The organism is Rhizobium sp. 10N414 (assembly GCF_056394785.1).
The window spans coordinates 1-53658 of the sequence record NZ_JBFTIN010000037.1; the positions used below are offsets into that span (position 1 = coordinate 1).

A 53658-nucleotide genomic window follows, 5' to 3' on the forward strand; every position below is an offset into this window, starting at 1 on the left:
GCGTTTTTCAAAAGCGAGCTGGATGGCCTTCACAGCGAAGGTCGCTATCGCGTTTTTGCCGATCTTGAGCGTCACCGCGGCAGCTTTCCGCGCGCCACGCGACACACGGCGGACGGCCCGAAGGAAGTCACGGTCTGGTGCTCCAACGACTATCTCGGCATGGGCCAGAACCCSAAGGTGATCGAGGCGATGAAGAATGCCATCGATCACTGTGGCGCGGGTGCGGGAGGCACCCGGAATATCTCTGGCACCACCCACTATCACGTTCTGCTCGAGCACGAACTGGCCGACCTGCATGGCAAGGAAGCGGCGCTGATCTTCACCTCCGGCTATGTCTCCAACTGGGCAGCGCTCGGCACGCTCGGCGCCAAGATCCCCGGCCTGATCATCTTCTCCGACGCCTTGAACCATGCGTCGATGATCGAAGGCATTCGCTACGCCAAGTGCGACAAGGTGATCTGGAAGCACAACGACATCCATGATCTCGAAGCCAAGCTGGCCGCCGCCGATCCGAAGGCGCCGAAGCTGATCGCCTTCGAATCGGTCTATTCGATGGATGGCGACATCGCCCCGATCAAGGAGATCTGCGACCTCGCCGACAAATACGGCGCGATGACCTATCTCGACGAAGTCCATGCCGTCGGCATGTAYGGTCCGCGCGGCGGCGGCATTGCCGAGCGCGAGGGCCTGATGGACCGCCTGACGGTCATCGAAGGCACGCTCGGCAAGGCATTCGGCGTCATGGGCGGCTACATCGCCGCCTCGACGGCGCTGTGCGACTTCATCCGCTCGTTTGCCTCTGGTTTCATCTTCACGACGGCGCTGCCGCCGGCCCTTGCTGCCGGTGCGGTTGCCTCGATCCAGCATCTGAAGGTCAGCCCGTTCGAGCGGGCGCGCCACCAGGATCGTGTCCGCAAGCTGAGGGCGCTGCTCGATCAGCGCGGCATTCCGCACATGCCGAACCCGAGCCACATCGTGCCGGTCATGGTTGGCGATGCCGCCAAGTGCAAGTGGATCTCCGACCTGCTGCTCGACAATTGCGGTGTCTACGTGCAGCCGATCAACTACCCGACGGTGCCGAAGAAGACCGAGYGGCTGCGCATCACTCCGACGCCGCTGCACAGCGACGCCGACATCGAACATCTCGTCGAGGCGCTGCATTCGCTCTGGGCGCGCTGCGCGCTGGCGCGGCACGTGGCCTAAAGGTACATTGTTTGGGAAAAGATTGGGCCGCCGTCAGGCGGCCTTTTCGCTGAGGGCTACCAGTTCGGCAGCGAGCCTGCGGGCTTCGGCATCGGCGGCAAAGACGTCGTCCATCGTCTTCGCTTCGCCGGTTGCGATCATCTTGTCCATCACCGCTTCGGCAATGTCGGCCATGGACAGGAAGCCGATCCGTTCCTCGACAAACGCGTGAAACGCAATTTCCTCGGCCGCATTCATGATGGCGCCCTGTAGGCCGCCGCGTTCCAGCGCGGTGCGCGCCAGTCTGAGCGCCGGGAAACGCTGTTCATCCGGTGCCTCGAAGTCGAGGCGCGAGAGCTTGGCGAAATCCAGTCGCTCGACGTTCAGTGTCGGTCGGCGCGGGTAGTCGAGCGCGTAACCGATCGCCGTCCGCATATCGGGGCTGCCGAGCTGGGCGATGATCGATCCATCCGTGTAGCCGACCATCGAGTGAATGATCGACTGCGGGTGGACGATCACTTCGATCTGGTCCGGGCGAACGCCGAAGAGATGCTTCGCCTCGATCATCTCCAGCGCCTTGTTGAACATCGAGGCACTTCCGACCGAGATCTTCAGTCCCATCGACCAGTTCGGGTGCGCTCGCGCCGTTGCAGCGGTCACATTCGCCATGTCGGCGCGCGACCAGGTGCGGAACGGACCGCCCGAAGCCGTCAGGATGATCCGTTCGACGGCGTGCCGCTGGTCTTCGTCGAGAGACTGAAAGATCGCGCTGTGTTCGCTGTCGACGGGGATCAGCCGTCCGCCGCCCTTTGCCACTGCATCGACGAACAAGTCGCCGGCTGACACCAGGCATTCCTTGTTGGCGAGCGCGATCGTTGCGCCCTTGCGGGCGGCGGCCAGTGTCGGCGCGAGGCCGGCCGTGCCGACGATGGCGGCCATCACCCAATCCGCCTCGAGGTCGGCGGCCTCAGCCAGGCCCGATACGCCGGCGGCAACCGCAATGCCGCTGCCGGACAGTTCTTCCTTCAGCGAGTGATATTTGCCGTCGCTGGCGGTGACCGCAAGCTTGGCGCCTGACGATTTCGCCTGCTGCGCCAAAAGCTGGACGTTCTCGTTGCCCGTTACGACGGAGATCTCATAGCAGTCCCGACCGCCCAACTGCTCGATAACGTCGAGCGTATTTTGTCCGATCGAGCCGGTTGAGCCAAAAATACTGAGGCGCCTCGGCGCACTTTCGCCTGCCATCATCGGTGATTTCGCCAAAACTCTTGCATTGGCTCTGGCTGTACAGGGGATTGAAATGAGCGGCAAGTGTGCGGCGCAGCAGAAATCCAGCGAATCCGGGAGAGGGCGGTTGCCCCCTTGCCATGTCTAACAGGGTGGCGCGAAACCAATCGGCCAATTGCTGCGTTTCGTAATCGAGACAGGAGGAAGGCACATGGTTTTCAAGCAACCGACGTTCTATGGCGAACCCTTCGAACCCGAGACTGGAGCTAACCAGGATGCCGCGCTCGAGGAGGCCGTAGCGAATGCCTTGGCTGTCGCTGGTGGGATTGATGCGGCTGATGTGAAGGTGACGCTTGAAGGTCGTGAGGTCGTGCTGACCGGCATGGTTGCCACGGCAGCCGAGATCGAGCGTGCAACCGCCGTCGCGCGCGCTCTCGCGGGAACGCGGCCCGTGCGCAATGATATCAAGGTAGCGTAGTTATCCCTCAGCCGGCGAAGCGTTCCATCTGGAAGGCTGCGACCCGATCTGTCTTTGGCGTCGTGATCGGTCCCGCCGATTTATAGGTGGTTGCCAGCAACAGGCCGCTGACGACAAGATATGCGAATGCAAGCAACGTCAGTTTCATACGCATGGCGAGCACTCCCTCCGTTTTCCGCGAAACGCAGAACGGGTCGGAAAGTTCCGCCTTCCGAGAGTCGGAAGAAAATATGGTCCGGCAAGGCTTGCACTGGCTTGCTCGACCCGTCTTGTCGTAAAGAAGATCTGGCCGCTCTCGGCGGCCCAATGTGTTCGGCAAGGGAGTGCTTATGCGCAAAGCGATCATCGTCTGGGGCGGTTGGAGCGGCCACGAGCCTGAAGCGTGCGCCCACCGCGTCGCGGACCTGTTGCGCGAGGATGGCTTTGCCGTCGAGGTGACCGGCGACCTTGGCATCTTCGGGTCAGCTGTGATCGCGGGCGCCGATCTGCTCGTGCCTGTAGTTACCGGCGAGAAAATCGAGAAGGCGCACGCAGACGCGCTGGTGGAGGCTGTGCGCGGCGGTCTCGGCCTCGGGGGGCATCACGGCGCGCTGGCGACTTCATTCAAGGAGAGCGCACCGTTCCGGTATGTCTCCGGGGTAACATGGGTCTCCCATCCCGGCAACATCATCGATTTCCGCGTCAACGTGACCCGTCAGCATGATCCTGTGATGGCGGGGATTCCCGACTTCGACTATCGGTCCGAGCAGTACTACCTCCACTACGATCCGTCGGTCGAAATCCTGGCGACGACGCGCTTTTCCGGAGAGTATGATTCGGCCGCCCGCAACGTGACAATGCCCGTTGCCTTCAAGCGCCAGTTCGGACAGGGGCGAGTGTTCTATTCCGCTCTCGGCCATGTCGCGAGCGAGTTCGACCACCCCTATATGCGCCTCATTCTTCGACGCGGATTGTCCTGGGCCGCACGGCGCTAAGGCGGAGGACGGGTCGCCGGCAGGGCTAGATGTTCTCCGAGGTGTAGATATCGAAGGGCAGGAACGATTGACCCGGGACCGCGTCGTCCTCTGATCCTATCGAGGTTGTCATCAATGTGATCAGCTCGGTGCAGAGGTTCCTGACGGGCGTCGCGATCGCCATGGTCACCACGTCGTCGGCGAGTGCCGAGCGCGAGTCCGGCGTCAGTTCGTTGACGACGACGACAAGCTTGCCGGCGAGACCTTCTTCGCGAACGGCGGAGATCGCGCCTTCCATGCCGCCGCCGCAGACATAGAAGCCGACGAGATCAGGGTGCTGCTTGAGGAGATTGATGGTGGCTTCGTGCGTTATTTCAGGGGTTTCGAGGTTGATCAGCGTCTCGAGAACCTCGAAATCCGGGGCGTTCTCTCGAAAATAAGAGCGGAAGCCGATCTCGCGCAGTTCATGTCCATGATAGCGGTGGCTACCGACGAAGCAGGCGACCTTGCCGGGTTTCTTGGCAGCCTTTGCGATCATCCAGGCGGCCGTGCGGCCGACCTTTCGATTGTTCAGCCCGATATAACCCTGTCGCACGCCACTGGCGAGATCGGACAGAATGGAAAAGGCAGGAATGCCCCTGGCCTTCAGATCTTCAACCTCGGCCGCGACGGCCGGATAGTCCGGACCGACCAATGCGATCGCCTGGTTGCGGCTGGCGAGAAGCTTCAGCTTTTCAATGATCGCAGCAGGCGTGGACGCCGTCGCATATTCGATCTGGGCGGTTATGCGAGACGATGTGTTGGCATGCGCCGCTTGCTCGATTTCCCTGGCGAGCGTTTGGTAGAACGACTGCGTCGGACGCTGCAGAAGAAAGCCCAGCCGATGATGCGGGAGGTCCTGGAATACCCGTTGCCGGAGCAAGCCGACCGCATGGTAGCCGATAGAGGCCGCCGCGTTATAGACCCGCCGTGCCGTCTCCTCCCTAACCCGATGCCGGCCGTTCAGCACACGATCGACCGTCGCGACGCTGACGCCCGAAGCATTCGCCAGATCCTGTATTGTCGGTCGCTTCACCATTCGGTCCTTGCAAGAATCCATCATTGTGATGTGGTCGCAATGATGTCTTTTGATAGAATACATCAAGGCTGCATTGTCGCTTGATGAAAGTCAACATATTCTCGTCTGCATAGGCCGGGAGGGATGGCATGCGGGAGGTTGAGATGGCTGATCAGACGAGGAAGCGGGACTACAGCCTGCTCGGTGAAAGCGGCCGCACAGCCGTTGACATGGGATTGGCCGCCGCCGAGTGGTATCACACCGAGGTTGCGCGCAAGGACATGAAAGCGCTGATGCAGCGCTCCGACGCTCCGGCTATCCTTGACACGATCATCTGGCTGGGCGCAATGATCCTCCTTGGCGGACTTGGCGTCTACTTCTGGGGCTCGTGGCTCTGCGTGCCCTTCTTTCTGGCATATGGGGTGCTTTACGGTTCGGCATCGGATAGCCGCTGGCACGAGTGTGGTCACGGCACGGCCTTCAAGACGCGCTGGATGAACGACGCGGTCTATCAGATCGCCTGCTTCATGATCATGCGCAATCCGGTGACCTGGCGCTGGAGCCATACGCGCCATCATACCGACACTGTCATCGTCGGCCGCGATCCCGAAATTGCGGTAATGCGTCCGCCGGATCTGCTGCGGCTGATCCTGAACTTCTTCGGCATTCTCGATGTCTGGCACGCGATGGTCGACATGCTGCGCAATGCCGTCGGCGTCATCGGCGTAGAGGAGAAGACCTTCATCCCCGAGATGGAACAGCCCCGCGCGATACTTATCGCCCGCATCTGGCTTGCCATCTATGTCGCGACGATCGCCGTTGCGATTGCGATGGGCTCCATCCTGCCGCTGGTGCTGATTGGCCTGCCCAGGCTCTATGGCGCGTGGCATCATGTGCTGACCGGACTGTTGCAGCATGGGGGCCTCGCGGACAATGTCATCGACCATCGTCTGAACAGCCGCACGGTTCACATGAACCCCATCAGCCGCTTCATCTACTGGAACATGAACTATCACGTCGAGCACCACATGTTCCCGATGGTGCCCTACCATGCGCTGCCGCGCCTGCATGCGATGATCAAGCACGACCTGCCGGCGGCAAACCCGTCGATCTGGTCCGGCTATCGCGAGATGCTCCCGGCATTCCTGCGCCAGCTGCGCAATGAGGACTATTTCCTGAAGCGCGAACTGCCGGCGACGGCGCGTCCCTATCGCGAGGAATTCCACGCCGAGCTTGCGCCGGCTGCCCAATAAACAACGCCAAGCATAAGCCTGGGAGGACGAGATGAGCGGAAATTGGATCGAGGTCTGTGCCGTCGAGGACATCGACGAAGAGGACGTGATGCGGTTCGATCACCAGGGCAGGACGTTCGCGGTTTATCGCAGCCCCGACGATGAATTCTTTGCAACGGACGGATTGTGCACGCACGAGCAGGTCCATCTGGCCGACGGCCTGGTCATGGACGAGATCATCGAATGTCCCAAGCACAATGGCCGTTTCAACTACAAAACGGGGCAGGCGAAGGGAGCGCCGGTTTGCGTCAACCTCGGCACCTATCCCGTGAAGGTCGAAGACGGCGCTGTCTTCATCTCGATCTGAGGAGGCTGTCATGACCCATTTCGTGATCATCGGGGCAGGGGAATGCGGCGCCCGCGCGGCATTTGCCCTCCGCGAAAAGGGATTTGACGGCGAGATCACGCTGATTGGAAGCGAGGCGCTCGCGCCGTACGAGCGGCCGCCGCTTTCGAAGGCGTCCGACCAAGGGACTGAGGAACCGAAATTCATCGCCGAACTGGAGAGATATGCCGCAGGCGGCATCAGTCTGCTGACCGGCCTGACGGTTCAGGATCTCGACCGTCAAGCAAAGTCCGTTACGCTTTCCGATGGCTCTACCATTGCCTATGACAAGCTGTTGCTCGCGACCGGCGCCCGTGCGCGGGTGCTTCCTGATATTGCCGAGGACAGCAAGCATATCTGCTCGCTGCGCACCCATGCCGATGCGGTGGCACTTCGCAGGGCAATGGTGCCCGGAAAGCATATTGTCATCATCGGCGGCGGCTTTATCGGCCTGGAGCTTGCCGCGACGGCGCGTGCGCTCGGAACTTCCGTAACGGTCCTCGAGGGCCTGGAACGCGTGCTGAAGCGCGGCGTCCCGGAGGAAGTTGCCGGGGTGATCTGCGAACGGCATTCGCTCGAGGGCGTCGATATCCGCTGCGGGGTGGCTATAACAGCCATTGCGGAAGACGACGAAAAGGCCGTTGTCCACCTGTCCGACGGCAATATGATCGGCGCGGACCTCGTGCTTATCGGAATCGGCGCCACTCCCAATACGGAGCTTGCCGCGCGGGCCGGTCTCACAATCGACAATGGGATTGCCGTCGATGAATTCCTGCGCACCTCGGCGCCTGACATCTACGCAGCCGGCGACTGCTGCTCGTTCCCCCTCGCGATCTATGGCGGCCGGCGTGTGCGGCTCGAATCCTGGCGGAATGCCCAGGAACAGGGAGCATTGGCCGCCGCCAACATGATGGGGCTTGGCACGTCCGTTTCCGCCGTTCCCTGGTTCTGGTCCGATCAGTATGACGTAACGCTGCAGATCGTCGGCCTCGCGGAGGGCGCCGTTCGCCATTTGCGCCGCGACCTCGGCGACGGCGCTTTCATTCTCTTTCATCTAGATGAAGCCGGCAGGCTGCTTGCGGCCAGCGGCATCGGTCGCGGCAACGTGGTCGCGCGCGATATCCGGCTTGCCGAAATGCTGATTGCGGCGCGTGCGCATCCGGATCCCGCAGCGCTTGTCGCAAGCAGCGTCAAACTTAAATCCCTCCTGGCCGCCTGACTGGCTGCCGCATTCTCAAGGTATCGGCGATGGGCAAACAACTGCGACCGACTGTGCATGACCTCCTAGCGATGAAGGGCAAGCGGCAGCTCAGCATGCTGCGCGTCGTGTCGCTCGAAGAGGCGGAAGCGGCCGAGGCTGCCGGCATCGACCTGATTTCCGTGCCGCCGGAACTTCTTTTCGATCCGCGGTTCCGCGATGCCGCCCCGGGGCGTTTTGCCATTCCGGGTGGCGAATACGGCCAGAGCGGCGCCACCACCGATGAGATCCTGCGCTCGGCGGTAAAGATGCGGGCGGCCTCGGCCGATGCCATCTATTGCGCCGCCAGCCTGCAGACGATCCGGCGGCTGCGCGACGAGCTTATTCCGGTCTGCGGACACACGGGGCTTATCCCGTCGCATGCCACATGGACGGGCGGCTTTCGCGCGGTCGGCAAGACGGCCGAAACGGCGGCTCTTGTCTACAAGCAAGTGAAGGATCTGGAGGCCGCGGGTGCCTTCAGCGCGGAGATCGAGGTCGTGCCGGCCGAGGTAGCGGCAGCGATTTCTGAACGCACCTCCATGCTCATGATCTCCATGGGCGCCGGCAGCGGATGCGACGCCCAGTATCTCTTCTCCGAGGACGTGCTCGGCCTAAACCGCGGGAAATATCCGCGCCATGCCAAGGTCTATCGCAACCTGGCGGCCGAATATGACCGCATCCAGGCTGAACGGATCGCGGCATTCCGCGAATACGCTACCGACATCGCCAGCGGCGCCTATCCGGAGGAACGGCATCGCGTGTCTGTCGATGGGGAGGAGTTGGAAGGTTTTTTGTCACGGCTTTAGGTAGTCGGAGACCAAAAGCGTTTCTCTCCTCATCGCCTGACTACCTCGCTGGCACGTGGAAATGATTGCCGCCCAGTGGGTCGAGAAGGCGCGCGTGACCGCCGGCAAGGCAGATCGAGCTATTCGGGTGGGGGATCGGGGTATATGCTTCGCGATCATCGTGTTGGCGGAGGGGAAGACCGATGCGTGGGCTACGCAAGGCCGCCCACTTCACGAGGCGGTGAAGAGCGGCGACCCGACTGCCATCGCGGCCGCCCTCGACGCCGGGGCTGACATCGAAGAGCAGGACAAAGGGAGCCAATCCTCTTTTCCTGGCCATTCGTAGCGAACATCCCGAAGCGGCAGAGTTGCTGATCAAGCGCGGCGCCAACGTGAACAAGGAGTCGGCGATCGGTCTGCCGATCGCCGGTGCCGCCCTGACAACTCCCTGTTGGCGTGGGAGGGGACTTGGACGTTCGAGGACCTCAACATTTTTCTCGCCGGTCCAACCCTCACAACCCCAGGCGTAAACATGGAGATTCGTGGAGCGCCTGATGAAACTGATCGACTGAACGTGATCGCATATCTGCGAACGCTCAGCGACGCGCCGGTTCCGTTGCCCTGAACTCAGAGCGGAAGCGCGCAGTACGACACGGTTACTGAAAATAATGGTGATCCCGACGCGATTCGAACGCGTGACCCTCAGATTAGGAATCTGATGCTCTATCCTGCTGAGCTACGGGACCACTTGAGCGTCATGCATACAAAAGGCTTGGCCGGAAGCCAAGCTCTTTTGCATGTGTAACTGACGTCAGATTTCAGGCGCCGAGGCGCTGTTCGGCGAGCCGCACCCAGTAGGAAATGCCGTGGGCGATGGTTTCGTCGTTGAAATCGTAGGCGGGGTTGTGCAGGCCGGCCGTGTCTCCGTTGCCGATGAAGATGAAGGCGCCGGGACGGGCGTTCAGCATGTAGGAGAAATCCTCGCCGCCCATCATCGGGTCGATCTCCGCATTGACGTTGCCTGCGCCAGCAATCTCGCCGGCGATGCGGACGGCGTGGCCGGTTTCCGTCGCGTGGTTGAAGGTGACGGGATAATTCCGGTTGAAGTCGATATCAACCTCTGCGCCGTGGGCGGCAACGAGGCCGTTGACGACCTGCTTCAGGCGGGTTTCGGCGAGGTTACGCACCTCCTCATTGAGCGTGCGCACGGTGCCGGCGATCGTCGCGTCGTTCGGGATGACGTTGTGGGCGAAGCCCGCGTTGAACTTGGTGACCGAGACGACGACCGAACGCAGCGGATCGACATTGCGGGAGGCAATCAGCTGCAGATTGCTGACGATCTGAGCGCCGATGGCGATCGGGTCGATCGTGCGGTGCGGCTGGGCCGCATGGCCGCCGCGGCCCTTGATGGCGATGGTGAATTCGTCGGTGGCGGCCATGATCGCGCCGCTACGGATGGCAAAGTGCCCGACAGGAAGACCCGGCAGATTGTGCATGCCGTAGACCTCTTCGATGCCGAAGCGCTCCATCATGCCGTCCTTGACCATCAGGTTGCCACCGCCGCCGCCTTCTTCCGCGGGCTGGAAGATGACCGCGATGTTGCCGTTGAAGTTGCGCGTCTCGGCCAGATACTTGGCCGCGCCGAGCAGCATGGCCGTATGGCCGTCGTGACCGCAGGCATGCATCTTGCCAGGTGTCGTGGAAGCCCAGGGCTTGCCGCTGATTTCGGTAAGCGGTAACGCGTCCATGTCGGCGCGCAAACCGATGGTGCGCCCGCCCTCGCCCTTGCCTTTGATCAGACCGACGACGCCGGTCCTGCCGATGCCGGTGACGATCTCGTCGACGCCGAATTCCTTGAGTTTTTCAGCCACGAAGGCGGCGGTGTTCTCGACCGCAAAAAGAAGTTCGGGGCGTGCATGGATATGCCGGCGCCACTCTGTCACCTCGTCTTGAAGTTCGGCGGCTCTGTTCAAAATCGGCATGTCAGCTTCCTGTCGTGAAATCGAAACGGGGACGGGATCGGGTCGCAAGGACACGATGCCGCAGAAATAACTTAATCAAGGCCCTTTGCCATGTCATGGCCATATACGTTAAATAGGGGAAACTTTCGAGACTTCCGGACATCTTTAAGGACGAACCGTGTTGACGCGCCAGAACCGTTTGCTTGCCGCCTTGCGGCCGCTTTCAATCGTAGCTTCCGCAGCCGCCATCGCGCTCTCGGCCTCCGCTCAGGCCTATGCGAATCCGCATATTCTGGTGGATGTGCAGAGCGGCCGCGTGCTGGAGCACGAGGAAGCCTTCCGCAAATGGTATCCGGCTTCGCTCACCAAGCTCATGACCGTCTATACGGTTTTCGACGCGGTTCGCGCCGGCCAGATCAGCCTCGATACCCCCATCGTCATGAGCAAGCGGGCGGCAGCCCAGCCGCCGGCAAAGATGTATTTCAAGCCGGGACAGAAGCTGACGCTCGACAGCGCGCTGAAGATCCTGATGGTCAAGTCGGCAAACGACATTGCGGTTGCCGTTGCCGAGGCCGTCGGCGGAACGCAGGAAGCCTTTGTGCTGAAGATGAACGCCGAGGCGGCGAAGCTCGGCATGACCGACTCGCATTTCGTCAATCCGAACGGCCTGCCCGGCAAGGGCCAGTATACGACGGCGCGCGATCTTGCGGTCCTTTCCGTGGCGCTTCGTCGCGAGTTCCCGCAATACGCCGGATACTTCTCGCTTGAAGGCATCACGACGGGCACCAAGAACGTGCCGAGCATCAACGTGCTGATCGGTCGTTTTGCCGGCGCCGATGGCATGAAAACGGGCTTCATCTGCGCCTCGGGCTTCAACCAGATCGGTTCGGCGACGCGCAACGGCCGTACCTTGATCTCTGTCGTGCTCGGCACGGACAGTCTTGCGGCGCGGGCGGATGCCTCCGCCGACCTGCTGCAAAAGGGCTTCACTTCGCAGTTTGCCGCGCCCGATACGCTCAGTTCATTACGGCCCTATGGCCCGGGTCAGGATCAGGTCGCCGATATTACCGCCGATATCTGCAGCGCCAAGGGTGCCAAGGTCCGCAGCGAAACGCGCGACGAAGTGGGCCGCATGAAGGTTCAGTCTCCCTATATCCAGGAAATGGACCACGACCCCAACTTCGTCTTCGCAGGACTGATCCCGGGCCAGAACGAACCGCAGCCGGACAAGTTGGCGACCGCGGATACCGCGGGAACGATTGCCAAGGTCCCGGTTCCGCTGCCACGCCCGACCACTTTCTGAGGCCACTTTGACATGAGCGCTGTTTCCGATCGGATACCGGTCACCATCCTGACCGGCTTTCTTGGCGCCGGCAAATCCACCTTGCTGAACCGGATCCTCAAGGATCCGGCGATGAAGGACGCCGCCGTGATCATCAACGAGTTCGGTGATGTCGGCATCGATCATCTACTGGTGGAAAGCTCGGGCGATGCGATCATCGAACTGTCGGACGGCTGCCTATGCTGCACGGTGCGCGGAGAGCTCGTCGATACCCTCGCAAATCTGATGGACGCGGTACAGACGGGCCGCGTCAAGCCGGTGAAGCGCGTCGTGATCGAGACGACCGGCCTTGCTGATCCGGCACCGGTCATGCAGGCGATCATGGGCAACCCCATCATCGCCACCAATTTCGACCTCGATGGCATCGTGACGGTGGTCGATGCAGTCAACGGCTCGCAGACCCTCGACAATCACGAGGAAGCGGTGAAGCAGGCCGCGGTTGCCGATCGGCTGATTCTCTCCAAGCGGACAATGGCTTCGCCAGACGTGTTGGAAGCACTGGAGGCGCGTCTCGATGCGCTCAATCCGCGTGCCGCATTGATGGATGCCGACAGCGCCGAAGCAGGGCAGGTCAGTGTGCTCGTCAACGGCCTCTACGATCCGACAAACAAGATTGCCGACGTCGGACGCTGGCTGCGGGATGAGGATGCGCATGAGGCGCATCACCAGCATGACCATCATCACCATGGTGCTGACGACCATCACCATCATCATCACGGGAACGATCACCAGGACCCACATGATGTGAACCGCCACGATGCATCGATCCGGTCCTTCTCGATCGTCGAGGACAAGCCGATCGACCCGATGGCGCTCGACATGTTCATCGATCTCTTGCGTTCGGCGCATGGCGACAAGCTGCTGCGGATGAAGGCGATCGTCGCGGTCTCGGACCGCCCGGATCGGCCGCTGGTGCTTCACGGCGTGCAGAGCATCTTCCATCAGCCATCGCGCCTGCCCGCATGGCCCGACCCTCAGGACAGGCGCACGCGCATGGTGCTGATCACCAAGGATCTGCCGGAAGCCTTCGTCAAGGATCTGTTCGACGCGTTTCTCGGCAAGCCGCGCATCGACACGCCGGATCGCACCGCGCTGCACGACAATCCGCTTGCCGTGCCGGGAATGCGATTTTAATCTATCGCTTGCGGATGAGGAAGCGGTGGCCGCCTTCCGTCGTCTCAGCCTCGATCAGTTCGTGGCCGTCTTCGTTGCAGAAATGAGGGATGTCGATGCCAGCGAGCGGATCTGTCGTTTCGACGCGGATCAGTGAGCCGCTCGGAAGGGAGGACATCTTGCGGCGGGTCTTCAGCACGGGAAGCGGGCACTTTAGCCCGCGTAGGTCATAGAGGATGGCGCTCACGCCGTCAGTCCCTGCCCCAGAATTTCCAGAACGGCTTCTTCGAGGCGACTTCCACCGGTTCGGGCTGTTGTACCGGCGCGAATGCCAGCGGGCTCGGCGTTGGGATCGGAACCTGAGCCGGAACGGCAGCGGCGACGGCAATTTCCTTTGCTTCGGAGGATGCCGGCGTAGCATTGGGCGCCGCATTTGCGGCAACCGCGGACGCGGTCTTGCTCGCCATCATCTCTTCGAGGTCCGCGACCTTGACCATCTTGCCCGCCTCCAGCGAGGTGCCGGTCGGTGCATAGGCCAGTTCGCGACCCTTTCGCAGCTTAGCGACCACGGCCTTGCGCTCCGCCTCGCTCGGGTCGTACCAGGCCATGCCATCATACTTCTTCATGGCCTTGGCGTAGTCGGCATCATAGGTCTTGCCGTAGGAGGCAAGCGCGGCGGTCAGCGCCGGCGGCGTCGACATTGCCGGGCACTTGCCGGCCGGATTGAACTCGCCATTGTCGGTTGACTGCTGGTTGAAGACGTATTTCTTCTCGCAGAAATTCACCTCGGGAGGACGCTTGGTGACCTCGAAATTGTCGTAGCCGACCTTCAGCATGTTCCAGAACTCGATGTTCGGGTTCAGGCGATGGCGCACCATGTTTTCCGCGGTCATGCGGAAGGGGAAGGCCTGAAGCTGCACTGTCGACTGGCCGCCGGCAAAGGCGTCACGGGCAAAGGCGTAGATCTCCAGTACCTGCTGGTCGGTCATCGAGTAGCAGCCCGACGAAGAGCAGGCGCCGTGAATCATCAGGTTGGTGCCATTGTGGCCGTTCACAGCGTCATAGCGGTTCGGAAAGCCGGTGTTGATCGCGAGGTAGTATTTGGAGTTCGGATTGAGATTGGCGCGCGTCAGGTTGTAGAAGCCTTCCGGGGCCTGCCGGTCGCCCTCTTTTACCTTCGGGCCGAGGCGGCCAGACCAGGCGCAGATCTTGTAGTCGGCGATCTTGTCGAAGCGATTGTCGGTTTTCGCCTTCCAGATCTCCAGCGCGCCTTCTTCCTTGAAGATGCGGATCATGATCGGCGAGTTGCGCTGCATGCTCTTGGCCGACATCTCGGACAGGATGCGTGGCGGCAATGGCTGCTCGACCTTGTTCTTGACGCTGGAAAGATCGACCTGGGCGGTTTCCAATGCATCGTTGCAGCCGGCCAAAGCCAGCGCCACCAGGGAAACATATGCAAAATGACGAATGCGCATTCAAAAAAGCCCATCAACAGTATGCAACCCGGCCCCGGCACGCGGAGCGAATCATAGGCTGACTATGGTTCACAAACTCTTAGCAGCCTATGAAGCGCGCTCGCGTCCCCCGCAAGTAGTAATGTTATTGATAACATTATTGTGGCCAAGGTTTGGCCTCATTCACGGCGCAGCCGCGCGTTTGTGCACTACAAATTGCGGCCCATGTTGAGGAATTTCTGCCGACGCTCGTTGCGAAGCTGCTCGCCGGTGCGGTTGGAAAGCTCGCCCAGAGCTTTGGCAATGACATCACCGGTCGTGGCGATCACGCTGTCCGGATCGCGATGCGCGCCGCCGAGCGGCTCGCTGATGACGCCGTCGATGATGCCGAGCGCCTTCAGGTCCTCGGACGTGATCTTCATGTTGGTGGCGGCTTCCTTGGCGCGGGCGGAATCGCGCCAGAGGATCGAGGCTGCACCTTCCGGCGAGATGACGCTGTAGATCGCATGCTCCAGCATGTAGACGCGGTTGCCGGTGGCGATCGCGATCGCGCCGCCCGAGCCGCCTTCGCCGATGACGACGGAAACGATCGGTACCTTCACAGAGAGACACATTTCCGTCGAGCGGGCGATGGCTTCGGCCTGGCCACGCTCTTCGGCGCCGACGCCCGGATAGGCGCCTGCCGTGTCAACGAGCGTGATAACAGGAAGGCCGAAGCGGTCAGCCATCTCGAGAACGCGGATCGCCTTGCGATAGCCTTCGGGGCGGGCGCTGCCGAAATTGTGCTTCAGGCGGCTCTTCGTGTCGTTGCCCTTTTCCTGGCCGAGAACGGCGACGGGCTGGCCGCGGAAGCGGGCAAGGCCTGCCTGGATTGCGGCATCTTCGGAGAACTTGCGGTCGCCGGCAAGCGGCGTGAATTCCTGAAACAGCGTCTTGGCATAGTCGACGAAATGCGGTCGCTGCGGATGGCGCGCAACCTGCGTCTTCTGCCAGGCGTTGAGCTTCGAGTAGATGTCGACCATCGCTTCGCGAACGCGAACTTCGAGCCTGCCGATTTCATCTGACGTGTCGATGCTCTCGTCTTCCGTGGCGAGCTTCTTCAGTTCGATGATCTTGCCTTCGAGGTCGGAGATCGGCTTTTCGAAGTCGAGATAGTTGTGCATGAGGTGCGTTTCCGTTCCTTTGCCGGGGCTAGTTTGATGAGCTCGCCCTTTGTCGCCGGTCCTATTCCTGCTTTTTGGCCTGTTTGGCAAGGGGGTGGTGCGTTTGGACCAGTTGTTGAAGCCGTTCCTCCAACACATGCGTATAGATTTGCGTGGTTGAAATGTCCGAGTGGCCGAGCAGTTCCTGAACAACGCGAAGATCCGCGCCATTGGCGAGAAGATGACTTGCAAATGCATGCCGCATGACATGCGGCGAGATCATAGATGGGGTAAGACCTGCCCGGATCGCAAGATTTTTCAAATCACGCGCGAAAACCTGACGCGGCAGATAGCCCTCCTTGGACGCTGCGGGAAACAGCCAAGGGCTTTCCTGCGGCACTTTGGCGGCGTCGTTTTCAGCGGCGAGCATACGGCCGTAGAGCTTGAGCGCCACGATCGCCGATTGCGATAGCGGCACAAGCCGTTCCTTGTTGCCCTTGCCGCGGATCATCAGGAAGCGTCCGTCCTGGTCGAGCACGCGGGCCGGAAGCGAGACGAGTTCGCTGACGCGCATCCCCGTTGCGTAGAGCAGTTCGAGCAGGGCCAGCATGCGAAGGCGCTGCAACTGTCCGGGCGCGGAATCCTGCGCTTCGGTTTCCGCCTGCTCGAGCAACCGGCCAACTTCGTCGACCCCCATCGTTTTCGGCAGAGCCCGGCCTTTCTTCGGCGCATCGAGAACGCCGGTCGGATCGTCGGTGCGCAGACCCTCGGCGTAAAGGAACTTATAAAACTGGCGCATTGCCGCCAGTCGCCGCGCCTGCGAGGAAGGCTTGAAGCCTTGGGCGGCAAGGGAAGACAGGTAGGCCGAAAGATCGGCCGACGCCGCCTCCAGCAGGCGCACTCCCTTGCCGTTCAGGAAACCGTGCAGATCGTCAAGATCCCGCTCATAGGAAGAGAGTGTATTGGCCGCAGCGCCCCGCTCCGCGCTCATCATTTCCAGAAAGGCTTCGACGTGAACCCAGCCGAGATCCTTCATTGTCTCACTTCTTGGACGGGTTAATGGCGCCGGTGGCCGGAGGATTGACCCGCTCGGACGGAAGGCGGATCGTCACGTCGCGCTCCTGTGGCTCGACAAAAGCAACCAATGCCCACATCGTTCCGTATATCGCACCGGCGATGATCGCCAATATGGCGAGAAAACGGAACAGACTCGGCATTCGGCGACTCCATGGCTCTGCTTCTTTATGAAGAAGCATGTTTGCAAGTGCAAGAAGGTGCATTTGGACCACGTTTCCCTTGCCCGCGACTTGACGCTACACCTGCATTTGTCGATACCGTTCGCAAACAAAGTGTGAATGGACCAATGAGCGACCCAGTTCTGACCGTTGCCGAAAGCTTGAAAGACAGGGCTCGTGCTGCGCTCGGTTCTCGTAATCTGATCCTCGTCGGATTGATGGGCGCGGGCAAGTCCTCCGTCGGCCGGATCGTCGCGCATCAGCTCGGCATCCCTTTCGTCGATAGCGACGCCGAGATCGAGAGGGTCTCCCGCATGTCCATCGGTGAGCTCTTCGCCGCCTATGGCGAAGAAGAATTCCGGGCGCTCGAAACCCGCGTCATGAAACGCCTGTTGAAGAATGGTCCGCGGGTGGTCTCCACCGGCGGCGGCGCCTTCATCAACGACCGGACGCGCAAGCATATCAAGAAGGGCGGCGTCTCCGTCTGGCTGAAGGCCGACCTCGACGTTCTCTGGGAGCGGGTCAACAAGCGTGACACGCGGCCGTTGCTCAAGACCGAGAATCCCAAGCAGACCCTCGAAAACTTGATGAATGCGCGTTATCCGATCTACGAGCTCGCCGACCTCACCGTCCTCTCGCGCGATGTGCGCAAGGAGCTGATGGCGGAAGAAGTACTCAAAGCCGTGATCGACGCCCGAACCGAAAGTGCAGCCTGATGAATGCTGATGCCTCCGCCTCCGAACGCAAGGTTCACGTACCGCTCGGAGAGCGCGCCTACGATATCCTGATCGGGCCGGGCCTGATCGCACGCGCCGGTACTGAGATCGCCTCGCGCCTGAAGGGCCGCAAGGCGGCTGTCATCACCGACGCACATGTGGCGCCGCTCTATCTGGATGCGCTGGTTCAAAGCCTTGAGGCAGCGGGCATCGCGTCTGCCACCCTCGTGCTTCCGGCGGGCGAGAAGACCAAGAGCTTCGAGCACCTGATGACCGTTTGCGACAAGGTCCTCGAAGCGCGGATCGAGCGCAACGACTACGTGATCGCCCTTGGCGGCGGCGTTATCGGCGACCTCACGGGCTTTGCGGCGGGCATCGTGCGCCGCGGCGTGCGTTTCGTGCAGGTTCCGACCTCGCTGCTGTCGCAGGTCGATTCCTCGGTCGGCGGCAAGACGGGTATCAACAGCCGCCACGGCAAGAACCTGATCGGCGTTTTTCATCAGCCGGATCTGGTGCTCGCCGATACCGATGTCCTGAATTCGCTGAGCGCTCGCGAGTTTCGCGCCGGCTACGCCGAGGTCGCGAAATACGGACTGATCGATAAGCCTGATTTCTTCTCCTGGCTGGAAGCCAACTGGCAGGCAGTCTTTGCCGGCGGTGCCGCGCGCATCGAGGCGATTGCCACCAGCTGTCAGGCAAAGTCGGATGTCGTCGTTGCCGACGAGCGCGAAACTGGACAACGCGCCCTCCTCAATCTCGGCCACACCTTCGGCCACGCGCTGGAGGCTGCGACCGCCTATGACAGCGCTCGCCTCGTTCATGGCGAAGGTGTTTCGATCGGCATGGTTCTGGCGCACGAGTTCTCGGCGCGCATGAACCTGGCAAGCACGGATGACGCCCGCCGTGTCGAAACCCACCTGAAGGCCGTCGGCCTGCCCACCCGCATGTCGGAAATACCGGGAGCGCTGCCGCCGGCCGAAATGCTGATGGACACGATTGCCCAGGACAAGAAGGTGAAGGGCGGCAAGCTGACCTTCATCCTGACCCGCGGCATCGGGCAGTCCTTCGTCGCCGATGACGTACCTGCGTCGGAAGTGCTGAGCTTCCTCAAGGAGAAACACCCGCGATGACCCTCGACGGCACGTTGGCATTTTTTTCCGCATACTGGCCGGAAATTGTCTCTATCGTGGCCCTCGTCCTCATGTCGGCGTTCTTCTCCGGCTCGGAGACCGCGCTGACCGCCGTCTCCCGCAGCCGCATCCACACGCTCGAAGCCAACGGCGAGCAACGTGCGGGGATCGTGCGTCAGCTTATCGAACGCCGCGACCGACTGATCGGCGCGCTGCTCATCGGCAACAACCTCGCCAACATCCTGTCCTCGTCGCTGGCGACCAGCCTGTTTCTTGGCGTCTTCGGCAATTCCGGCGTGGCGCTCGCCACCTTGGCGATGACCGTCATCCTGGTCATCTTCGCCGAAGTGCTGCCGAAGAGCTGGGCGATTTCCACCCCCGATCGGTTTGCGCTGAACACGGCTCCTGCAGTCAAGATGTTTGTCGCCGTCGTCGGTCCGGTTTCGTCCTTTGTGAATGCGATCGTTCGCCGGATACTGTCGCTCTTCGGCATCAATCTGTCGCGCGAAGTCTCGATGCTCTCCGCGCACGAGGAACTGCGCGGCGCCGTCGATCTGCTGCATCGCGAAGGATCGGTGGTGAAGGCAGACCGCGACCGTCTGGGCGGCGTCCTTGATCTCGGCGAACTCGAGCTCTCCGACATCATGGTCCACCGCACCGCGATGCGGGCGATCAATGCCGACGATGCGCCTGAGGTCGTCGTACGGACAATCCTTGAAAGCCCCTTTACCCGCATGCCGCTCTGGCGTGGCACGACGGATAATATTATTGGCGTTGTTCATGCGAAGGATCTTCTGAGGGCGCTTGCCGAGCCGAATGTTGAGCCGGAGAATCTCGACATTTCGAAGATCGCCCAGAAGCCCTGGTTTGTGCCCGATAGCACCAGTCTCGAGAACCAGCTCAACGCCTTCCTGCGCCGCAAGCAGCACTTTGCCGTCGTCGTCGACGAATATGGCGAGGTGCAGGGCATCGTGACGCTGGAGGACATTCTGGAAGAGATTGTCGGCGATATTTCCGACGAGCACGATATCGAGATGCAGGGCGTGCGCCAGGAGGCCGACGGCTCGATCGTCGTCGACGGAACGGTGCCGATCCGCGATCTCAACCGGGCGCTCGACTGGCACCTGCCGGATGAGGAGGCGACGACGATCGCTGGTCTGGTCATCCACGAATCCATGACCATTCCGGAAGAGCGCCAGGCCTTCACCTTTCATGGGAAGCGCTTCATCGTCATGAAGCGCGAGAAGAACCGTATCACCAGGCTTCGTATCCGCTCGGCCGAGGAGGACGGGGCGAAGCCGGCCTGACCTTCGCCGATCTGGCCGAGGGGGCCGTCGGCACATTTTTGATGGGATTTCACATGCTTGATATTATCTGGCGCTCTGTGATCATCGGTATCGGCGCGACCGCGCTCATGGATATCTGGACCGTGCTCTACGGCGTCACGTCTGGTGGCGGGCTGCCGAATTGGGCGCCGGCCGGGCGCTGGTTCAAGGAAGTGGCCAAGGGCCGCGTCTTTCACGACGACATCAATGCCGCCGAACCCTATCGGCACGAGCGGGCGCTCGGCTGGATTGGCCATTATGCCGTCGGCATTATCTACGGTCTGCTGCTGGTGCTGATCGTCGGCTCCGCCTGGCTCGATACGCCGACTTTCCTGCCTGCCTGGATCTTCGCCATCGTCACCGTCGGCGCCGGCTGGTTCCTGATGCAGCCGGGCATGGGGCTCGGAGTGGCGGCCTCCAAGACGCCCAATCCGAACAAGGTGCGCGTTCTCAATCTCGTTGCGCATACCTTCTTTGCGCTCGGGCTCTACGGCACGGCGCTTCTCATCCGCTAAGTCTTTGCGGCGCTCTTGGGAGAGCGCCGCCCAGTTCCTATATTCACGCAGCCGCCTACCAGCGCACCGGCTCCCCAGGGGCTGCCGGTTCGACGGCGAGTGCATGCAATCCGGCTTCCAGTTCTGGCTTCAGAAGCTCCGTGATCGCACGGTGCCGCGCCAGTCGCGGCATGCCGGCAAACTTGGCGGATACGATGCGCACCCGGATATGGGTCTCGCCGGTGCCCGTCATGTCAGGCTGATGGCCCGCATGAAGATGGCTTTCGTTGATGACGCTGAGGCGCTCCGGCGCGAACGCGGCGGTCAGCTTTTCTTCGATGCGGGTCTGCAGTGTCATGGTCTCGTTGCTTTGCGAAAAAGGTTCCCACCAAGCCAGCAACATTCCGGTTTGTCAATTCTTGTTGTCGCCTCTTCGCAGGCCCATAATTAGCGCCGTCATGAGACTCGATTCCAAATATTTCGACCGCATCCGCACCCGCCGCAAACGCGAGCAGGAAACCGAACAGGCACCCCCTGCCTGTCAGTGGGATGGCTGCGACAAAAAAGGCGTGCATCGCGCTCCCGTCGGACGCAATGCCGAGGGACAGTTCTTCCTGTTCTGCTTCGAGCACGTCAAGGAATACAACAAGGGCTACAACTACTTCTCCGGCCTTTCCGACGGCGAGATTGCGCGCTACCAGAAGGAAGCGATAACAGGGCATCGCCCGACCTGGACGGTCGGCGTCAACAAGGCCGCCAAGAACAGCCCGCTGCACTCCGATATGCGCTCGGGCTCCTACCGGGTGCGCGATCCCTTCGGCTTCGTCAACGGCACGAAGGGGAGCGGCCCGCGCTTTCCCGAGCAGCGCAAGCTGAAAAGCCTGGAAGCCAAGGCCTTCGACACGATGGGGCTTGATGCCAGCGCCACCTCCTCTGAGATCAAGAGCCGCTACAAGGAACTGGTCAAGAAGCACCATCCCGACGCCAATGGCGGCGACCGCGGCTCGGAGGAACGCTTCCGCGCCGTCATCCAGGCCTATCAATTATTGAAGCAGAACGGTTTTTGTTAATTCCCGTCCTTGCTCTTGGTCTTCAATCAGGTATGGTCCCAAATCGGCTGAGGCCGCAGGCAACCGCGGCATAAGTTTCTGCGTTTGTCCCACAGGCGCCTCGGCCACTTCCGGGCGCGGCGTTTCTTGTCCGGGACTTTGTTCAAGAATGCTCGCTAGCGGTAGATTATCGCCCCCGAGGTTTCGTTTCAGTCCCGGAGAAGCATCGCCGACGTTCCGACATGAACGAGCGCGGGGTAAACTGCGGCGTCATGGTTGCGAAATGGGCTGAGACAGTATGGTCGGGTGTCGGGCACCCGCCTTGGAGACATGATGAGCAAGATTGACCTTGATATTTCGGAGCTTCCGGACACCACCGTTTCGGTCAGGGAGGTCTTTGGTATCGATTCCGACATTCGCGTGCCGGCCTACAGCCAGGGCAGCGCCTATGTTCCGGACCTCGACCCCGACTATCTCTTCGACCGCGAGACGACGCTCGCCATTCTTGCCGGCTTCGCCCATAACCGACGCGTGATGATTTCAGGCTATCACGGCACGGGTAAGTCCTCGCACATCGAACAGGTCGCCGCCCGCCTCAACTGGCCCTGCGTGCGTATCAACCTCGACAGCCATGTCAGCCGTATCGACCTCGTCGGCAAGGACGCAATCGTGCTCAAGGACGGCCTGCAGGTCACCGAATTCAAGGACGGCATCCTGCCCTGGGCATACCAGCACAATGTCGCGCTCGTCTTTGACGAATACGATGCCGGCCGCCCTGACGTCATGTTCGTCATCCAGCGCGTGCTGGAATCGTCCGGCCGCCTGACGCTGCTCGACCAGAGCCGTGTCATCCGTCCTCACCCGGCCTTCCGCCTGTTTGCGACGGCAAACACGATTGGTCTTGGTGACACGACCGGCCTCTATCACGGCACGCAGCAGATCAACCAGGCGCAGATGGACCGCTGGTCGATCGTCACCACACTGAACTACCTGCCGCACGACCATGAAGTGAACATCGTCGCTTCAAAGGTGAAGAGCTTCGGGAAGAACAAGGAAGGTCGCGATCTTGTCTCCAAGATGGTGCGCGTCGCCGATCTGACCCGCGCTTCCTTCATGAACGGTGACCTGTCGACCGTCATGAGCCCGCGTACGGTTATCACCTGGGCCGAGAATGCCGAGATTTTCGGTGACATCGCCTTCGCTTTCCGCACCACCTTCCTCAACAAGTGCGACGAGCTGGAGCGTCCGTTGGTTGCCGAGCATTACCAGCGCGCCTTCGGCGTCGAGCTGAAGGAAAGCGCCGCCAACATCGTCCTGGAGGCCTAAGGCCGACCGATCATGGCTGCTCGCGGTGACAATTCGAAAGCAAAGCCCGGCTCGCCTGTCGACGTCGAGCCGTTGCGCCGGGCGATAACCGGCAGTGTGCGCGCGATCGCCGGCGACGGCGACGTCGAGGTGACCTTCGCCAATGAACGTCCTGGAATGACGGCCGAAAGGATCCGTCTGCCGGAGCTTTCCAAGCGCCCGACCATGCGTGAGCTGGCGATTACGCGCGGTCTCGGCGACTCGATGGCGCTGCGGCTCGCATGCCACGACGACAAGGTTCATGCGACGATGGCCCCGCAAGGCTCCGACGCGCGGGCAATCTTCGACGCCGTCGAGCAGGCGCGCGTGGAATCGATCGGTGCGCTGCGGATGGAAGGCGTCGCCACGAATCTCCGGACGATGACCGACGAGAAATACTCCAAGGCGAATTTCTCCGGCATCGAGCGGCAGGAAGACGCGCCGATCGGCGAAGCGATGGCCATGATGGTGCGTGAGAAGCTGACGGGCGAGAAGCCGCCAGCCTCCGCCGGCAAAGTGCTCGATCTCTGGCGCTCGTTCATCGAGGAGAAGGCTGGGTCCGACCTCGACGACCTTCCCTCCGTCATCGGCGACCAGCAGGCCTTTTCCAAGGTGATCCGCCACATGCTCTCCGCCATGGAAATGGCGGAAGAGTACGGTGACGACGACAGTCAGCCAGAGTCCGACGATGAATCGGAGCAGGAAGACCAGCCGAACGGCGACGAGCAGGATCAGGACGAGGTCGATGACGATGCGGGTTCGGATGCCGCGCCCGTAGAGGACAGCGAGGTCGCCGACGAGCAGATGGAGGACGGCGAGACCGAAGGCGCCGAGATCTCCGACGACGACATGCAGGAAGAAGGCGAGGAAGATTCCGAGACGCCGGGCGAGACCCGCCGTCCGAACACGCCCTTCGACGACTTCAATGAGAAGGTGGACTACCACGTCTTCACCGAGGAGTTCGACGAGACGATTACCGCCGAAGAGCTTTGCGACGCGGCCGAGCTCGAGCGCCTGCGGGCCTTCCTCGACAAGCAGCTTGCGCACCTGCAGGGCGCGGTCGGTCGACTGGCCAACCGCCTGCAACGCCGCCTGATGGCGCAGCAGAACCGTTCCTGGGATTTCGATCTCGAGGAAGGCTATCTCGACCCGGCACGCCTAACGCGCATGATCATCGACCCGATGCAGGCGCTCTCCTTCAAGATGGAGCGCGACACGCAGTTCCGCGATACGGTGGTGACGCTTCTGATCGACAACTCGGGCTCGATGCGCGGCCGTCCGATCACGGTTGCCGCCACCTGCGCCGATATCCTGGCCCGCACGCTGGAGCGTTGCGGCGTCAAGGTCGAGATCCTGGGCTTCACGACGAAGGCCTGGAAGGGCGGACAGGCGCGCGAGAAGTGGCTTGCCAGCGGCAAGCCGCAGACGCCGGGCCGTCTCAACGATCTGCGGCATATCATCTACAAGTCGGCCGACGCGCCCTGGCGTCGCGCGCGGCCCAATCTCGGCCTGATGATGCGCGAAGGGTTGCTCAAGGAGAACATCGACGGCGAAGCGCTTATGTGGGCGCATAACCGCCTGATCGGCCGCCGTGAGCAGCGCAAGATCCTGATGATGATCTCCGACGGTGCGCCGGTGGATGACTCGACGCTGTCGGTCAATCCAGGCAACTACCTGGAGCGACATCTGCGTGCCGTCATCGACCGGATTGAGACGCGCTCACCGGTAGAGCTGCTGGCAATCGGCATCGGCCATGACGTGACGCGCTATTACAGGCGCGCCGTAACGATCGTCGATGCTGACGAGCTGGCCGGTGCCATGACCGAGCAGCTTGCGTCGCTGTTTGAAGATAAGACCGCCCAGCCGCGGGGCGGTCGCCTCCGCCGCGCCGGTTAACCGCGAAAGGACGCTTTCTGGATGCTCCGGAAGCCCTTCGCCAGCCTGATGTCAATTGCTTTCGGGCTGGCGGCTCTCATGTCGTCGGCGCTTGCCGAGGGCGACGTCGAGGTCCGCAGTCGCGTCATCACCGATTTCAAGATCGGCTCCGATGAGATCAAGTTCGGCTCGCTCGAGTTTCTCGGCGGGCTGGAAATGGTCTCGCCGCAGCGACTGTTCGGCTCTCTGTCGTCGATCCGGTTTCGATCGGACAAGACGCATTTCGTCGGCGTGCTGGACACCGGTCACTGGATGACGGGCCATATCGAACGCGATCCGCAGGGACGCCTGTCGGGTCTCGCCGAAGTCGCCATCACGCCGATGAAGAACCGCGTGGGGCGCAGCTTCGAAGGCAAGGGGTATATGGATGCCGAGGGCCTGACGCTGCATGGCGACCGGATCCTCGTTTCCTTCGAGCAGGATCATCGCGTCGATGTCTATCCCGATCCGGGTTTCGAGACATCGCGTGCGATCGATGCCCTTCCGATTCCCTTTCCCAAGAAATCGCTGCGGGGGAATCGCGGCTTCGAGACGATCGCCGTTGCGCCCGTCGACAGCGTTCTGAAAGGGGGCACATTGATCGTCGCGGAACGCAGCCTGGATGCCGACGGGAATGCCTATGCAGCGATCTTGGACGGGCCGCAGAAGGGACGCCTGTCGCTCGCTCACTATGGCGATTTCGACGCGACGGACGGAGCCTTCCTGCCGAATGGTGATCTCCTGCTCCTGGAGCGCCGTTTCAACATGGCGGAAGGTATCGGAATGCGCATTCGCCGAATCAAGGCGGCCGACATCCGCCCGGGCGTCGTCATGGACGGCGAGATATTGCTGCAGGGCGACTTCAGCTACCAGATCGACAATATGGAAGGTCTGGATGCCTTCGCAGCCGAAGACGGCACCACGCATGTGGTGATCGTCTCCGATGACAATCACTCCATCCTGCAGCGAAATCTGATGCTGGAGTTCCGGTTGGTGGAACCGCGAGCCGGCGACACGGCTCGCTTACAGAATTGAAACCTGGCATCAGTCGCCGATCACTGGAAGCAGCGTAACCGCAAAATAGCCAATCGTGCAGCGAGTTTCCGTGTGCTCGAACGCAAAACGGCGGAGCATCGGCTCCGTCGTCCGTCCGAGATAGTAGCTTCGGGCTTTTTAGTTGGCGCGTGCGGCCTGCATCGGGCGCAGCACGTTCATCAGTGCGCCATAGGGCAGCAGCATCACGAGGCCGACGATCATTTTTACCGAGAAATCGCCAATCGCCCAGGAAATCCAGCGCGGTGCCGCAGCGGAAAAGACGCCGAGGATTGGCGCCGATTCAAGCGCGAATGGATCGTTCGGGCCGAGGAAGACGAAGAAGGCCGCAAAGGCGAAGGAGAAGAAAATCACCGTGTCCAGCATCGACCCGATGAGCGAACCGACGAGCGGTGCGCGCCACCAGGCCTGCCGGCGCAGGCGGTTGAAGACCGAGATATCGAGCAACTGCCCAGCGAGGTAGGCCGAGCCGGAGGCGATCGCGATACGCGGAACCGAGGTATAGAAGGACAGCGTCACGCCAACGACGAAGCCGGCGAAGACAACCTTGCGGGCAGCCCGCGGGCCGAACTGGCGGTTGGTCAGATCGGTGATGAGGAAGGCGACCGGATAGGTAAAGGCGCCCCAGGTCAGGATGTCGGCCAGGTTGATGCCGGCGAGCTCGGCATGCAGCGGGAACTGGACGAGGAAGTTCGAGGCGACGACGACCAGCGTCATCAGTGCGACATAGATCAGCGTAGAGCGAGTCGTCAGCATTTTTTTATCCTGGGTATGCCACCAGTTCGAGGAACAATCGGCAAAGCAAAAGGCTTGTCCGGATATTATCCGTGCAAGCCTTTTGAAGCCGTATGAAGAAGAAGCGGTCGAAGCTTACGCAGCAGCAGCTTCGGCAGTCTTCTTGACGATCTGGCGACGCAGCAGACGAGCGCGCATCGACAGTTCATTTTCGCTTGCCTTCAGCAGGAAGGCATCGAGACCGCCGCGATGCTCGACGGAACGAAGAGCAGCAGCCGAAACGCGAAGACGATAACGCTGGCCGAGCGCGTCGGAGATCAGCGTAACCTGGCACAGGTTCGGGAGGAACCGGCGCTTAGTCTTGTTGTTGGCATGGCTGACATTGTTACCAGTCAGGACTGCCTTGCCGGTCAATTCGCACATGCGGGACATGGAACACCTATTCTTGTTTTTCTCGGCCATCGGTTGCGGACCCGCGCAAAATCGGGCTACCAATCCAACAGGCCATGATTGGAAAGTTGCGGTTCTATAGTCAGACAGGCCGCGTGCGTCAAGCCAAACCTTGGCGTTTCCCGCAATTCTGTCAAAAAGCTTGTGTTTGCTTCGTCGTGACACAGGCGTATAGACCGTGATGAACGGCTTTACCAGCCGCTTGAATAAGGTTCATTTCATGGCTCATCTGGGCAAACGCATTATTGTTTCCGGGGTCGCGGCGCTGATGGCCATTCCGGCCAGCGCGAGCGAGATCGTGCATCGGACGGAATACAGAGTCTCGCTCGGTATTCTGACGATTGCGCGCGCCGCCTTCCTGACGAAGATCGAGGACGACAAGAGCTACCAGGTGTCGGGTGACATCAGCTCGGCCGGCCTTGCCGATCTCGTTACCAATATCTCCGCCAAGACGAGCGTCGACGGCGTTCTGCGCGGCGACCGACTGCAGGCGTCCCGCTACTATCTCTACTACAAGAGCGGCAAGCGCGCCCGGACATACGAGGTGCGCTACAGCAACGGCAATATCACCTCGACGACGGTGAAGCCGCCCCGAAAGCCTCCGAACAACTGGGTCAACGTACCGGCAAGCGACATGCGCTCGGTCCTCGATCCGATCTCGGGTCTGATCTTCCCCGCAGATGCCAATGTCTGCGCGCAGAAGCTGCCGATTTATGACGGCGAGATGCGCATGGATCTCGTGCTCTCGCCGAAGGGTGCCCAGAATTTCTCGACCACGGGTTTCAACGGCAAGGCGACCGTCTGCAGTGTGCGGTTCGTCCCTCGCTCCGGCTACAAGAAGGGGCGGAAGGATATCGATTATCTGAGCAAGAGCAGCCGGATGGAAATCTGGTTTGCCAAGTCAGACGCGGCAAATGTATATGCTCCTGTTTATGTTCGTATTCCGACGCAATACGGACCGGTGACGATCACTGCTGTAAAGTACGGTGCAAGCTGACGGAGCAGGGGCCTCCGTGAAGGGGGACAGGTGAAGCTTCGGGCAACGCTAATCGGCTTTACGGCCATTCTCATGTGGTCGATCCTGGCGCTGTTGACAGCTGCATCAGGCACCATGCCGCCGTTCCAGCTATCGGCTATCTGCTTTGCCATCGGCAGCATTCCCGGCATCGTCGTGCTGCTCGTCAATCGTTCGCGCCTGGCGCTGCTCAAGCAGCCGGCCAAGGTCTGGGTGACAGGGATCGCCGGCCTGTTCGGGTATCATTTCCTCTATTTCACGGCCATCAGAAACGCCCCGGCCGTCGAAGCCGGGCTGATTGCCTATCTCTGGCCGCTCTTGATCGTCGTCGGATCGGCGCTGCTGCCGGGCGAACGACTGCGCTGGTATCATGTGGCTGGGGCGTTGGCCGGTCTCTGCGGCACCTTCCTGATCGTCGGACGCAACGGCATCAATTTCGATGGCGCCTATGCCGTCGGCTATGGAGCGGCTTTCCTCTGCGCCTTCACATGGTCGGGCTATTCGCTGCTGACACGGCGGTTCGATGCGGTCTCGACCGACGTCGTCACCGGCTTCTGCATCGCGACCTCGATCCTGTCGCTCATTTGCCATCTCGGGCTCGAGACAACCGTCTGGCCGGAAACGGCGTTGCAGTGGATCGCGGTGGTTGGCCTCGGGCTCTTTCCTGTGGGAGCGGCTTTTTATGCGTGGGACTACGGTGTCAAGAACGGCGATATCCAGATCCTGGGTGCCGCAAGCTATGCCGCGCCGCTTCTCTCGACGCTCAACCTCACGCTGTTCGGCTTTGCCGAGCCGAGCTGGCGGATCGCGCTCGCCTGCGTGCTCGTGACAGGTGGTGCCGTGCTTGCGGCAAACGAGATGTTTCGCCGCAAGGCCACGATGGTTGAGCAAGGCGCAATAGCCTAGACGCTGAAAGGCTCTAATCCGCCGGCTTCCAGTCCGGCGGTGCCATTTCGAAGGATGCGAATTCGAAGCCGGGCGCAACCGTGCATCCGACTAGCGTGTAATCGCCCGTTGTTTCGGCTGACTGCCACCAGTTGGCGGGAATGATCGCCTGCGGACGCTCGCCCTTGGGGATGTCAGTCCCAAGGATCAGCGTCTCGCTGCTGGTGCCATCCTCAGAGCAGTGAAGCGCAAGCGGAGCCCCGGCATAGTGGTGCCAGACTTCCGCCGCATCACGGACGCGGTGCCAGTGGGAACGCTGCCCCGCCTTCAGGAGATAGTAGATCGCCGTCGAGTGGCCGCGCGATCCCCCCTTGAGGTCTCGGAACGTCTGCACGTACCAACCGCCTTCGGGATGCGCCTGCATTCCAAGCTCGCGGATAATATCGTCCGGCGACATCAGAAATTGTCCTTGCGCCGGCGGATCTCCGCGAAGACTTCCTCGTTGCTCTTGTTCTCCATCAGCAGGTTGCGACGGATGGCCGGATCGGCGGCGCGCAGGAACGGGTTGGTCTCTTTTTCAAGCGCCAGCGTGGTCGGGATGGTGAACTTGTTCTCGGCCCGCAGAGCTTCGATTTCGGCCGCACGGACTACCAGTCGCTGGTTGTCCGGATCGATGGTGACCGCAAAACGTGCGTTCGACAGTGTGTATTCGTGGCCGAAGTAGATCGCGGTTTCGTCAGGCAGCACGGCAAGCTTCTGAAGCGAGTGCCACATATCGGCAGCCGGGCGCTCGAAAAGACGCCCGCAGCCGAGCGCAAATAGCGTATCGGCGGCAAAAAGCAGCTTGTCGTCGACGAAGTGGTAGCAGATATGCCCGGCCGTATGTCCGGGAGTCTCGATGACCTGTACCGTGTGATCGCCGAACAGGAATGTATCGCCATCGGCCATGGTCTTGTCGAGGCCGGGGATTGCCACCGCCTCGTTGATCGGGCCGATGATCTCGCAGCCATATTGTTCCTTGAGCGCGAGATTGCCTTCGACGTGGTCCGTATGGTGATGGGTTGTGAAGATATGCGAGATCGTCCAGCCGCGGCGGGACGCAGCCTTCTCCACTGCGCCTGCATCCGGAGCGTCGATCGATGCCGTCAGGCCGGTTTCAGGATCGTGCACCAACACACCGAAATTGTCGGAGCGGCAGAGAAAAACGTCTAAATCCAAAGGTTTCATAGTTTCAGGCAGCCTCTTTATCGCGGGTATATCGGGAATGTAGAGGGTCGCGCCTTGAAGTCCAACCGTGCACTGATAACATTTGCCTTGATGCACGCTGATATTGTCGACCTACGCCAGTTCTATCATTCCGACCTCGGGCGCATTGCCGAGCACTCGATCGCTATGGCCCTCTCGTCGCTTTGGGTGCGGCTACCGCAGGAGCGTCTCGTTGGCCTCGGCTACGTGGTTCCCTTCCTCGATCGCTTTCAACCCGACACGGAGCGAACCTTTGCCTTCATGCCGGCCGGGCAGGGGGCGGTGAACTGGCCGGTAGGCGCTCTTTCCTCGACCGCCCTGATCTTCGACGAGGAATTGCCACTGCCGGATTCCTCGATTGACCGGGTGCTGATGGTCCATTCCCTGGAATTCGCCGAAAGCCCGCGGGAAACCCTGAAGGAGCTGTGGCGCGTATTGGCGCCAGGCGGACGGCTGGTCATCGTCGTCCCGAACCGCCGCGGTGTTTGGGCGCGCATGGAACACACGCCGTTCGGCTCTGGACGCCCCTATTCGCGAGGGCAGCTGACGAGCCTTCTGCGCGAGACCAATTTCACGCCCGGCGCGACGGCGGAAGCATTGTTCTTTCCACCCTCGAAGCTGCGCACGATGATGAGCCTGCGCAGTGTCTTCGACCGCGTGGGACGCGCCTTATGGCCGGCATTCTCGGGCGTTATTATCGTCGAGGCGCAGAAGCGGCTCTATCAGGGCCTGCCGGTTGCCGCCCGCGCCTCGCGGCGCGTCTTCGTACCGGTTCTGGCGCCGCACGGTGTTCCAACGACGCGCAGTCGTTAGAGCCTAAAGCCGTGGCACTCGACAAGGGCGCCGTTCCGTTCTATTGCCACGGGGCAATTTCAGCCGAATTTTCCCGGTATTTCCAAGGTCGATCCCATGAGCGAAGAGAAGAGCAAGCCCGTTCCGCGTCCCGGTATTCTGGATATCGCAGCCTATGTGCCGGGCAAGGAACATGCGCCGGGCGTTGCCCGCGTCTACAAACTCTCTTCCAATGAAACACCCCTTGGCGCGAGCCCGAAGGCGATCGAAGCTTTCCGCAATGCCGCCGGCAGTCTCGAGCGCTATCCTGATGGCCAGGCGACGGAACTTCGTGAGGCGATCGCGGCTGTGCATGGTCTGAACCCCGCCAACATCATGTGCGGCAATGGCTCGGACGAGTTGCTCGGCCTGCTTTGCCATGTCTATCTCGGGCCTGGCGACGAAGGCATCATCACCGAGCACGGCTTTCTCGTTTACAAGATCCAGATCATGGGCGCGGGTGCGACGCCTGTCGTCGTCAAGGAGAAGGATCAGACGGTCGACGTCGATGCCATTCTGGCGGCCGTTACGCCGAAGACCAAGATCGTCTTCATCGCCAATCCCGGCAATCCGACGGGTACCTATGTTGCGGTCAGCGAAATCCGCCGTCTTCAGGCATCCCTGCCGAAGCAGGTCGTTCTGGTGCTCGATGCCGCCTACGCGGAATATGTCCGCCGCAACGACTACGAGGCCGGCATCGAGATCGTTTCGTCGAATGCCAACGTCGTCATGACCCGTACCTTCTCCAAGGTCTATGGCCTGGCCGCGCTTCGCGTTGGCTGGATGTATGCGCCGGCAGACATCATCGATGCGGTCAATCGCGTCCGCGGCCCGTTCAACATGAACGCCGCAGCCATTGCCGCGGGTGCTGCAGCCATTCGCGACCAGGCGTTCACGCAGGAGGCCGCCTCCTTCAACCAGATGTGGATCGAGAAGCTGACGGGTGCGCTCGAGGCTCTCGGCCTCAAGGTGACGCCGTCGGTCGCCAACTTCGTGCTCATCCACTTCCCGGATGTCGATGGCAAGCGCGCGCCGGAAGCCGATGAGTTCCTGACCAGCCGCGGCTATATCCTGCGCGCTGTAAAGGGCTATGGCTTCCCGAACGCGCTGCGCATGAGCATCGGTCCGGAAGAGGCGAACCGTGGCGTCATCGAAGCGCTCGGCGAGTTCATGGGACGCAAGTCATGACGGTGCAGTTCGATCGCATTGCGCTGATCGGGATCGGCCTGATCGGCTCTTCGCTGGCCTATGATATCAGGCGGCTCGGTCTCTCAGGTGAGATCGTCGTCTCGACGCGCAGCGCCGAAACGCTGAAGCGAGCGGAGGAGTTGAGCCTGGGCGATCGCTATACGACCTCGTCGGCAGAGGCCGTCAAGGATGCGGACCTGGTGATCGTGTCGGTTCCCGTCGGCGCGTCGGAGAGCGTGGCGAAAGAAATCGCCGGCAGCCTGAAGCCCGGTGCCATCGTCACCGATGTCGGTTCGACCAAGGCATCCGTCATTGCCCAAATGCAGCCGCATATGCCGCCGCACGTGCATTTCATTCCCGGCCATCCTCTTGCCGGCACGGAGAAGTCCGGCCCAGACGCCGGATTCCCCGGGCTCTTCGAAGGGCGCTGGTGCATCTTCACCCCGATCGCCGGAACTGACCAAGCGGCATTGAAAAAGTTGCAGCAGTTCTGGGAAACGCTCGGCTCCAAGGTCGACGAGATGGATCCGGAGCACCACGACAAGGTGCTCGCCATCGTCTCGCACCTGCCCCACATCATCGCCTACAACATTGTCGGCACGGCGGATGATCTCGAGGCGGTGACGGAATCGGAAGTGATCAAGTATTCCGCGTCCGGCTTCCGCGACTTCACGCGTCTGGCCGCTTCCGATCCGACGATGTGGCGCGACGTCTGCCTGCACAACAAGGATGCGATCCTCGAAATGCTGGCGCGCTTCTCCGAGGACCTCGCTTATCTGCAGCGGGCCATTCGCTGGGGCGAGGGCGACAAGATCTTCGATCTGTTCACCCGCACGCGTGCCATCCGCCGTTCGATCATCCAGGCCGGCCAGGACGTCGATGCGCCGGACTTCGGCCGTCCGCATCCGCTCGAAAAGAAAGCCTGAAGGCTCAATTTCAGATCGGCGGGATCGATCCCAACGGAATGAAACCGCCGACCGTGGCATTGCCACGTGCTACAACGAGATCGACGGAAACCTTGTCGCCGCCGCCCGCCAAAGCTTTCAGCAGCTTGGCGGCGGTGTCGACCGTCTTGGCGATTTCAGGGAAGGTCTGCTTGACGCTGTCGCGCCAGGGGCCGAGCTGTTCGATCTCCAGCTTGAATTTGCCCGACAGATAGCCCTCCTCGTCGAAGGAGAAGGGGCCGCTCAGGGTCATGACCTTGCCGTCGCCGATGTCGGCCACGACCTTGCGCAGCTCGCCGCTGGCGCCGTAGAGGCCCTTTTGGTCGCTGCCGTCGATCATGCCGGCCTTGCCGGCCAGCGTCACGTCGGCGCTCGCCGAGAGCTTCGGGAATGCCGGCCAGTCCTTGATGGCGGTATTGGAATCCTTCAGCGAGATCGCGCCATCCAGGTCGCCGTTGTTCTGGCGAAGGTGGATCTCCGTGTGAGCAGCGTCGAAATTGATCGTCTGGCCGGTCTGGGAAACCGCCGTCCCCTTGAGCCCGTCGATGATGGTGGAGGAGCGGTCGATGCCCTTTAGCTTGGTGATCAGGCTGGATTGCAGGTTTGCCCATTCGGCATTGAGCGTCAGGCCGTGGGCGGTGCGGATCTCGGCGGGCGCGTCGAGTTCCCAAACGATATGCCCTGGAGCATAGACCTGGGCTGCGGAGCGCAGCTCGCCAAAACTCGCCGACACGCCGTTGATGTTGTCATCGACATCGACCTTCGAGCAGAACAGGCCGATCCGGAACGGATAGCCGCGGAAGTCGATATCGGCGCATTCGGCGCTGACGCCTGCGCTGTTGCCCGGCGCGATCGCCTTCAGCACCGTCGTTTTCAGCTGCGCGGCGGCATAGAACCAGCCACTCGTATAAAGCGCGATCACCAGGAGGATGATGCAGCCGAGCCACCAGAATTTTCTGCCGCTGCGGGATGGGCTTGACGCTGCCATGATGTTCTCCAAAGGTGACGCGCGAGTGGGAATGTGGGTCTGGCGTGCGATATGGACGAATTTTGGGTGTTTGGCTACGGATCACTGATGTGGAATCCGGGCTTCGAATTTTTGGAGCGTTCTCAGGCGCTTGTCTATGGCTATAGACGGTCGCTCTGCGTGCATTCCTGGGTGCATCGCGGCACGCAGCAGAAACCGGGCCTCGTGCTCGGCCTTGATCGTGGTGGTTCCTGCCGTGGAATGGCCTTTCGGATCGCGCCGGATCAGTGGGGCGAGACAATCGACTATCTGAGGGAGCGCGAGCTCGTAACCAACGTCTATCTTGAGCGTTGCCTGCCCCTCCAGTTGGCGGACGGCCGGAGCAGCAAGGCGGTCGCCTACGTCGTCGATCGAGCGCATACGCAATATGCCGGTGGGCTCGACGCGATCGCGGCGGCGCATGTTGTCCACGGTGCGGAGGGCCGATCAGGGCCGAACGACGCCTATGTCTTCAATACGCTGGCACACCTGCGGGAAATGGGCATTCGCGACCACTGGCTGGAGCAGGTGGTCGGCGAAGTGGAACGACTAAGAAACGCGGCCTGAGTTCAGGCTCTGAGTTCAGGCCGTCGTTGCCTTCGCTTTCTGCAATTCCGCGAGCCGACGAGCGGCGGTCGGCGGGAGCGGCAGGTTCGGGTTGTGCTTGACCGTGTCGACCAGCAGTTCATCGCTCGCCTTCTCGGTCACCTCGATCAGATGCGCGAAAAAGGCATCGGGGTCCATGCCGGGTTGGATTGGCGGCAGGATCCGCACCTTGAAGTGACCGGGGTAGCGCAACGTGCTGCGGCGCGGCCAGAACAGGCCGGGGTGCATGGCGACCGGCACGACCGGTAGCTGCAGGTCGCGGTACATGCGGGCGATGCCGTATTTGTAGAGCGGTTCGGCACCGGGCGGGCGGCGCGTGCCTTCGGGGTAAATGATCAGCTGGCGGCCGGTTGCCAGCTCTTCCTTGGTTCGCCTCAACGCCTCGACCATCACCTTGCCGCGGGCGCCGCGATTGACCGGGATCATCCGCTGCTTCTTGGCATACCAACCGAAGAGCGGGATCCACATCAGCTCTCGCTTCAGAATGTAGACCGGATCCTTGAGCCACGGCAGCAGGGCATAGGTATCCCAGAACGACTGATGCTTCGGCGCCAGGATATAGCCGCCATCGGGCAGATTCTCCATGCCCTCGATCTCGAAGGTCGTGCCGACGATCTTCTCCATCAGCCAGTGGCTCGACAGTGCCCAGTTCTTCGGTATGCGGTAGGCGTCCTTGCGTGGCGCGACGAAATAATAGGGGGAGAGCACGATCATGCGAACGATGAGGTTGGCGTAGAAGATCGTGTTGAAGAGAACGGAACGCAGGGCGATCATTAATTTTCCCGAGGCCAATATCCGCAAGAGGCGGTTGCGCCCTCCTACACGATATTGGCGTTCAGAAAAAGGTTTCCCTCGGCTTTAGCCGGAGACGCCTGCCGAGCGGAGCCCAGGGTGCCGGCCAAGTCCCGTCAGATTGCGCGCGCCGGCGAAGAGCACTTTCGCATATTCGGCGAGCATGACCCGCACGGCGTTGGGATCGGTGAACCAGTCGCTGGTCTTCAGGTCCGTGTTCACAACGGGGTAGGGAATGAACTGCGTTTCGGCGTCGACATAAGCGAGTTCCGCCAGGCTGCGCGGCATGTGGTAGTTGTTGGTGACGACGAGGACGCTCTTGTAGCCGCGCTGGTGGATCCAGTTCGATGCTTCCTGGGCATTGCCGATCGTGTCGAGTGCGTCGTAGCCGACGTCGACGCAGCATGTGAAAAGTTCCGGCGAGGCCTGGGTCATCCTGCGGATCTGCTTCGGCGTGGTTGTCGGATGCACACCCGAAATCAGCAGGCGTTTTCCGGCGCCTTTCTGCAGCAGTTCGACGGCCTGGTCGATTCGCTGGTAGCCACCCGTCAGAACGACGATTGCGTCTGCCCGTGGGTCAAGCGGAGGTTTCAGGGTTGTGACGGAATCGGCAAAGCGCAGGAACCCACCAAAAATCAGGGCGATGGCAAGGATGGAGGCCATGCCGCCCCAGCGCAGCATCCGTCGCACGGGGCCGCGAACAGGTCGCCCGTCGGAGCGAAGAAGCTCCGCTCCAGGGCGAATCGGGGTGCGCGGAATGTGTCCCATGCTCATGAATCGGAAAAATATATGCAGATTGCGGCGGCGAACAGACGCTTTCATGGCAAAAAAGGCATGACAAGCTTAATTCACGAGCCCATCCGCCCGTGTCGGGTCGGAACGCAACGTATCGATCTCGTAAATCGTCCGCATCACCGTCAGCCGTGCCGTGAAGGTCGTCAGCAGGGCGATGACGATCATGGTCGCAAAGATGCCGAGATAGCCCAGCGCGCCGACCGAGAACGTGCCAAAGAGCGCGGTGGCCTGGTCCGTCTGCGGCGTCGCCAAGGTCCGGCTCTGCAAGAAGCCGGCGGTGAGGAAGAACAGCGCTGCAAGGGCGCTCCCAACCGCCGATCCCTTCAGGCTGATCTTCAGGAAGTGCTTCTGAAACTCGTTGGCGACGAAGGAGCTTTCGGCGCCAACGAAATGCAGCACCTCGACGATATGGCGGTTGCCAGAGAGAGCTCCTCGGGTTGCGAAAACGACTGTCAGTACCATGGCCGAGAAGACAAGCAGCAGGATGCCGGTGCCGATCATGACCGTCGTGTGGGCCATCGACACCAGACGGTCGACCCAGGTGCGGTGATCGTCGAGCGAGGCCTGCGGAATGCTCCCCTTGAGCAGTGAGCGCATTGCCTCGAAATCAGGCGGGTTGCTTTCGTCGATGGTGATAATGACAAGCCGCGGGACCGGAAGTTCCTTGATGTCGAGCCCTGTGCCGAGCCAGGGTTCGAGTAGGCGGGCGGTTGCCGCTTCGTCGACGATCTGACCGTCCTTGGTGCCGACGAATGTCAGAGCGAGATCGCGCGCCTGCGCCAGCGTCTTTTCCATGTCCAAGCCCTCATCGGGCCTAATCTGGATGGTGATCTCGCGGGAAATCTGGCTCTCCCAGCTCGCCGCTGTGGAACGCACCATGCTGACGCCGCCGAGCGTCAGGCAGGCGAGAAAGGCCATGATGGCGATCACCACCATTAGCGCATTGCCCTGAATGTTGGCAGACGGCAGGATCGGCGCCGTCGGCCGCACCTTCATCTCCGGCCTCTTCTGACCTTTCGGAGCGGCCTCCGCCGGCGGTTTGGGCGCTGCTTTAGTCATGGATATCGAGGTGCCCTTCCGAGAGAATCATACGGCGGGCTTCAACCTGGTCCATCAGGGCCAGATCGTGGGTGGCGATCACAACGGCCGTTCCGAGACGGTTGAGCTCAAGGAAGAGATTGAGCAGACGGCGGGCCATCGGCGGGTCGACGTTGGCGGTCGGCTCGTCGGCAAGCAGAATCTCGGGACGGTCGATCAAGGCCCGCGCGATCGCGGCGCGCTGCTTTTCGCCGCCCGATAGCACCGGCGGCAGAACGTTGATGCGCTCGCCGAGACCGACCCACTTCAGAAGTTCCAGCACGTCGGTCTTGTAGGAACTCTCGTCCTTGCCACGAACGCGCAGCGGGAGGGCCACGTTCTCATAGGTCGTCAAGTGGTCGAGGAGCCGGAATTCCTGGAAGATGATGCCGACGCGGCGCCGCAGCAGCGGCAGCTCGGGCCGCGGGATATCGGAAATGTCGCGTCCGAACATGCGGATCAGCCCGCGGGTTGGCTGCAGCGATAGAAACAGCAGCCTGAGCAAGGTGGTCTTGCCGGCGCCCGAGGGGCCGGTCAGGAACTGAAACGATTTCTTCGGAATGTCGAACGTCAGGTCCCGGAGAATTTCCGGGCCCATCCCATAGCGCAAACCGACATTTTCGAAGTGGATCAACGATAGATCAGTCTTTTGTTTGTTCACCGCACGACTTGTTAACCAACAGCATTAACAACCAGTAAATTTACGGGAAAGACGCCGCTTTGATGGCGATCTTTGCGAAGCATTAACCATTAAAATTTACGACTGAGGAGGATTCGTTTCAATGCCGGATTTCCGTCCGGCTCGAAACCATGTGGACACCGGAAAGGCCGTCATCATGACCTCCTCCTCGTTCAGACGCCAGGCGCCCGGCCGCAGCTATGATTTTCTGCCGCCCGAGCCGATCAAGCGCGAGGCCCGCCGAGCCCGCCCAGCCGATGTGGCCGATGCCGAATTCGTAGTGATCAACAACCGCTCCCAGGCCTTTGATGCCCGGAGCTTCACTGGCAATCGCCGACGTCCCCCGGCGCCTTCGATGCTCCGGCCGACGTCCCCGCGAGCTTCGATGGAATCATTCGTCCGAGCGGGCGAAGCCTGGCTGCAGCAGGCATCGGTCAAGACTTTCGCCGCCCTGGTGGTCGCGCTTTCGGTGCTGGTGTTTGGTCTCGTCGGTGGCTTCTCCGGCCTCTCTGAAAGCGACGCTGCACCGGCAGAGGCACCGCTGCATTTCTCGCATGTCACGATCACGCCCCGCGAGGCAAACGGGATGCAGGTGTTGCTGATCAACGGCATCATCGACAACCAGAGCGGCACGACGCAGATCGTTCGCCCGATCCGCGCCAACTTTTTTGCCGGCGAGCAGTTGACCGCGAGCATCGTCATCAACCCGCCGGTGGATGTCATCTACGCAGGGCAAAGCCGCGGATTTTCTACGAGAGTCCAATACACCGGTGGAAAAATGCCGGAAATCCGGCTTTCGTTCATGCCCTGAAGGGCTCTAAAGGGGTGTTTCATCGCGCCGTTTGTGGTAACGGCTTGTGCTTCTATTCATGGAGCAAGCCTGCTTATGCCCGTCGTGCGCGGAAAAAACATCGAGCCACTCTTCACAGCCGAGCAGATTGCCGAACGCAATCATGCCATGGCGAAGCAGATTGCATCGGGACCGACGAAGGACCTGCTGGTTATTGCGGTGCTGAAAGGCTCGTTCATCTTTGCCGCGGACCTCATCCGCGCGCTGCATGACAGCGGCCTCGCGCCCGAGGTCGAGTTCATCACTCTCTCGAGCTATGGCACCGGCACAGTCTCGCAAGGCGTGCGGATCGTCAAGGATATCGACAGCGACGTGAAGGATCGCGACGTTCTTCTGATCGACGATATTCTGGAATCCGGCCGTACGCTGCTGTTTGCCAAGGAACTGCTCTACGAGCGCGGCGCCCGCAACGTCACCATCGCCGTGCTCCTCGACAAGAGCGTCAAGCGCAAGGAAAAGCTCGAGGCCGACTATGTCGGTTTCGAATGCCCCGACTATTTCGTCGTCGGCTACGGCATGGATGTCGCCTACGCCTTCCGCGAACTCCCATTTGTCGGCGTCGTCACCGGCGACGCCTAGGGATCACGACCTGACCCTGAATGTGCCAGGATGAGACGGGTTGTTAACCATCCCGTCCATCCCTTCCTGCCGTTTACCGATCGCAAAGGAAACTCGTGTGATTTCCGTTGCGGGGCATGAAACGGAGTGATGCACACCATGGCAAAAATTCTGATTACGGAAGACGAGGACTCCCTACGCTCTTTCGTAGCCCGCGCTTTGCGTCTTGACGGTCATGAGACCGAAGAAGCCGCTGACGGTGCGGAGGGACTGGAAAAACTCAGAGACGGCGTCTACGACCTGCTGCTCTCGGATATCCGCATGCCTGTGATGGACGGCATCGAACTGGCGCATCAGGCAAAATCCGCCTTCCCGGCACTGAAGATCCTGCTGATGACTGGCTACGCGGAACAGCGCGAACGCGCGGACGACTTGGCGGAGAAGATCGTCGATGTCGTCTCGAAGCCCTTTGCCTTGCCCGATATCCGCAAGGCTGTCGCGCGTGCGTTGGCCGCCTGAGGCGGCTAACGGCATGATCTCGACTATTCAGCCCTCATCGGGGATGAATTTGCCTTCATAGCGGACGCGAAAATTGCGTCGCTGGAAGTCCTGCTGGAAACATACAAAGATCAGTTCGATATCGGCCAGGCTGTCGCGCTTGTGGAGCAGGCTGAGCGTCACGACGATGACGCCGGCATAGCCGCGCGTCAGCCTAAACGCCGCGTTGCGGATGGCGTTGGCTTCTGCGTCCTGCCGGTCGTCGCGCCGCTCGTAGATCACCCAGAAGCGGCAGATATCCCAGGTCGAACGGAGAATTTCCGTGATTTCCGCCTGGAACTGCTCGGCATGCATGCCGGGTGACCAAGGGAGAGTCTTCTCGCCTTCGTCAGCCACGACGTTTAGGTAGCCATCGTATTCGCCGGTACGGGAGAGCGCATTCTCGATCAACTCGAATGCCGCGTTTTCACCGATTACGGTCTTGAAAAGAATTGCCATCGAATCGCTATAGTTATTCAGCTGCAGCGTGACAAGACGAAGCTTTCGCCAGGCGGGACTCGCCTCGGTGGCGGAATTTGAAGTTTGTCATCGAGTCACGCACAGATCATGCCTTCGCCGCGCCACATGGAGACGATGGCCTCGTTGGCAAGGTCCAACCCGTAGCTTCTCAATAGTCGGGGCAGGCAGGATTTATGGTCGTTCCGCTGTTTCCGCCCTGCGTCTGCAGCGTGCCGGGAATCGGCCTCGGCGGACAGTTGACGGGTTGCCGTGCCCTGGAGCGGCTGGACGAAATGCTCCCCGTTGTCTCCATGCTGTAGGGAGCCGGTCGGTAGCTGTTCGATCCGCCCCAGCTTCGGCTCGATTCGTAGCCGTCGGCAGCAAGGGTCCTGCCGCCGCTGTTGGTCGTTGCGAAACCACCAATATCCATTGCGCTTGCCGTGCTTGCAGCCATGCCGAATCCAAGAGCGACAGCTGCGATCAGCTTCCATTCCGTTTTCATGGAAATACCCTCAACTCGTGCCCAAACGACGCGCGATCTGCGTCAAAATAGACATAGGGAGTGCTGGCGTGGAGGTGGCGAATCTCACGCTATTGTGACCTGAATTGGCACAGCCGAGCTATTGAATGTCCAGAAGCCGTTCCAGATAGCGCCGTTCGATTTCCTGCGGCGGGTTGTTGCCGAGCTTCTCGCGAATGGCATCCAGGATTTCGCGGGCGCGCTGCACGTCGATCTCGTCCGGGACCTTCACCTGATCGCCGAAATCGGGGCCTTCGGCGCGGCGCGGACGTCCAAGCGGGTCGCGGCCGTTCTGATTGCCTTGCCCGACCTGGCCCTGCTGGCCTTGTCCCTGTTGGCCCTGCATGGCCTGCATCATCTGGTTCATCATGTCACGCGCGCCCTGACGGAGCGCCTCGAGGGCGCGTCCCTGGCCCTGGATGGCCGGTTCGCCGTGACCCTGACCGAGTTCGCGTCCGGCGCCTTCCATTTCGCGCTGGGCCTGGCCGAAGCCCGGACCGGGCTTGATGCCCATGTCGCCGAGACCCTTCTGCAGCTCGCCAAGCTGGTTGCCAAGTTCGTCCTGGCGCGAACGCAGCTGCTTCAAGGCTTCGCGCAGCTGCTCAGCCGTCATCTGGTCGGAAGGCGACTGGCCCTGCTGGTTCTGGCTCTGCTGTTGGTTCTGGTTCGGGTCCTGACTCTGGTCTTGCTGTCCCTGGTGTTGATCCTGCTGCATGCCGTCATTGTCCATCGGCATCTCGTCCAGCAGCGGATCGTTCATCCCCATGTTCGGATCGCCGCGCTGCATGCGATCCTTCAACTGCTGGTCCAGCTTGAAGGTCTCTTCCATCAGCTTCTGCTGGTCACGCAGGATCTGGCCAAGCTTGTCCATCTGCTGGCGCATCTGGCTGTTGTCCTGACCCTGCTGCCCCTGCTGTGGCCTGCCGGCCTGCAGGTTGTTCATCATTCGCTGCAGCTCGGAGAGCATCTGCTGGGCAGCGTCGCGGTTGCCGGAGCGCGCCAGATTCTCGATCTGGTCCATCATCCGCTCCAGATCCTGCTGGCGAAGGATGTTCTGAGCATTCTGGTTCGGCTGCATCGGCGCATTCTGCATGCGCTGCGCAAGCTCCTTCATGTAGTCCTGCATCGCCTTGCGCAGCTCGTCCATGAGCTTCTTGATCTCGGCATCAGGGGCGTTGCGCTGGAGAGCGTCGGCCAGGTTCTGCTGGGCGTTGCGCAGATTGCGTTCTGCCTGCGACAGATCGCCATCCTCCATGCCTACAGCGATATCCCAGAGGTGGTCGGCGGTATCCTTCAGCGCCTCCTCGCTCTTGGCGAGCTTCATCCGCGTCAGAGCGGATTGCAGCAGCAGGTAGTTAGTCAGCTTCGGGATCGTCTCTTCCGGGCGCAGCGTCAGCGCCTCGTTCAGCGTGATCGCTTCCAGCATCTTACGCGTGTCGAGCGAAAAGACCTGCCGCTCTTCGGCGACGGCGGCGGCCAGCGGCTCGTGGAACGGGCGGGACGGCATCGTCATCTCGTAGGGCGAGCTGCGACCCGTCTGGCCGGCGGCGTCCTTGGCAATAAGGGTGATGCGGACCCGCTTGCCCGACAGCGGATGCTCGGTCAGGTTCTTGCTGGTCAATCCCTTGGAGTCACGCGAATTGCGGCGGGGGATCTCCAGGCGGAAGTCAGGCAGCGGATAAAGCGGCGTTGCGGCCGGGTCGGAGTCGACAGGAACGATCTCCGCGCGCGCTTCCTGCACGCCGTAATCGTCCTTGACCGTGAAGCCGATTTCGAGAGCGCCGTTGACGGTCGGCTTCGGTATTCCATTGAAGGCGATCTCGGGCGCCTTGTCAGGAATAACGTCGAAGCTCCACACGCGACCGTTGACCTCGAGCCTGCCGTTTTCCTCGAGCTTCATCAGATGCGTCGTGGCGGACAGCGCGGGATTGATGGGAGCCGTGCCGTCGGCCTGCTGAGTGGCCACTGGCGTAACAGGGGGCTTGGCGGCTTCCTGAGGCGTGATGTCCTCGGCCTCGCCATTCTCGTGCCGGAAGACAACCTTCTCCGCCGTCTTTCCGCCGCTGACGCGGACCGTCAGGCTCGAGAGTTCGGGGACGCGGATCGCCGTCTGCTCGGTACCGTTTGCCGTCAGATAGATCGGCGCGCGACCGGTGTAGGAGGGGGGCGTGACCCAGGCGTCGATACGCACGGCAGGATCAACTGCCTGCGGCGCGGGCCGCGGCTGCAGCGCATCCGAGATCGAACCGCCGCTCGTCGATAGCGAATAGGCGAAAGCCATTACCACAAGCAATGCCGGGATGGCACGCAAGGCCAGCCGGTCGTGGGAGGCGATGTCGGGGCGTGGGAAGCCGGTATCGAGCGCCGCGATCTTCTCCGCCATCCGCGTCTGATGTTCGCGCCAAAGGGCGCGGGCGAAAGGCGTGTCGGTGGCGGGTTCGTCTTCCTGAACGGCAACAGGCTGATGCTGCAGGCCGTTGCGCTGCTCGAGCAACCGATCGGCAGCAGCCACATCGGGCCAATGAAGCCGGCGCAGCGGAAGGAGGGTGACGAGGGTGGCAGCCGCAAAAATGATCAGTAGCGCCACGCGAATCCATTCGGGCGCGTAGCGGAAGACACCGAACCAAGACGCTGTGAGGTAGAGCGCCACAACCGACAGAATCGGCAGCAGGAGAGGTAGGATCTGTTCGAACAGCAGGACCAGGCGCGCCAGAAAGCGCTTGGCCGCGACCAGGCGCGCCAAGGAAGGCCTCAGGGCAAATGCTCCGGTTTTCTCCTTGCTGGAGCTCTTGTTCAATCCGTTCTCCGCGCGCTGACGTTCAAAGCAGGAGGGCGCTTCCGGCGATTGCCGGGGCAATTCGCTCTCGATCAAGGATAGCATTCTTTGTGGCGAAGGCGAGGGCAAGCCCCAGCCAATGCCGGTTTTTCACGGTTCTTCGCCAAAAAGTGATGCCCCCGCCAGGCAGTGATCAGTCCAGCCAGGCCGGGATGGAATCGAGGGCGATGAGCTCTTCGTAGGTGCCGCGCGGGCGAATCACGTGGAAATCGTTGCCCTTGACGATCACTTCAGGAACCAGAAGGCGGCTGTTATAGGTGCCGGCCTGAACCGCGCCATAGGCGCCGGCGGTGCTGATGGCGAAGAGATCGCCGGACTTCGGCATCGCCATTTCGCGGTCGAGCGCCAGATAGTCGCCGGTTTCGCATACGGGGCCGACGATATCCGCCTTGATGCGCGGCGCGTTCGCTGCCGAGATCACTACGGGGCGGATCTCGTGATGGGCCTCATAGAGAGTCGGACGGATGAGGTCGTTCATCGCGCCATCGACGATCACGAAGGTTTTCTCGCCGCCGTCCTTCACGTAGATCACTTCGGTGACCAGGATGCCGGCATTGCCGACGATCAGGCGGCCGGGCTCAGTGACGATCTTGCAGTTGAGGTCGCGCAGAGTGTTCGTGACGATCGCAGCATAGGCTTCCGGCGATGGGGGCGGGTTGTTGTCGTCCCGGTAGGGGATGCCAAGGCCGCCGCCCACATCGACGTGATGGATATCGTGGCCCTCTGCGCGTAGCGTGCCGACCAGTTCGCGCAGCAGCTTGAAGGCGTCTTCGAATGGCTGCAGGTCGGTGATCTGGCTGCCGATATGCATGTCGATGCCGGTCACTTCGATGCCGGGCAGGCTTGCTGCGCGGGCATAGACGGCGCGGGCGCGCTCCCAGGAAATGCCGAACTTGTTTTCCTTCTTGCCAGTCGAGATCTTCGCATGCGTCCTGGCGTCGACATCGGGATTGATGCGGAAGGAGACAGGGGCCTTCTTGCCTGCCCTGACGGCGCGCTGGTTGAGGATCTCGAGTTCCGGCTCGGACTCGACGTTGAAGCAATAGATGCCGGCCTCGAGGGCCAGGTCCATCTCCCGCGCTGTCTTGCCGACGCCGGAGAACATGATGCGCGATGCCGGGATGCCGGCGGCCAGTGCGCGACGCAGCTCTCCCTCGGATACGACGTCGATGCCGGCGCCGAGATTGCCCAGCGTCTTTAGCACTGCCTGATTGGAATTCGCCTTCATGGCGTAGCAGACCATCGCGTCGACATCGCTGAAGGCTTCCGAGAAGACGCGGTAGTGGCGCTCGAGAGTGGCCGTGGAATAGACATAAAAAGGCGTGCCGACGGCCTTGGCGATCTCGGGAACGGGAACGTTTTCGGCGTAGAGAACGCCGTCGCGGTAGTCGAAATGGTTCACGTCAGTGGCCTCTCAAAGCATGTCTCCCGACGTGGGAACCGGTTTCGGGATCAGGACATGCATAAATACAAAGGCTAAAGCGCTGCTGGCGAATCCGAAAGATCGCCGCGTGCCTTAGAGAAGCGGATCGAGGATGAAGGGCCTGTCGACCCTGCCCGGCTGCGGCGTCGGCTTGGACGAGTCACCGGTCTTCGTTGCGTTCGCGCTCGGCGGGTCGAGATCGCCCTTTCGCCCGCACCCGGCGACGGCAAGGCCGATCACGGCGAAAACAACCGTCAGGCGGACGATCTGCGGCAAGCTCTTATGCATGGAATTCCTCTTGGGAAGCGGCACTGGTGGACACCTTCATAGCGAAGTTTATCCAGCTTGTGCACCCTGATTGTTGAGGTCAGTTGCGGGCTCGCCAATAGGCGATCTGCTTGCGCACTTCCGACGGCGCCGTGCCGCCGAAGCTCTTGCGGCTTGCAACCGATGCCTCGACCGTCAGCACGTCGTAAACCTTGTCGGTGATACCGGCATTGATCGCCTGCAGATCGGCAAGCGACAGCTCGGCCAAGTCGCAGCCCTTGCTCTCGGCCAGCGCCACCGCACGGCCGGTCACGTGATGCGCGTCACGGAACGGCAGGCCGGCTTCGCGCACCAGCCAGTCGGCAAGGTCGGTCGCGGTCGAATACCCGGAACCGGCAGCGGCCTTCATGCGCGCGCTGTTGACGGCCATGTCGCGAACCATGCCGGTCATGGCTGATACTGCCAGCTCCAGGCTTTCGGCAGCGTCGAAGACCTGTTCCTTGTCTTCCTGCATGTCCTTGGAATAGGCGAGGGGCAGGCCCTTCATGATTGTCAGAAGTGCGATCAGCGAACCGTTGATGCGGCCGGTCTTGGCGCGCACCAGCTCAGCGGCGTCAGGGTTCTTCTTCTGCGGCATGATCGACGAACCGGTGGAGAAGGCATCCGACAGGCGCACGAAGCCGAATTGCGGCGTCGACCAGATGACGATTTCTTCCGCCAGACGCGACAGGTGCATGCCTGCGATGGCGGCGATCGACAGGAACTCGATGGCGAAGTCGCGGTCCGAAACCGTGTCAATCGAGTTGCGTGTCGGCTCGCGGAAGCCCAGCGCCTTTGCCGTCATGTGGCGATCGATCGGATAGCCGGTGCCGGCAAGCGCTGCCGCGCCGATCGGGCTCTCGTCCAGATGCTCAATTGCATGGCGCACGCGCGAGCGGTCGCGGCCGAACATTTCGACATAGGCCATGCAATGGTGGCCAAAGGTGACGGGTTGGGCGGTCTGCAGATGCGTGAAGCCCGGCATGACGGTCTCGGCGTGCTCTTCGGCGCGGTCGAGGAAGGCGGCGATCAGGTTGGTCAGCAGCTGCTCGGTCTTCTGCAGCTCTTCCTTGACCCAGAGGCGGAAATCGAGCGCGACCTGGTCGTTGCGGGAGCGGGCTGTGTGCAGGCGACCGGCGGCCGGGCCTATCAGCGTGGCGAGGCGTGCCTCGACGTTCATATGAATGTCTTCGAGCTTGCGGGAGAATTCGAAACTGCCGCTCTCGATCTCTGACAGGATCGTGTTTAGCCCTTCGACGATCTTGACTTTATCGTCTGCCGAAATGATGCCCTGGTGGGCAAGCATGGTGGCATGGGCGATAGAACCGCGGATGTCCTGGGCAAACAGCTTCTTGTCGAAACCGATCGAGGCATTTATCTCCTCCATGATCGCATCGGGACCGGAGGCGAAACGGCCGCCCCACATCTGGTTGGAAGATTTGGTATCCGTGCTGTCGGCCATGACGATGCCTGCCTTGAAGAACGCGTGTCTCGGAGAATGAAATGACGACAAGAAAGTCCCTGCGCGTGCCATCCCTGAAGCTGATCGGGATTGCGGCCGTCGCAGGCATTGTTGCCGGTGCGGCAGCGGTTTACATCAGGGAAGCCGGGTCTGGCAATGGCAGGACGCAAACGGCCTCGGGCGAATGCGCGGCGACAAAGGAGATCGCCGCGAGAATCGCGCCGCTGCTCAAGGGACAGGTGGCGGCGATGGTCGCTCCTGACGAGCACCGCAGGCTTACCACCGTTTCCTTCAAGGGCGGGGACGGAAAATCGATGACGCTCGACAATTTCGCCGGCAAGACCGTGCTCTTCAATCTCTGGGCGACGTGGTGCGTACCCTGCCGCGAGGAAATGCCGGCGCTGAACGCGCTCGAGAAGGAGCTGGGCAGCGACAGGTTCCAGGTCGTGCCCGTCAACATCGACACCGGCGACGACGAGAAGCCGAAGGCCTTTCTCAGCGAGATCGGCGTAAACGCGCTGCAGCTTTACCGCGACAACACGATCGAGGTCTTCAACAGCCTGAAGAAGGAAGGCCTCGCCTTCGGCCTGCCGGTCACGCTTTTGATCGACGGCAAAGGCTGCCTGATCTCTGCGATGAACGGTCCCGCCGCCTGGGACAGCGACGATGCCAAGGCGCTGATCAAGGGCGCGATAGGTTCGTAAGCTGTGTCTGAGCACTTTGACGCGTTTGAAGAAAATACCAGTCGACCTTGCCTGGCGTAAACGCGACAGCCGCCCGCTTTTCCCACAATGGCGTTGTATGGTCACCGACAACGAGGATATCCGTCGATGGTAGCTTTGGATCGGCTGCAATCTCGGAAATCTTGTCGAAAACCTCTGCCCAGATCTCGGTCAATTCGCAAACGCGCTGGTTCTTAATGACTGCTTCGTTGGTCCTGCAATGAAGCTGGCCGCCAGGTTTCGCGACGTAGGGTATGTGCGAGTTAAGCGTCAACCAGTAGACTATCATCGGCTGCGCGCTCTTGGCCAGAAGACGGAGATGAACTGCGTCACCAACTTCGCCATCACAAAGGCCGTTGAAGACGCTGCCGCATCGGGATGGGAAGAGCTGCCGATCGCGTGCAAGGTCGTCGAGGAAATGGGATTCTTTTATGCCAATCCGGGGGTACCAGACATCTCGATCGAACATTTCGCTGGAATAGCCGTGGTAGGAGATTGTAGCGAAACCCCTTTCGGCAAGTTGTCGAGGAAGGCAGTCGTATTGTTCGGCGCGCAGATAGTCGGTGAAATTCCCCCATCGCCCGCATAGTTCGCGTGACTCGGCAGAGGTGGTTGAGCCCTCAAAGTTGCTTCTGCCGGAGAGTACGCTGTAGCCCGCTTTAACTGCTGCACTTTCAAATTTGCTGGCCAAGAGGGCTTTCATCCCGGGGTCGGAAAACGAGCCAAGCCCTTCCACTATGACGATCAGCAGGTTCCGTCCGCGCTTGGTTATGCTTTCGGCATCAAGGCCGTTCAGTGCCATCGCACTTTCAAAATGTGAGGCAGGCTGTTTTACGTATGAGCGATTGACGTAGCCATCTGCCACGGGCAGCGCAGCGGCCAGGATGGCCGCGGGCAATGGCGAGGCAGCGCAAAGCGCCTTTCTATGCCGGTTTACGAGCCAAGCTGTTCCAAGCGCGTTGAAAAGAAAAAGAGAAATTGCGCCGATGTAAAAAGCAGATGCGGCGACATCGATCGATGCAAGATAGCGAATCGTATGAAAGGCGGTTGCCAGGGGTAAGTAGAACATGACTGCGACCACCAAGCTTAAGTCGATAATCGCCACGAGCCCGAAAAGGACATAAACAAACGGTGGCCGCAGCCAAAGGGAAATCATCGCTGCCAGGAAATAGAGGGGAGGCGAAACCAGCCGGTAGACAAGAAAGTACGGAGTTGCGAGCAGGAAGATCAGATTCGGCACGACCACTGCCACCAGTGCAAGAAGCCATGTATTTGGCTGCGCCAGCCTTTTCAGCATGTCGTTCGAAGCGCTTTTCTTGCTCGTGCTGTTCATCGATGTCCCTCGGCTCGATCCAAGGCTAATCAATAAACCTTCAGCAATCGTATATGCTTTTGAGCGACTTTATTTAGCGGACACAACCAGAAGCTCGTCGCGGTGGCCGTCGAAGCCGCGGCGAGGTCTTCAACAGCCTGAAGAAGGAAGGCCTCCCCGTCACGCTTTTGATCGACGGCAAGGGCTGCTTGATCTCCGCCATGAACGGCCCCGCCGCTTGGGACAGCGACGATGCCAAGGCGCTGATCAAGGGAGCGATAGGATCGTAGGCAAGGCGGCTTATGGCTGCTTGCGTGCAGAACAGCGAATGGGCTAGGTGGCATCTGCTACACATGGGGTAATCGCGGTGCGACTGCCCCCGGCAACTTTATGCAAGATGATGCTGGCTGGGTTGGTTGCCCCCGATAAGATGGAAATACGGGCTCACGATTGGAACCGGGGGCCCCAAACATCGAATGGAGGCAACCATGGACCAATATATAGGGCTCGACGTTTCATTGAAAGATACTGCGATCTCGATCCGAGAGGACGGGAAGCGGATCTGGCGGGGGAAGCGCGCTTCGGATCCAAAGGTGCTAGCGCAGGTGATCCGCAAGCACGCTCCGAACGCCAAACGCGTCATATTCGAGACTGGGCCGCTGTCGACGTGTTTCTATCACGCGCTGACGGCGGAGGGAGTGCCCGCTATCTGCATCGAAGCGCGGCACGCGCAAAAGGTATTGAACGAGACGCTCAACAAAACAGATGCCAACGATGCGGATGGCTTGGCCCAGCTGGCCGAAGCCGGCTTCTACAAAGCGGTCCGAATCAAGTCATTTGACAGTATGTTGACGCGCACGCTGGTCGGGGCCCGCAATCAGCTCCTGAGCATCTCAACTCAACTTAGCAACCAAATCCGCGGCCTGATGAAGACATTCGGTCTTATTATCCCCAAAGGAACGGGTCGGGTGTTTGATGGCAATGTCAGAGAGCTTTTGGCTGGGAATGATGACCTTGCAAGGATCATATTGCCACTGCTTGAGGCATGGCGCGACATTCGCAAGCGCGCGGCCGATCTTGATCGCCAGTTGCTCGCAGTGGCACGGCAGAGCCAGGCTACGAAGCTTCTGATGACGATCCCAGGCATCGGTGCCGTCACGGCGGTGTCCTACGTCGCAGCGATCGAAGATCCAGAAAACTTCCGCACGTCGCGCTCGGTTGGCGCCTGGCTCGGGCTGACAACGCGGCGCTACCAGTCGGGTGAGGTCGACTATAACGGCCATATTTCGCGAAGAGGTGACAACCATCTGCGGGGGCTGCTTTATGAAGCGGCGACAGTGCTTCTCACGAGCGCCAGTGCCAGAACCGAGAGCAGCCTAAAGAGCTGGGGGCTTAAGCTGCGTGAGCGGTTGGGCTTCAAGCGCGCTGCGGTGGCAGTTGCCCGGAAGCTTGCGGTCATCATGCACAGCATGCTCAGGACAGGAGAAGTCTTCAACGCATCGGCTGGCGCCACCGCATAAGCGACACGCCAGCCTTCTTCCCTCAGCGCGTCAAACCTGATTTGAGGCACTGAGCGTCCCTGCTGCGGACGTGGGTTGGATCATTCCGCTACGAGTGGCTGCAGCTCGTTGAGACTGCGCGCTACACATAGGAAGGTCCTGCCTGCGAAGCCCATTGTGCGGCGACATTTGTCGACCGCGAAGACAACCCTGCTCCCAGCACCGGATAGCTCCAAAGGACATGGCCGCTGAGCGCCGATCCACCAATCGCTTTACTCCGCGTTGCCGACCCGCAACCTGGCAAGGTCGCCAAATGCCTAAACCACCTTGACGACTGGAATGCGATTAGACAACCACTCTGAATTCTTCGTTGTTAATCTGCGATTTGAGAAGCTGCCGACAGAAGCTCTTCGGGATTGAGCGCCTGGCACACATTTCGCCCCTCGTCTTCGACCTCCGTGAAGCTCCAACGCACCACACTTTCTCGATCGAGCAAGAAGTGACCGACAAGCTGCATGTGTCCGGCGAGGCTCACCTGCCGATCGGCTTCCGTAAATTCGTACCGGTCCTTTTTGTTGAGAAGATCGCCTGCTATGGGCGGGGCCACTGGTTCCGGCAACTCTCCCGGTCGATCGACCCGCATTGCCATGACCACGTCCATTCCAACCTTATATGGCCAGTCGGTCTCATTGTGCGTGAACTCGAGGACGGGCAAGCCGAAGGCGCGATGCAAAGCCCGTTCCGGGTCGGATGCCGCAAGAAGATTGGGTATCGGTTGGTAACGGAAATAGAGTCGCGCGCGTTCTACCGGGGTGCTTACAACGACCAGGGATTCGATGCCTTTCTCGCGCAGCGCCGAGCTGAGCTGAGCCATAGCTGCGACATGGCGACGGCAGAACGGACAGTGCAGGCCCCGAAACAGACCGATCAATAGCGGGCTGCGGCCACGAAAGTCATCGAGTGCGATCTTCCCTTCGCGTGAGATTGCATCCAGCACAAAGTTCGGAGCTTGGTCGCCCGGTTGCAACAGATGTTCGACATGGCACACAGACATAAACAACCTCCTCGCCGCGGGGATCAGAAAGGCACCACGACAAGTGCTTTGAAGTCGAGCCCGCATTGGGCGCTGCCGAGGTCAAGATTAAGCGTTGCAGGCCTGACCTCGTCTTGGCGAACCGCCAGGATCGATCCTGAGAATGGCCCCACATTGGCCGACGAGCAAGCGCTAAACAGCAAAACTGGTCTAGCTCTGCGGGGCGCCTGTTGGACGGCGGTGAGGGCGGCCAGATCTCCACATGAACGGCCCGCCGTCGCCAGCGAAGTCCATCACCGTCCTTTATGCAATGCTTACATCGGGTGCCCGTCCATCCAATCGAAAAGATATGCCCGCACCGATAATCTTAGCGGGTGCGGTCGATCATCTGGCCGCTTGAACAGTCATGCAGTTTTGCTGGAAGGATGAGGCGATGTACGGTCGCTGGTGGTTATATTACGTCGCGGCGCAATCGCGTCAGACGGCTCAAGCGCAATCATCTGGGAACACCGATAAGCACGAGGTTGCCTTCGATCGCGCAGACGATTTCTGGATCTTCGTCAGGCTTGCACTCGTTCTTGCGGTCTTCTTCGCCGGGCTGGCTTGCATTCTTTGGGTCGCAAGCTGATCGCTGGGTTTCGTCCAAGGGCGACGATTGCAACCCATGATGCTCGACATTTTCGCTGGCCAAGCCGCGATCCTCAGTCTCTGGGTAACGCCGTTGCCACAACGATCATCGGTCAGCGTCCCCATCCGTCGCAAGCAGTCAGTGGTGGATTTAGCCACAGCACTTGGTAGCAGCATTCGCTGGCCCGCAGCAGGCCGTCTCTTGGGCTTGCTTGGCCAGCCACCGGTCACGCGGCCTGCAGCTTGCCGCGCGGGCAACGAGTTCAACCTGCACCACACCGTTGCTGATGACCGGGACCGAGGCGCAATAGAGCTGCATCGGCTGCACGCCATCGCTTACTTCAAAGGTCAGCTTCGCCGAGCCATCAAGCTTCACATGTTCGGAAACCTTGCGAATGATGGCGGCGAACTTGCCGGCCGGCATGTGGGTGCGGTCGCCCTCCTCGATATCCCAGAGCTGAACGAAGATCTCCGCCCACGTTTCGGGGTTGGCTCCGCAGTCGAATGCCGAAAACTGTCCGGCCTTGACCTCGGTGACATGGTAGCCCGGCTTCACCAACCGACCGTCGTAGCGGAACGCCAGAGGGAGATCCGGAGATGCCGCCAGGGCCTCAAGCAGAAGGCCGAGGCTGATATCTGAAGACAGGGCCTTGTCGATCACATTCATATGAGATACTCCTTGTTTCAACATTTCAAGGAATATTGAATTATGGATGAACGTCAAGCCCTTGCTTCGTTCGGCGCGCTATCTCAGGAGACCCGCCTCCAGATCGTCCGCATGCTTGTCGTTGCCGGCCCCGATGGCATGGCCGCCGGGACGATTGCGGAGAAGCTCGAACTATCGCCTTCGAACATTTCCTTCCATCTGAAGGAGCTGGACCGGGCGGGTCTTGTCAGCCAGCAGCGCGAAGCCCGCTCGATCATCTACACCGCCAATTACGATGCGCTCGGCGGTCTCGTACGCTTCCTGATGGAAGACTGCTGCGCCGGCCATCCGGAAATCTGTGCGCCGGCTGCGGAAGTCACTGCCTGCTGCCCGCCCGGCAAGGGAAAAATTCAATGAACGTCCTGATCTGGTCCGGGACCTGAGGCCATGACATCTTTTCCGCTCTCCCGTCGCCTTGCCTCGGAGGCGTTGGGCACAGCTCTTCTGGTCGCGACCGTGGTCGGATCGGGCATCATGGCGGACAGACTGACGTCGGATCCGGCGCTTTCACTCCTCGCCAATACGCTGGCAACGGGGGCGATCCTTGTTGTGCTGATCACCATCCTGGGGCCGATTTCCGGCGCTCACTTCAATCCGGTCGTATCGCTGGTTCTTGCGTTCCGCCGCGCGCTGCCTGCCTCTTCGGTGCAGGCCTATATCGGTGCACAAATCCTTGGCGGCGTTGCCGGAACGCTGCTCGCGCATGCCATGTTCGGACTGCCTCTACTGCAGGTCTCGACCACCATCCG

At 61.0% G+C, this 53658-nt stretch carries 61 protein-coding genes, 1 tRNA gene and 1 pseudogene (1 of these 63 only partly in view); 33 read left to right on the top strand and 30 right to left on the bottom strand.

Annotated elements, in window-relative coordinates:
* The coding region (gene hemA / locus AC1DE4_RS25085) for a 5-aminolevulinate synthase (protein WP_477883590.1) at window positions 1-1203 on the top strand (1203 nt) is incomplete at its 5' end.
* Between the two features lie 33 nt (window positions 1204-1236).
* Here hemA and dxr read toward each other — a convergent pair.
* The gene (gene dxr / locus AC1DE4_RS25090) at window positions 1237-2430 is read right to left on the bottom strand and encodes a 1-deoxy-D-xylulose-5-phosphate reductoisomerase (protein ID WP_113470273.1); all 1194 of its coding nucleotides are present in this window, start codon (window positions 2428-2430) and stop codon (window positions 1237-1239) included.
* Between the two features lie 190 nt (window positions 2431-2620).
* On the opposite strand from dxr, the gene AC1DE4_RS25095 reads away from it, so the two are divergent.
* Entirely contained in the window at window positions 2621-2887 is a 267-nt protein-coding gene (locus AC1DE4_RS25095; protein WP_112660330.1) for a BON domain-containing protein, read from the top strand.
* A 7-nt stretch (window positions 2888-2894) separates the two neighbouring features.
* On the opposite strand, the gene AC1DE4_RS25100 is transcribed toward AC1DE4_RS25095, so the two are convergent.
* Entirely contained in the window at window positions 2895-3041 is a 147-nt protein-coding gene (locus AC1DE4_RS25100; protein ID WP_167354926.1) for a hypothetical protein, read from the bottom strand.
* A gap of 175 nt (window positions 3042-3216) precedes the next feature.
* On the opposite strand from AC1DE4_RS25100, the gene AC1DE4_RS25105 reads away from it, so the two are divergent.
* The gene (locus AC1DE4_RS25105; protein WP_113470297.1) at window positions 3217-3861 is read left to right on the top strand and encodes a ThuA domain-containing protein; all 645 of its coding nucleotides are present in this window, start codon (window positions 3217-3219) and stop codon (window positions 3859-3861) included.
* Between the two features lie 25 nt (window positions 3862-3886).
* On the opposite strand, the gene AC1DE4_RS25110 is transcribed toward AC1DE4_RS25105, so the two are convergent.
* A complete protein-coding gene (locus AC1DE4_RS25110; RefSeq protein ID WP_192241120.1) occupies window positions 3887-4918 on the bottom strand; it encodes a LacI family DNA-binding transcriptional regulator in 1032 nt (343 codons plus the stop codon).
* Window positions 4919-5061: 143 nt separating this feature from the next.
* Between AC1DE4_RS25110 and AC1DE4_RS25115 the strand changes: the two genes are divergently transcribed.
* The 4 genes from AC1DE4_RS25115 to AC1DE4_RS25130 are packed head-to-tail and all read left to right on the top strand — an operon-like array spanning window position 5062 to window position 8560.
* Entirely contained in the window at window positions 5062-6150 is a 1089-nt protein-coding gene (locus AC1DE4_RS25115; protein WP_026371841.1) for a fatty acid desaturase family protein, read from the top strand.
* Window positions 6151-6181: 31 nt separating this feature from the next.
* A complete protein-coding gene (locus tag AC1DE4_RS25120; RefSeq protein WP_018857747.1) occupies window positions 6182-6496 on the top strand; it encodes a MocE family 2Fe-2S type ferredoxin in 315 nt (104 codons plus the stop codon).
* Window positions 6497-6506: 10 nt separating this feature from the next.
* Window positions 6507-7733 carry an NAD(P)/FAD-dependent oxidoreductase gene (locus tag AC1DE4_RS25125; protein WP_192241121.1) on the top strand — a complete coding sequence of 409 codons (1227 nt, stop codon included), beginning with the start codon at window positions 6507-6509 and terminating at the stop codon, window positions 7731-7733.
* Window positions 7734-7762: 29 nt separating this feature from the next.
* Window positions 7763-8560 (top strand): 3-methyl-2-oxobutanoate hydroxymethyltransferase, encoded by a 798-nt coding sequence (locus AC1DE4_RS25130; protein WP_477883593.1) that lies wholly within the window; start codon window positions 7763-7765, stop codon window positions 8558-8560.
* 40 nt (window positions 8561-8600) lie between these two features.
* On the opposite strand, the gene AC1DE4_RS25135 is transcribed toward AC1DE4_RS25130, so the two are convergent.
* Entirely contained in the window at window positions 8601-8861 is a 261-nt protein-coding gene (locus AC1DE4_RS25135) for a hypothetical protein (RefSeq protein ID WP_156828757.1), read from the bottom strand.
* Between the two features lie 16 nt (window positions 8862-8877).
* Here AC1DE4_RS25135 and AC1DE4_RS25140 point away from each other — a divergent pair, with 16 nt between their 5' ends.
* A complete protein-coding gene (locus AC1DE4_RS25140) occupies window positions 8878-9069 on the top strand; it encodes a hypothetical protein (protein ID WP_245267958.1) in 192 nt (63 codons plus the stop codon).
* Between the two features lie 139 nt (window positions 9070-9208).
* On the opposite strand, the gene AC1DE4_RS25145 is transcribed toward AC1DE4_RS25140, so the two are convergent.
* Window positions 9209-9285 (bottom strand) — tRNA-Arg (locus AC1DE4_RS25145).
* 72 nt (window positions 9286-9357) lie between these two features.
* Window positions 9358-10521, bottom strand: a complete 1164-nt coding sequence (locus tag AC1DE4_RS25150) for a M20 aminoacylase family protein (protein ID WP_018857751.1) — start codon at window positions 10519-10521, stop codon at window positions 9358-9360.
* 157 nt (window positions 10522-10678) lie between these two features.
* Here AC1DE4_RS25150 and AC1DE4_RS25155 point away from each other — a divergent pair, with 157 nt between their 5' ends.
* Together AC1DE4_RS25155 and AC1DE4_RS25160 are read left to right on the top strand one after the other, a co-directional pair.
* A complete protein-coding gene (locus AC1DE4_RS25155) occupies window positions 10679-11803 on the top strand; it encodes a D-alanyl-D-alanine carboxypeptidase family protein (RefSeq protein WP_025661862.1) in 1125 nt (374 codons plus the stop codon).
* Between the two features lie 12 nt (window positions 11804-11815).
* Window positions 11816-12976 (top strand): CobW family GTP-binding protein, encoded by a 1161-nt coding sequence (locus AC1DE4_RS25160; protein ID WP_018857753.1) that lies wholly within the window; start codon window positions 11816-11818, stop codon window positions 12974-12976.
* 1 nt (window position 12977) lies between these two features.
* Here the strand turns inward: AC1DE4_RS25160 and AC1DE4_RS25165 are convergent, their stop codons facing one another.
* The 5 genes from AC1DE4_RS25165 to AC1DE4_RS25185 form a co-directional block, all read right to left on the bottom strand.
* Window positions 12978-13202, bottom strand: coding sequence for a sulfurtransferase TusA family protein (locus AC1DE4_RS25165; protein WP_018857754.1), 225 nt, complete (start codon window positions 13200-13202; stop codon window positions 12978-12980).
* Window positions 13203-13206: 4 nt separating this feature from the next.
* The gene (locus AC1DE4_RS25170; RefSeq protein WP_192241122.1) at window positions 13207-14430 is read right to left on the bottom strand and encodes a L,D-transpeptidase family protein; all 1224 of its coding nucleotides are present in this window, start codon (window positions 14428-14430) and stop codon (window positions 13207-13209) included.
* Window positions 14431-14618: 188 nt separating this feature from the next.
* Window positions 14619-15572 (bottom strand): acetyl-CoA carboxylase carboxyltransferase subunit alpha, encoded by a 954-nt coding sequence (locus tag AC1DE4_RS25175; RefSeq protein ID WP_018857756.1) that lies wholly within the window; start codon window positions 15570-15572, stop codon window positions 14619-14621.
* Between the two features lie 61 nt (window positions 15573-15633).
* Window positions 15634-16587, bottom strand: coding sequence for a site-specific tyrosine recombinase XerD (gene xerD, locus AC1DE4_RS25180; RefSeq protein WP_025661865.1), 954 nt, complete (start codon window positions 16585-16587; stop codon window positions 15634-15636).
* 4 nt (window positions 16588-16591) lie between these two features.
* Window positions 16592-16768 (bottom strand): hypothetical protein, encoded by a 177-nt coding sequence (locus AC1DE4_RS25185; protein ID WP_018857758.1) that lies wholly within the window; start codon window positions 16766-16768, stop codon window positions 16592-16594.
* Window positions 16769-16914: 146 nt separating this feature from the next.
* Between AC1DE4_RS25185 and AC1DE4_RS25190 the strand changes: the two genes are divergently transcribed.
* The 4 genes from AC1DE4_RS25190 to AC1DE4_RS25205 are packed head-to-tail and all read left to right on the top strand — an operon-like array spanning window position 16915 to window position 20472.
* The gene (locus AC1DE4_RS25190; protein WP_062374831.1) at window positions 16915-17502 is read left to right on the top strand and encodes a shikimate kinase; all 588 of its coding nucleotides are present in this window, start codon (window positions 16915-16917) and stop codon (window positions 17500-17502) included.
* Window positions 17502-18632 carry a 3-dehydroquinate synthase gene (gene aroB / locus AC1DE4_RS25195; protein WP_112667914.1) on the top strand — a complete coding sequence of 377 codons (1131 nt, stop codon included), beginning with the start codon at window positions 17502-17504 and terminating at the stop codon, window positions 18630-18632. Before AC1DE4_RS25190 ends, aroB begins: the two co-directional genes overlap by 1 nt.
* The gene (locus tag AC1DE4_RS25200; protein ID WP_192241123.1) at window positions 18629-19939 is read left to right on the top strand and encodes an HlyC/CorC family transporter; all 1311 of its coding nucleotides are present in this window, start codon (window positions 18629-18631) and stop codon (window positions 19937-19939) included. The genes aroB and AC1DE4_RS25200 overlap by 4 nt, the downstream gene beginning before the upstream one ends.
* A 53-nt stretch (window positions 19940-19992) precedes the next feature.
* Window positions 19993-20472: a DUF2938 domain-containing protein gene (locus tag AC1DE4_RS25205; protein ID WP_113161192.1), complete on the top strand. Its 480-nt coding sequence runs from the start codon at window positions 19993-19995 to the stop codon at window positions 20470-20472.
* Between the two features lie 55 nt (window positions 20473-20527).
* Here AC1DE4_RS25205 and AC1DE4_RS25210 read toward each other — a convergent pair whose 3' ends face one another.
* Window positions 20528-20809 carry a BolA family protein gene (locus AC1DE4_RS25210; protein WP_477883597.1) on the bottom strand — a complete coding sequence of 94 codons (282 nt, stop codon included), beginning with the start codon at window positions 20807-20809 and terminating at the stop codon, window positions 20528-20530.
* Between the two features lie 100 nt (window positions 20810-20909).
* On the opposite strand from AC1DE4_RS25210, the gene AC1DE4_RS25215 reads away from it, so the two are divergent.
* The 4 genes from AC1DE4_RS25215 (at window position 20910) to AC1DE4_RS25230 (ending at window position 25793) form a co-directional block, all read left to right on the top strand.
* Window positions 20910-21521 (top strand): J domain-containing protein, encoded by a 612-nt coding sequence (locus tag AC1DE4_RS25215; protein ID WP_018857764.1) that lies wholly within the window; start codon window positions 20910-20912, stop codon window positions 21519-21521.
* Window positions 21522-21833: 312 nt separating this feature from the next.
* Window positions 21834-22826 (top strand): cobaltochelatase subunit CobS, encoded by a 993-nt coding sequence (gene cobS / locus AC1DE4_RS25220; RefSeq protein ID WP_018857765.1) that lies wholly within the window; start codon window positions 21834-21836, stop codon window positions 22824-22826.
* 12 nt (window positions 22827-22838) lie between these two features.
* Window positions 22839-24740, top strand: coding sequence for a cobaltochelatase subunit CobT (gene cobT / locus AC1DE4_RS25225; protein WP_018857766.1), 1902 nt, complete (start codon window positions 22839-22841; stop codon window positions 24738-24740).
* 21 nt (window positions 24741-24761) lie between these two features.
* Entirely contained in the window at window positions 24762-25793 is a 1032-nt protein-coding gene (locus tag AC1DE4_RS25230; protein ID WP_477883599.1) for an esterase-like activity of phytase family protein, read from the top strand.
* Window positions 25794-25931: 138 nt separating this feature from the next.
* Here AC1DE4_RS25230 and AC1DE4_RS25235 read toward each other — a convergent pair whose 3' ends face one another.
* Window positions 25932-26567: a queuosine precursor transporter gene (locus AC1DE4_RS25235; protein ID WP_025661873.1), complete on the bottom strand. Its 636-nt coding sequence runs from the start codon at window positions 26565-26567 to the stop codon at window positions 25932-25934.
* Window positions 26568-26681: 114 nt separating this feature from the next.
* The gene (gene rpmB, locus AC1DE4_RS25240) at window positions 26682-26978 is read right to left on the bottom strand and encodes a 50S ribosomal protein L28 (protein ID WP_024316182.1); all 297 of its coding nucleotides are present in this window, start codon (window positions 26976-26978) and stop codon (window positions 26682-26684) included.
* A gap of 238 nt (window positions 26979-27216) precedes the next feature.
* Between rpmB and AC1DE4_RS25245 the strand changes: the two genes are divergently transcribed.
* Both AC1DE4_RS25245 and yddG read left to right on the top strand, forming a co-directional pair.
* A complete protein-coding gene (locus AC1DE4_RS25245) occupies window positions 27217-27993 on the top strand; it encodes a DUF3108 domain-containing protein (protein WP_025661874.1) in 777 nt (258 codons plus the stop codon).
* Between the two features lie 30 nt (window positions 27994-28023).
* Complete coding sequence (gene yddG, locus AC1DE4_RS25250; protein ID WP_477883602.1) at window positions 28024-28917, top strand: aromatic amino acid exporter YddG; 894 nt, start codon at window positions 28024-28026, stop codon at window positions 28915-28917.
* Window positions 28918-28930: 13 nt separating this feature from the next.
* Here yddG and AC1DE4_RS25255 read toward each other — a convergent pair whose 3' ends face one another.
* Window positions 28931-29353 (bottom strand): cupin domain-containing protein, encoded by a 423-nt coding sequence (locus AC1DE4_RS25255; RefSeq protein WP_477883604.1) that lies wholly within the window; start codon window positions 29351-29353, stop codon window positions 28931-28933.
* Entirely contained in the window at window positions 29353-30123 is a 771-nt protein-coding gene (gene gloB, locus AC1DE4_RS25260; protein ID WP_018857773.1) for a hydroxyacylglutathione hydrolase, read from the bottom strand. Before gloB ends, AC1DE4_RS25255 begins: the two co-directional genes overlap by 1 nt.
* Window positions 30124-30177: 54 nt before the next feature.
* On the opposite strand from gloB, the gene AC1DE4_RS25265 reads away from it, so the two are divergent.
* The 3 genes from AC1DE4_RS25265 to AC1DE4_RS25275 all read left to right on the top strand — a co-directional run bounded on the left by AC1DE4_RS25265 (window position 30178) and on the right by AC1DE4_RS25275 (window position 33086).
* Window positions 30178-30954: a class I SAM-dependent methyltransferase gene (locus AC1DE4_RS25265; protein WP_025661878.1), complete on the top strand. Its 777-nt coding sequence runs from the start codon at window positions 30178-30180 to the stop codon at window positions 30952-30954.
* A gap of 96 nt (window positions 30955-31050) precedes the next feature.
* Window positions 31051-32160 (top strand): histidinol-phosphate transaminase, encoded by a 1110-nt coding sequence (gene hisC, locus AC1DE4_RS25270; protein WP_025661879.1) that lies wholly within the window; start codon window positions 31051-31053, stop codon window positions 32158-32160.
* Window positions 32157-33086 carry a prephenate/arogenate dehydrogenase family protein gene (locus AC1DE4_RS25275; RefSeq protein WP_062371227.1) on the top strand — a complete coding sequence of 310 codons (930 nt, stop codon included), beginning with the start codon at window positions 32157-32159 and terminating at the stop codon, window positions 33084-33086. Before hisC ends, AC1DE4_RS25275 begins: the two co-directional genes overlap by 4 nt.
* Window positions 33087-33096: 10 nt before the next feature.
* Here AC1DE4_RS25275 and AC1DE4_RS25280 read toward each other — a convergent pair whose 3' ends face one another.
* Entirely contained in the window at window positions 33097-34092 is a 996-nt protein-coding gene (locus AC1DE4_RS25280; protein ID WP_477883607.1) for a DUF2125 domain-containing protein, read from the bottom strand.
* Window positions 34093-34143: 51 nt separating this feature from the next.
* On the opposite strand from AC1DE4_RS25280, the gene AC1DE4_RS25285 reads away from it, so the two are divergent.
* Window positions 34144-34677 (top strand): gamma-glutamylcyclotransferase, encoded by a 534-nt coding sequence (locus tag AC1DE4_RS25285; RefSeq protein WP_018857778.1) that lies wholly within the window; start codon window positions 34144-34146, stop codon window positions 34675-34677.
* A 15-nt stretch (window positions 34678-34692) separates the two neighbouring features.
* On the opposite strand, the gene AC1DE4_RS25290 is transcribed toward AC1DE4_RS25285, so the two are convergent.
* From AC1DE4_RS25290 to ftsE, 4 genes are all read right to left on the bottom strand, one after another.
* Window positions 34693-35490 carry a 1-acyl-sn-glycerol-3-phosphate acyltransferase gene (locus AC1DE4_RS25290; RefSeq protein ID WP_112824176.1) on the bottom strand — a complete coding sequence of 266 codons (798 nt, stop codon included), beginning with the start codon at window positions 35488-35490 and terminating at the stop codon, window positions 34693-34695.
* 84 nt (window positions 35491-35574) lie between these two features.
* Window positions 35575-36282 carry a YdcF family protein gene (locus AC1DE4_RS25295; protein ID WP_025661883.1) on the bottom strand — a complete coding sequence of 236 codons (708 nt, stop codon included), beginning with the start codon at window positions 36280-36282 and terminating at the stop codon, window positions 35575-35577.
* 69 nt (window positions 36283-36351) lie between these two features.
* Window positions 36352-37299 (bottom strand): cell division protein FtsX, encoded by a 948-nt coding sequence (locus tag AC1DE4_RS25300; RefSeq protein ID WP_245267959.1) that lies wholly within the window; start codon window positions 37297-37299, stop codon window positions 36352-36354.
* A gap of 55 nt (window positions 37300-37354) precedes the next feature.
* Window positions 37355-38014 (bottom strand): cell division ATP-binding protein FtsE, encoded by a 660-nt coding sequence (gene ftsE / locus AC1DE4_RS25305; RefSeq protein WP_007528031.1) that lies wholly within the window; start codon window positions 38012-38014, stop codon window positions 37355-37357.
* Between the two features lie 148 nt (window positions 38015-38162).
* On the opposite strand from ftsE, the gene AC1DE4_RS25310 reads away from it, so the two are divergent.
* The 3 genes from AC1DE4_RS25310 (at window position 38163) to AC1DE4_RS25320 (ending at window position 39986) form a co-directional block, all read left to right on the top strand.
* Window positions 38163-38870: a membrane protein gene (locus AC1DE4_RS25310; protein ID WP_025661884.1), complete on the top strand. Its 708-nt coding sequence runs from the start codon at window positions 38163-38165 to the stop codon at window positions 38868-38870.
* A gap of 75 nt (window positions 38871-38945) precedes the next feature.
* Window positions 38946-39488, top strand: a complete 543-nt coding sequence (hpt, locus tag AC1DE4_RS25315; protein ID WP_018857784.1) for a hypoxanthine phosphoribosyltransferase — start codon at window positions 38946-38948, stop codon at window positions 39486-39488.
* Window positions 39489-39626: 138 nt separating this feature from the next.
* Entirely contained in the window at window positions 39627-39986 is a 360-nt protein-coding gene (locus AC1DE4_RS25320) for a response regulator (protein ID WP_007789408.1), read from the top strand.
* 27 nt (window positions 39987-40013) lie between these two features.
* On the opposite strand, the gene AC1DE4_RS25325 is transcribed toward AC1DE4_RS25320, so the two are convergent.
* From AC1DE4_RS25325 to argH, 6 genes are all read right to left on the bottom strand, one after another.
* Entirely contained in the window at window positions 40014-40463 is a 450-nt protein-coding gene (locus tag AC1DE4_RS25325; protein WP_018857786.1) for a hypothetical protein, read from the bottom strand.
* 169 nt (window positions 40464-40632) lie between these two features.
* Window positions 40633-40965 carry a hypothetical protein gene (locus AC1DE4_RS25330; RefSeq protein ID WP_018857787.1) on the bottom strand — a complete coding sequence of 111 codons (333 nt, stop codon included), beginning with the start codon at window positions 40963-40965 and terminating at the stop codon, window positions 40633-40635.
* Between the two features lie 118 nt (window positions 40966-41083).
* Entirely contained in the window at window positions 41084-43726 is a 2643-nt protein-coding gene (locus AC1DE4_RS25335; RefSeq protein WP_477883630.1) for a TIGR02302 family protein, read from the bottom strand.
* Between the two features lie 226 nt (window positions 43727-43952).
* Window positions 43953-45221, bottom strand: coding sequence for a diaminopimelate decarboxylase (gene lysA, locus AC1DE4_RS25340; protein ID WP_018857790.1), 1269 nt, complete (start codon window positions 45219-45221; stop codon window positions 43953-43955).
* Between the two features lie 114 nt (window positions 45222-45335).
* On the bottom strand, window positions 45336-45530 hold the full coding sequence (lptM, locus tag AC1DE4_RS25345) for an LPS translocon maturation chaperone LptM (RefSeq protein WP_477883611.1): 195 nt from the start codon (window positions 45528-45530) through the stop codon (window positions 45336-45338).
* A 79-nt stretch (window positions 45531-45609) separates the two neighbouring features.
* Window positions 45610-47010: an argininosuccinate lyase gene (gene argH / locus AC1DE4_RS25350; RefSeq protein ID WP_018857792.1), complete on the bottom strand. Its 1401-nt coding sequence runs from the start codon at window positions 47008-47010 to the stop codon at window positions 45610-45612.
* A 41-nt stretch (window positions 47011-47051) separates the two neighbouring features.
* Between argH and tlpA the strand changes: the two genes are divergently transcribed.
* Window positions 47052-47714, top strand: a complete 663-nt coding sequence (tlpA, locus tag AC1DE4_RS25355) for a thiol:disulfide interchange protein TlpA (protein WP_025661886.1) — start codon at window positions 47052-47054, stop codon at window positions 47712-47714.
* Here tlpA and AC1DE4_RS25360 read toward each other — a convergent pair.
* A complete protein-coding gene (locus AC1DE4_RS25360) occupies window positions 47692-49065 on the bottom strand; it encodes an alkaline phosphatase family protein (protein WP_477883614.1) in 1374 nt (457 codons plus the stop codon). The two genes, tlpA and AC1DE4_RS25360, sit on opposite strands and share 23 nt — an antisense overlap.
* 125 nt (window positions 49066-49190) lie before the next feature.
* Here AC1DE4_RS25360 and AC1DE4_RS25365 point away from each other — a divergent pair.
* A pseudogene (locus tag AC1DE4_RS25365) lies at window positions 49191-49334 on the top strand (TlpA family protein disulfide reductase); the annotation flags it as partial.
* A 198-nt stretch (window positions 49335-49532) separates the two neighbouring features.
* A complete protein-coding gene (locus AC1DE4_RS25370) occupies window positions 49533-50564 on the top strand; it encodes an IS110 family RNA-guided transposase (protein WP_477883616.1) in 1032 nt (343 codons plus the stop codon).
* Window positions 50565-50916: 352 nt separating this feature from the next.
* Here AC1DE4_RS25370 and AC1DE4_RS25375 read toward each other — a convergent pair whose 3' ends face one another.
* On the bottom strand, window positions 50917-51597 hold the full coding sequence (locus tag AC1DE4_RS25375; protein WP_477883632.1) for a peroxiredoxin-like family protein: 681 nt from the start codon (window positions 51595-51597) through the stop codon (window positions 50917-50919).
* Window positions 51598-51982: 385 nt separating this feature from the next.
* Between AC1DE4_RS25375 and AC1DE4_RS25380 the strand changes: the two genes are divergently transcribed.
* On the top strand, window positions 51983-52204 hold the full coding sequence (locus AC1DE4_RS25380; RefSeq protein WP_477883618.1) for a hypothetical protein: 222 nt from the start codon (window positions 51983-51985) through the stop codon (window positions 52202-52204).
* Between the two features lie 150 nt (window positions 52205-52354).
* Here AC1DE4_RS25380 and AC1DE4_RS25385 read toward each other — a convergent pair whose 3' ends face one another.
* The gene (locus AC1DE4_RS25385) at window positions 52355-52870 is read right to left on the bottom strand and encodes a DUF6428 family protein (RefSeq protein ID WP_477883620.1); all 516 of its coding nucleotides are present in this window, start codon (window positions 52868-52870) and stop codon (window positions 52355-52357) included.
* A 42-nt stretch (window positions 52871-52912) separates the two neighbouring features.
* On the opposite strand from AC1DE4_RS25385, the gene AC1DE4_RS25390 reads away from it, so the two are divergent.
* Together AC1DE4_RS25390 and AC1DE4_RS25395 are read left to right on the top strand one after the other, a co-directional pair.
* Window positions 52913-53266 (top strand): ArsR/SmtB family transcription factor, encoded by a 354-nt coding sequence (locus tag AC1DE4_RS25390; protein ID WP_025662817.1) that lies wholly within the window; start codon window positions 52913-52915, stop codon window positions 53264-53266.
* Window positions 53267-53296: 30 nt separating this feature from the next.
* Window positions 53297-53658: the 5' portion of an aquaporin gene (locus AC1DE4_RS25395; protein ID WP_477883622.1), read on the top strand. 340 nt of this gene lie beyond the right edge of the window; the window shows 362 of its 702 coding nt (coding positions 1-362); the start codon lies at window positions 53297-53299; its stop codon lies beyond the right edge, outside the window.

What these genes read in the sequence shown, in the direction of transcription:
- hpt (WP_018857784.1), top strand. Translation starts at nt 38,946, where the DNA reads ATGCCCGTCGTGCGCGGAAAAAACATCGAGCCACTCTTCACAGCCGAG.
- AC1DE4_RS25230 (WP_477883599.1), top strand. Translation starts at nt 24,762, where the DNA reads ATGCTCCGGAAGCCCTTCGCCAGCCTGATGTCAATTGCTTTCGGGCTG.
- AC1DE4_RS25285 (WP_018857778.1), top strand. Translation starts at nt 34,144, where the DNA reads ATGGACGAATTTTGGGTGTTTGGCTACGGATCACTGATGTGGAATCCG.
- AC1DE4_RS25290 (WP_112824176.1), bottom strand. Translation starts at nt 35,490, where the DNA reads ATGATCGCCCTGCGTTCCGTTCTCTTCAACACGATCTTCTACGCCAAC.
- AC1DE4_RS25310 (WP_025661884.1), top strand. Translation starts at nt 38,163, where the DNA reads ATGCCGGATTTCCGTCCGGCTCGAAACCATGTGGACACCGGAAAGGCC.
- AC1DE4_RS25320 (WP_007789408.1), top strand. Translation starts at nt 39,627, where the DNA reads ATGGCAAAAATTCTGATTACGGAAGACGAGGACTCCCTACGCTCTTTC.
- AC1DE4_RS25390 (WP_025662817.1), top strand. Translation starts at nt 52,913, where the DNA reads ATGGATGAACGTCAAGCCCTTGCTTCGTTCGGCGCGCTATCTCAGGAG.
- argH (WP_018857792.1), bottom strand. Translation starts at nt 47,010, where the DNA reads ATGGCCGACAGCACGGATACCAAATCTTCCAACCAGATGTGGGGCGGC.
- AC1DE4_RS25375 (WP_477883632.1), bottom strand. Translation starts at nt 51,597, where the DNA reads ATGTCTGTGTGCCATGTCGAACATCTGTTGCAACCGGGCGACCAAGCT.
- AC1DE4_RS25295 (WP_025661883.1), bottom strand. Translation starts at nt 36,282, where the DNA reads ATGAGCATGGGACACATTCCGCGCACCCCGATTCGCCCTGGAGCGGAG.
- AC1DE4_RS25105 (WP_113470297.1), top strand. Translation starts at nt 3,217, where the DNA reads ATGCGCAAAGCGATCATCGTCTGGGGCGGTTGGAGCGGCCACGAGCCT.
- AC1DE4_RS25245 (WP_025661874.1), top strand. Translation starts at nt 27,217, where the DNA reads ATGGCTCATCTGGGCAAACGCATTATTGTTTCCGGGGTCGCGGCGCTG.
- AC1DE4_RS25380 (WP_477883618.1), top strand. Translation starts at nt 51,983, where the DNA reads ATGCAGTTTTGCTGGAAGGATGAGGCGATGTACGGTCGCTGGTGGTTA.
- AC1DE4_RS25205 (WP_113161192.1), top strand. Translation starts at nt 19,993, where the DNA reads ATGCTTGATATTATCTGGCGCTCTGTGATCATCGGTATCGGCGCGACC.
- AC1DE4_RS25150 (WP_018857751.1), bottom strand. Translation starts at nt 10,521, where the DNA reads ATGCCGATTTTGAACAGAGCCGCCGAACTTCAAGACGAGGTGACAGAG.
- AC1DE4_RS25360 (WP_477883614.1), bottom strand. Translation starts at nt 49,065, where the DNA reads ATGAACAGCACGAGCAAGAAAAGCGCTTCGAACGACATGCTGAAAAGG.
- tlpA (WP_025661886.1), top strand. Translation starts at nt 47,052, where the DNA reads ATGACGACAAGAAAGTCCCTGCGCGTGCCATCCCTGAAGCTGATCGGG.
- AC1DE4_RS25235 (WP_025661873.1), bottom strand. Translation starts at nt 26,567, where the DNA reads ATGCTGACGACTCGCTCTACGCTGATCTATGTCGCACTGATGACGCTG.
- AC1DE4_RS25275 (WP_062371227.1), top strand. Translation starts at nt 32,157, where the DNA reads ATGACGGTGCAGTTCGATCGCATTGCGCTGATCGGGATCGGCCTGATC.
- AC1DE4_RS25385 (WP_477883620.1), bottom strand. Translation starts at nt 52,870, where the DNA reads ATGAATGTGATCGACAAGGCCCTGTCTTCAGATATCAGCCTCGGCCTT.
- rpmB (WP_024316182.1), bottom strand. Translation starts at nt 26,978, where the DNA reads ATGTCCCGCATGTGCGAATTGACCGGCAAGGCAGTCCTGACTGGTAAC.
- AC1DE4_RS25190 (WP_062374831.1), top strand. Translation starts at nt 16,915, where the DNA reads ATGAGCGACCCAGTTCTGACCGTTGCCGAAAGCTTGAAAGACAGGGCT.
- AC1DE4_RS25100 (WP_167354926.1), bottom strand. Translation starts at nt 3,041, where the DNA reads ATGCGTATGAAACTGACGTTGCTTGCATTCGCATATCTTGTCGTCAGC.
- dxr (WP_113470273.1), bottom strand. Translation starts at nt 2,430, where the DNA reads ATGATGGCAGGCGAAAGTGCGCCGAGGCGCCTCAGTATTTTTGGCTCA.
- AC1DE4_RS25120 (WP_018857747.1), top strand. Translation starts at nt 6,182, where the DNA reads ATGAGCGGAAATTGGATCGAGGTCTGTGCCGTCGAGGACATCGACGAA.
- AC1DE4_RS25170 (WP_192241122.1), bottom strand. Translation starts at nt 14,430, where the DNA reads ATGCGCATTCGTCATTTTGCATATGTTTCCCTGGTGGCGCTGGCTTTG.
- aroB (WP_112667914.1), top strand. Translation starts at nt 17,502, where the DNA reads ATGAATGCTGATGCCTCCGCCTCCGAACGCAAGGTTCACGTACCGCTC.
- AC1DE4_RS25200 (WP_192241123.1), top strand. Translation starts at nt 18,629, where the DNA reads ATGACCCTCGACGGCACGTTGGCATTTTTTTCCGCATACTGGCCGGAA.
- AC1DE4_RS25370 (WP_477883616.1), top strand. Translation starts at nt 49,533, where the DNA reads ATGGACCAATATATAGGGCTCGACGTTTCATTGAAAGATACTGCGATC.
- hisC (WP_025661879.1), top strand. Translation starts at nt 31,051, where the DNA reads ATGAGCGAAGAGAAGAGCAAGCCCGTTCCGCGTCCCGGTATTCTGGAT.
- AC1DE4_RS25185 (WP_018857758.1), bottom strand. Translation starts at nt 16,768, where the DNA reads ATGCCGAGTCTGTTCCGTTTTCTCGCCATATTGGCGATCATCGCCGGT.
- AC1DE4_RS25210 (WP_477883597.1), bottom strand. Translation starts at nt 20,809, where the DNA reads ATGACACTGCAGACCCGCATCGAAGAAAAGCTGACCGCCGCGTTCGCG.
- AC1DE4_RS25115 (WP_026371841.1), top strand. Translation starts at nt 5,062, where the DNA reads ATGGCTGATCAGACGAGGAAGCGGGACTACAGCCTGCTCGGTGAAAGC.
- AC1DE4_RS25175 (WP_018857756.1), bottom strand. Translation starts at nt 15,572, where the DNA reads ATGCACAACTATCTCGACTTCGAAAAGCCGATCTCCGACCTCGAAGGC.
- lptM (WP_477883611.1), bottom strand. Translation starts at nt 45,530, where the DNA reads ATGCATAAGAGCTTGCCGCAGATCGTCCGCCTGACGGTTGTTTTCGCC.
- cobS (WP_018857765.1), top strand. Translation starts at nt 21,834, where the DNA reads ATGAGCAAGATTGACCTTGATATTTCGGAGCTTCCGGACACCACCGTT.
- AC1DE4_RS25215 (WP_018857764.1), top strand. Translation starts at nt 20,910, where the DNA reads ATGAGACTCGATTCCAAATATTTCGACCGCATCCGCACCCGCCGCAAA.
- AC1DE4_RS25130 (WP_477883593.1), top strand. Translation starts at nt 7,763, where the DNA reads ATGGGCAAACAACTGCGACCGACTGTGCATGACCTCCTAGCGATGAAG.
- cobT (WP_018857766.1), top strand. Translation starts at nt 22,839, where the DNA reads ATGGCTGCTCGCGGTGACAATTCGAAAGCAAAGCCCGGCTCGCCTGTC.
- xerD (WP_025661865.1), bottom strand. Translation starts at nt 16,587, where the DNA reads ATGAAGGATCTCGGCTGGGTTCACGTCGAAGCCTTTCTGGAAATGATG.
- AC1DE4_RS25125 (WP_192241121.1), top strand. Translation starts at nt 6,507, where the DNA reads ATGACCCATTTCGTGATCATCGGGGCAGGGGAATGCGGCGCCCGCGCG.
- AC1DE4_RS25110 (WP_192241120.1), bottom strand. Translation starts at nt 4,918, where the DNA reads ATGGTGAAGCGACCGACAATACAGGATCTGGCGAATGCTTCGGGCGTC.
- AC1DE4_RS25280 (WP_477883607.1), bottom strand. Translation starts at nt 34,092, where the DNA reads ATGGCAGCGTCAAGCCCATCCCGCAGCGGCAGAAAATTCTGGTGGCTC.
- AC1DE4_RS25300 (WP_245267959.1), bottom strand. Translation starts at nt 37,299, where the DNA reads ATGAAGGTGCGGCCGACGGCGCCGATCCTGCCGTCTGCCAACATTCAG.
- gloB (WP_018857773.1), bottom strand. Translation starts at nt 30,123, where the DNA reads ATGAAACCTTTGGATTTAGACGTTTTTCTCTGCCGCTCCGACAATTTC.
- AC1DE4_RS25255 (WP_477883604.1), bottom strand. Translation starts at nt 29,353, where the DNA reads ATGTCGCCGGACGATATTATCCGCGAGCTTGGAATGCAGGCGCATCCC.
- AC1DE4_RS25160 (WP_018857753.1), top strand. Translation starts at nt 11,816, where the DNA reads ATGAGCGCTGTTTCCGATCGGATACCGGTCACCATCCTGACCGGCTTT.
- AC1DE4_RS25325 (WP_018857786.1), bottom strand. Translation starts at nt 40,463, where the DNA reads ATGGCAATTCTTTTCAAGACCGTAATCGGTGAAAACGCGGCATTCGAG.
- AC1DE4_RS25095 (WP_112660330.1), top strand. Translation starts at nt 2,621, where the DNA reads ATGGTTTTCAAGCAACCGACGTTCTATGGCGAACCCTTCGAACCCGAG.
- AC1DE4_RS25330 (WP_018857787.1), bottom strand. Translation starts at nt 40,965, where the DNA reads ATGAAAACGGAATGGAAGCTGATCGCAGCTGTCGCTCTTGGATTCGGC.